At 55.9% G+C, this 56,842-nt stretch carries 54 protein-coding genes and 2 tRNA genes (2 of these 56 running past the window's edge); 25 read left to right on the forward strand and 31 right to left on the reverse strand.

Features of this window, described 5'->3' with window-relative positions; translation table 11 throughout:
• Positions 1–312 carry the beginning of a prephenate dehydratase gene (pheA, locus tag A7P99_RS00790; protein WP_067686466.1) on the reverse strand. Its footprint begins 768 nt before the window's first position, so only the first 312 of its 1,080 coding nucleotides appear in the window; the start codon lies at positions 310–312; its stop codon lies off the left edge, out of view.
• A 315-nt stretch (positions 313–627) separates the two neighbouring features.
• Between pheA and murA the strand changes: the two genes are divergently transcribed.
• Positions 628–1,881 carry a UDP-N-acetylglucosamine 1-carboxyvinyltransferase gene (murA, locus tag A7P99_RS00795; protein WP_067527579.1) on the forward strand — a complete coding sequence of 418 codons (1,254 nt, stop codon included), beginning with the start codon at positions 628–630 and terminating at the stop codon, positions 1,879–1,881.
• A gap of 120 nt (positions 1,882–2,001) precedes the next feature.
• Here the strand turns inward: murA and A7P99_RS00800 are convergent, their stop codons facing one another.
• Positions 2,002–2,286, reverse strand: coding sequence for a hypothetical protein (locus A7P99_RS00800; RefSeq protein ID WP_067439523.1), 285 nt, complete (start codon positions 2,284–2,286; stop codon positions 2,002–2,004).
• 266 nt (positions 2,287–2,552) lie between these two features.
• Here A7P99_RS00800 and A7P99_RS00805 point away from each other — a divergent pair, with 266 nt between their 5' ends.
• The 3 genes from A7P99_RS00805 (at position 2,553) to pyrH (ending at position 5,047) form a co-directional block, all read left to right on the forward strand.
• The gene (locus tag A7P99_RS00805; RefSeq protein ID WP_067446492.1) at positions 2,553–3,524 is read left to right on the forward strand and encodes a YheT family hydrolase; all 972 of its coding nucleotides are present in this window, start codon (positions 2,553–2,555) and stop codon (positions 3,522–3,524) included.
• Positions 3,525–3,676: 152 nt separating this feature from the next.
• A complete protein-coding gene (locus A7P99_RS00810; RefSeq protein ID WP_255361283.1) occupies positions 3,677–4,177 on the forward strand; it encodes an SMI1/KNR4 family protein in 501 nt (166 codons plus the stop codon).
• A gap of 156 nt (positions 4,178–4,333) precedes the next feature.
• Positions 4,334–5,047 (forward strand): UMP kinase, encoded by a 714-nt coding sequence (gene pyrH / locus A7P99_RS00815; RefSeq protein WP_067439517.1) that lies wholly within the window; start codon positions 4,334–4,336, stop codon positions 5,045–5,047.
• Positions 5,048–5,389: 342 nt separating this feature from the next.
• Here the strand turns inward: pyrH and A7P99_RS00820 are convergent, their stop codons facing one another.
• Both A7P99_RS00820 and A7P99_RS00825 read right to left on the reverse strand, forming a co-directional pair.
• Positions 5,390–5,860 (reverse strand): Dps family protein, encoded by a 471-nt coding sequence (locus tag A7P99_RS00820; protein WP_067439514.1) that lies wholly within the window; start codon positions 5,858–5,860, stop codon positions 5,390–5,392.
• A 316-nt stretch (positions 5,861–6,176) separates the two neighbouring features.
• Positions 6,177–6,659: a hypothetical protein gene (locus tag A7P99_RS00825; RefSeq protein WP_067527581.1), complete on the reverse strand. Its 483-nt coding sequence runs from the start codon at positions 6,657–6,659 to the stop codon at positions 6,177–6,179.
• 364 nt (positions 6,660–7,023) lie between these two features.
• Between A7P99_RS00825 and frr the strand changes: the two genes are divergently transcribed.
• From frr to A7P99_RS10185, 8 genes are all read left to right on the forward strand, one after another.
• Positions 7,024–7,581, forward strand: a complete 558-nt coding sequence (gene frr, locus A7P99_RS00830) for a ribosome recycling factor (protein ID WP_064083836.1) — start codon at positions 7,024–7,026, stop codon at positions 7,579–7,581.
• Between the two features lie 88 nt (positions 7,582–7,669).
• On the forward strand, positions 7,670–8,416 hold the full coding sequence (locus A7P99_RS00835; RefSeq protein ID WP_067446498.1) for an isoprenyl transferase: 747 nt from the start codon (positions 7,670–7,672) through the stop codon (positions 8,414–8,416).
• 84 nt (positions 8,417–8,500) lie between these two features.
• On the forward strand, positions 8,501–9,115 hold the full coding sequence (locus A7P99_RS00840) for a hypothetical protein (protein WP_197476505.1): 615 nt from the start codon (positions 8,501–8,503) through the stop codon (positions 9,113–9,115).
• A 2-nt stretch (positions 9,116–9,117) separates the two neighbouring features.
• Positions 9,118–9,678 carry an elongation factor P gene (efp, locus tag A7P99_RS00845; RefSeq protein WP_067439498.1) on the forward strand — a complete coding sequence of 187 codons (561 nt, stop codon included), beginning with the start codon at positions 9,118–9,120 and terminating at the stop codon, positions 9,676–9,678.
• 12 nt (positions 9,679–9,690) lie between these two features.
• Positions 9,691–9,766 (forward strand) — tRNA-Thr (locus A7P99_RS00850).
• A gap of 839 nt (positions 9,767–10,605) precedes the next feature.
• Positions 10,606–12,885: a formate C-acetyltransferase gene (gene pflB, locus A7P99_RS00855; protein ID WP_067439495.1), complete on the forward strand. Its 2,280-nt coding sequence runs from the start codon at positions 10,606–10,608 to the stop codon at positions 12,883–12,885.
• Between the two features lie 197 nt (positions 12,886–13,082).
• On the forward strand, positions 13,083–13,898 hold the full coding sequence (pflA, locus tag A7P99_RS00860) for a pyruvate formate-lyase-activating protein (protein WP_067446502.1): 816 nt from the start codon (positions 13,083–13,085) through the stop codon (positions 13,896–13,898).
• A gap of 804 nt (positions 13,899–14,702) precedes the next feature.
• Entirely contained in the window at positions 14,703–14,906 is a 204-nt protein-coding gene (locus A7P99_RS10185) for a DUF4261 domain-containing protein (RefSeq protein ID WP_067446505.1), read from the forward strand.
• 591 nt (positions 14,907–15,497) lie between these two features.
• Here A7P99_RS10185 and A7P99_RS00875 read toward each other — a convergent pair.
• Positions 15,498–16,328 (reverse strand): basic amino acid ABC transporter substrate-binding protein, encoded by an 831-nt coding sequence (locus A7P99_RS00875; protein ID WP_067686219.1) that lies wholly within the window; start codon positions 16,326–16,328, stop codon positions 15,498–15,500.
• Between the two features lie 386 nt (positions 16,329–16,714).
• On the opposite strand from A7P99_RS00875, the gene A7P99_RS00880 reads away from it, so the two are divergent.
• Positions 16,715–17,344 (forward strand): lytic transglycosylase domain-containing protein, encoded by a 630-nt coding sequence (locus A7P99_RS00880; protein WP_067446511.1) that lies wholly within the window; start codon positions 16,715–16,717, stop codon positions 17,342–17,344.
• 713 nt (positions 17,345–18,057) lie between these two features.
• Here the strand turns inward: A7P99_RS00880 and A7P99_RS10525 are convergent.
• Positions 18,058–18,186, reverse strand: coding sequence for a hypothetical protein (locus tag A7P99_RS10525; protein WP_255361279.1), 129 nt, complete (start codon positions 18,184–18,186; stop codon positions 18,058–18,060).
• A 15-nt stretch (positions 18,187–18,201) separates the two neighbouring features.
• On the opposite strand from A7P99_RS10525, the gene A7P99_RS00885 reads away from it, so the two are divergent.
• Complete coding sequence (locus A7P99_RS00885; RefSeq protein WP_153705463.1) at positions 18,202–18,411, forward strand: hypothetical protein; 210 nt, start codon at positions 18,202–18,204, stop codon at positions 18,409–18,411.
• On the forward strand, positions 18,398–18,913 hold the full coding sequence (locus A7P99_RS00890; protein ID WP_067446518.1) for a single-stranded DNA-binding protein: 516 nt from the start codon (positions 18,398–18,400) through the stop codon (positions 18,911–18,913). The genes A7P99_RS00885 and A7P99_RS00890 overlap by 14 nt, the downstream gene beginning before the upstream one ends.
• Positions 18,914–19,221: 308 nt before the next feature.
• Here the strand turns inward: A7P99_RS00890 and yfaE are convergent, their stop codons facing one another.
• From yfaE to tal, 9 genes are all read right to left on the reverse strand, one after another.
• Positions 19,222–19,527: a class I ribonucleotide reductase maintenance protein YfaE gene (gene yfaE / locus A7P99_RS00895; RefSeq protein WP_067446521.1), complete on the reverse strand. Its 306-nt coding sequence runs from the start codon at positions 19,525–19,527 to the stop codon at positions 19,222–19,224.
• A 117-nt stretch (positions 19,528–19,644) separates the two neighbouring features.
• Positions 19,645–20,127, reverse strand: coding sequence for a copper resistance protein NlpE (locus tag A7P99_RS00900; protein ID WP_067446524.1), 483 nt, complete (start codon positions 20,125–20,127; stop codon positions 19,645–19,647).
• A 37-nt stretch (positions 20,128–20,164) separates the two neighbouring features.
• A complete protein-coding gene (locus A7P99_RS00905) occupies positions 20,165–20,494 on the reverse strand; it encodes a hypothetical protein (protein ID WP_067446527.1) in 330 nt (109 codons plus the stop codon).
• 30 nt (positions 20,495–20,524) lie between these two features.
• Positions 20,525–21,664, reverse strand: a complete 1,140-nt coding sequence (gene obgE, locus A7P99_RS00910) for a GTPase ObgE (protein WP_067686222.1) — start codon at positions 21,662–21,664, stop codon at positions 20,525–20,527.
• Positions 21,665–21,868: 204 nt separating this feature from the next.
• Positions 21,869–23,320 (reverse strand): NAD-dependent succinate-semialdehyde dehydrogenase, encoded by a 1,452-nt coding sequence (locus A7P99_RS00915; protein ID WP_067686225.1) that lies wholly within the window; start codon positions 23,318–23,320, stop codon positions 21,869–21,871.
• A 163-nt stretch (positions 23,321–23,483) separates the two neighbouring features.
• Positions 23,484–25,346, reverse strand: a complete 1,863-nt coding sequence (locus A7P99_RS00920) for a hypothetical protein (protein WP_067686228.1) — start codon at positions 25,344–25,346, stop codon at positions 23,484–23,486.
• 121 nt (positions 25,347–25,467) lie between these two features.
• A complete protein-coding gene (locus tag A7P99_RS00925; protein WP_067527587.1) occupies positions 25,468–26,196 on the reverse strand; it encodes a YebC/PmpR family DNA-binding transcriptional regulator in 729 nt (242 codons plus the stop codon).
• 183 nt (positions 26,197–26,379) lie between these two features.
• On the reverse strand, positions 26,380–26,835 hold the full coding sequence (locus A7P99_RS00930; RefSeq protein WP_067527589.1) for a GNAT family N-acetyltransferase: 456 nt from the start codon (positions 26,833–26,835) through the stop codon (positions 26,380–26,382).
• A 108-nt stretch (positions 26,836–26,943) separates the two neighbouring features.
• Positions 26,944–27,969 (reverse strand): transaldolase, encoded by a 1,026-nt coding sequence (gene tal, locus A7P99_RS00935; protein ID WP_067686231.1) that lies wholly within the window; start codon positions 27,967–27,969, stop codon positions 26,944–26,946.
• Between the two features lie 82 nt (positions 27,970–28,051).
• Between tal and A7P99_RS00940 the strand changes: the two genes are divergently transcribed.
• The 5 genes from A7P99_RS00940 to A7P99_RS00955 all read left to right on the forward strand — a co-directional run bounded on the left by A7P99_RS00940 (position 28,052) and on the right by A7P99_RS00955 (position 33,817).
• Positions 28,052–29,026 (forward strand): SIS domain-containing protein, encoded by a 975-nt coding sequence (locus tag A7P99_RS00940; RefSeq protein WP_067446547.1) that lies wholly within the window; start codon positions 28,052–28,054, stop codon positions 29,024–29,026.
• A gap of 80 nt (positions 29,027–29,106) precedes the next feature.
• On the forward strand, positions 29,107–29,988 hold the full coding sequence (locus A7P99_RS00945) for a DMT family transporter (RefSeq protein ID WP_067446550.1): 882 nt from the start codon (positions 29,107–29,109) through the stop codon (positions 29,986–29,988).
• 305 nt (positions 29,989–30,293) lie between these two features.
• Positions 30,294–31,826, forward strand: a complete 1,533-nt coding sequence (locus A7P99_RS00950; protein ID WP_197481752.1) for a sodium-dependent transporter — start codon at positions 30,294–30,296, stop codon at positions 31,824–31,826.
• Positions 31,823–31,933 carry a methionine/alanine import family NSS transporter small subunit gene (locus A7P99_RS09500; RefSeq protein WP_035580098.1) on the forward strand — a complete coding sequence of 37 codons (111 nt, stop codon included), beginning with the start codon at positions 31,823–31,825 and terminating at the stop codon, positions 31,931–31,933. The genes A7P99_RS00950 and A7P99_RS09500 overlap by 4 nt, the downstream gene beginning before the upstream one ends.
• Positions 31,934–32,167: 234 nt before the next feature.
• On the forward strand, positions 32,168–33,817 hold the full coding sequence (locus tag A7P99_RS00955; RefSeq protein ID WP_067446556.1) for an electron transfer flavoprotein-ubiquinone oxidoreductase: 1,650 nt from the start codon (positions 32,168–32,170) through the stop codon (positions 33,815–33,817).
• 296 nt (positions 33,818–34,113) lie between these two features.
• Here the strand turns inward: A7P99_RS00955 and A7P99_RS00960 are convergent.
• Positions 34,114–34,207 (reverse strand) — tRNA-Ser (locus A7P99_RS00960).
• Positions 34,208–34,491: 284 nt separating this feature from the next.
• On the opposite strand from A7P99_RS00960, the gene A7P99_RS00965 reads away from it, so the two are divergent.
• A complete protein-coding gene (locus A7P99_RS00965; protein WP_067527593.1) occupies positions 34,492–35,895 on the forward strand; it encodes a chloride channel protein in 1,404 nt (467 codons plus the stop codon).
• A gap of 56 nt (positions 35,896–35,951) precedes the next feature.
• Here A7P99_RS00965 and A7P99_RS00970 read toward each other — a convergent pair whose 3' ends face one another.
• The 12 genes from A7P99_RS00970 to ppx form a co-directional block, all read right to left on the reverse strand.
• Entirely contained in the window at positions 35,952–36,584 is a 633-nt protein-coding gene (locus A7P99_RS00970) for a DUF4189 domain-containing protein (protein WP_067527595.1), read from the reverse strand.
• A gap of 416 nt (positions 36,585–37,000) precedes the next feature.
• The gene (locus A7P99_RS00975; protein ID WP_067686234.1) at positions 37,001–39,028 is read right to left on the reverse strand and encodes an OPT family oligopeptide transporter; all 2,028 of its coding nucleotides are present in this window, start codon (positions 39,026–39,028) and stop codon (positions 37,001–37,003) included.
• A 412-nt stretch (positions 39,029–39,440) separates the two neighbouring features.
• On the reverse strand, positions 39,441–41,423 hold the full coding sequence (gene tkt, locus A7P99_RS00980; protein ID WP_067686237.1) for a transketolase: 1,983 nt from the start codon (positions 41,421–41,423) through the stop codon (positions 39,441–39,443).
• Positions 41,424–41,532: 109 nt separating this feature from the next.
• On the reverse strand, positions 41,533–42,153 hold the full coding sequence (gene tmk, locus A7P99_RS00985; protein WP_067447337.1) for a dTMP kinase: 621 nt from the start codon (positions 42,151–42,153) through the stop codon (positions 41,533–41,535).
• 19 nt (positions 42,154–42,172) lie between these two features.
• Complete coding sequence (locus A7P99_RS00990) at positions 42,173–42,775, reverse strand: inner membrane-spanning protein YciB (RefSeq protein WP_067686240.1); 603 nt, start codon at positions 42,773–42,775, stop codon at positions 42,173–42,175.
• Between the two features lies 1 nt (position 42,776).
• Complete coding sequence (gene mltG, locus A7P99_RS00995) at positions 42,777–43,772, reverse strand: endolytic transglycosylase MltG (protein WP_064084722.1); 996 nt, start codon at positions 43,770–43,772, stop codon at positions 42,777–42,779.
• Positions 43,773–43,923: 151 nt separating this feature from the next.
• Complete coding sequence (locus A7P99_RS01000) at positions 43,924–45,234, reverse strand: MFS transporter (protein WP_067686243.1); 1,311 nt, start codon at positions 45,232–45,234, stop codon at positions 43,924–43,926.
• A complete protein-coding gene (gene ccoS / locus A7P99_RS01005; protein WP_003822854.1) occupies positions 45,231–45,410 on the reverse strand; it encodes a cbb3-type cytochrome oxidase assembly protein CcoS in 180 nt (59 codons plus the stop codon). Before ccoS ends, A7P99_RS01000 begins: the two co-directional genes overlap by 4 nt.
• Entirely contained in the window at positions 45,410–45,721 is a 312-nt protein-coding gene (locus A7P99_RS01010) for a hypothetical protein (RefSeq protein ID WP_067446576.1), read from the reverse strand. Before A7P99_RS01010 ends, ccoS begins: the two co-directional genes overlap by 1 nt.
• A gap of 42 nt (positions 45,722–45,763) precedes the next feature.
• Complete coding sequence (locus A7P99_RS01015; protein WP_067446579.1) at positions 45,764–46,300, reverse strand: NUDIX hydrolase; 537 nt, start codon at positions 46,298–46,300, stop codon at positions 45,764–45,766.
• A gap of 53 nt (positions 46,301–46,353) precedes the next feature.
• Positions 46,354–47,544, reverse strand: a complete 1,191-nt coding sequence (locus tag A7P99_RS01020) for a lysozyme inhibitor LprI family protein (protein ID WP_067446582.1) — start codon at positions 47,542–47,544, stop codon at positions 46,354–46,356.
• A 249-nt stretch (positions 47,545–47,793) separates the two neighbouring features.
• Complete coding sequence (gene ppx / locus A7P99_RS01025; protein WP_067446585.1) at positions 47,794–49,287, reverse strand: exopolyphosphatase; 1,494 nt, start codon at positions 49,285–49,287, stop codon at positions 47,794–47,796.
• 189 nt (positions 49,288–49,476) lie between these two features.
• Between ppx and A7P99_RS01030 the strand changes: the two genes are divergently transcribed.
• On the forward strand, positions 49,477–50,970 hold the full coding sequence (locus A7P99_RS01030) for a patatin-like phospholipase family protein (RefSeq protein ID WP_067527605.1): 1,494 nt from the start codon (positions 49,477–49,479) through the stop codon (positions 50,968–50,970).
• Between the two features lie 110 nt (positions 50,971–51,080).
• Here the strand turns inward: A7P99_RS01030 and rarD are convergent, their stop codons facing one another.
• The 3 genes from rarD to A7P99_RS01045 form a co-directional block, all read right to left on the reverse strand.
• Positions 51,081–52,037, reverse strand: coding sequence for an EamA family transporter RarD (rarD, locus tag A7P99_RS01035; RefSeq protein ID WP_231863692.1), 957 nt, complete (start codon positions 52,035–52,037; stop codon positions 51,081–51,083).
• Positions 52,038–52,249: 212 nt separating this feature from the next.
• Entirely contained in the window at positions 52,250–53,416 is a 1,167-nt protein-coding gene (locus A7P99_RS01040; protein ID WP_369799156.1) for a PilT/PilU family type 4a pilus ATPase, read from the reverse strand.
• A gap of 483 nt (positions 53,417–53,899) precedes the next feature.
• The gene (locus A7P99_RS01045) at positions 53,900–54,940 is read right to left on the reverse strand and encodes a type IV pilus twitching motility protein PilT (protein ID WP_067525785.1); all 1,041 of its coding nucleotides are present in this window, start codon (positions 54,938–54,940) and stop codon (positions 53,900–53,902) included.
• A 146-nt stretch (positions 54,941–55,086) separates the two neighbouring features.
• Between A7P99_RS01045 and A7P99_RS10530 the strand changes: the two genes are divergently transcribed.
• The 3 genes in view from A7P99_RS10530 to greB are tightly spaced (at most 39 nt apart) and all read left to right on the forward strand, a layout consistent with a single transcriptional unit that may run on beyond the window.
• Complete coding sequence (locus tag A7P99_RS10530; RefSeq protein ID WP_255361280.1) at positions 55,087–55,218, forward strand: hypothetical protein; 132 nt, start codon at positions 55,087–55,089, stop codon at positions 55,216–55,218.
• Positions 55,219–55,220: 2 nt separating this feature from the next.
• Positions 55,221–56,612, forward strand: a complete 1,392-nt coding sequence (locus tag A7P99_RS01050) for a DHA2 family efflux MFS transporter permease subunit (RefSeq protein WP_082881511.1) — start codon at positions 55,221–55,223, stop codon at positions 56,610–56,612.
• Between the two features lie 39 nt (positions 56,613–56,651).
• Positions 56,652–56,842, forward strand: partial view of a transcription elongation factor GreB gene (gene greB / locus A7P99_RS01055; RefSeq protein WP_067527942.1) — the 5' portion only. The gene runs 301 nt beyond the window's last position; the window shows 191 of its 492 coding nt (coding positions 1–191); it begins with the start codon at positions 56,652–56,654; the stop codon falls past the right edge of the window.

Raw genomic sequence — 56,842 nt, forward strand, 5'->3', positions numbered from 1 at the left:
TTGTTGGGTGAAGGTGGCTTCGGGACCGAGGTAGGCGATGGTGAGCGGGCGTTCTACGGCGAGGCATTCGCTCATGATTTCGCGGAACAGGCGGGCGACGGCTTCGTCGGGCAGGAGGCCGGCGGCGGTTTGGTTCAGGCTTCGAATGCGCTGCAACACTTGGGATTCACGCTCGGGGCGATAAACGATGCCGGTGCCTTTGAGCTCGCCGATGGCACGGGCGTGGGCGGCGCGCTGGTTAAGCAGAGTGAGGATTTCTGCGTCGATGGCATCGATGGCCTGGCGGTGGGGGGCGAGGGATTGGTCGGGCATGGCACGGCCTTTGTTCGGGATGGGGATGGGCTGATTGTATAGCAAATTGGCGTCCTTTTGATACAAGTTGAGTCAAGGCTGTAGCGGAAGTTAAATGAGCTTACTATAGCGTAGAAAAATGGGGCGTTGGTGTTGATTGAATGTTTTCAGGTAGCCTCGGGTGGGGCGGGAGGCTACCTGAAAAGCGTTGCGGGAAAAGTTGGGCAAAGGCTGCCTACGGCTAAGGCAAAACGTTTATAATCCTGCGTTTTCAGGTAGCCTTTGTTGCCAAGGGCTGCTGCTTCAACCTAAAGATTAAAGAAATTCAACTGAAACATGGACAAACTGAAAATTACCGGCAATGGCCCGTTGCACGGCGAAATCGTGATTTCTGGTGCGAAAAATGCTGCCCTGCCGCTGATGTGTGCTGGGCTTTTAACTGAAGATATTTTGCATTTGACCAACGTGCCGATGCTGGCCGACGTGAAAACCACGCACAAACTCTTGCAAGGCATGGGCGCAGAGGTGGAAAGCGACGGTGTGAGCGAATTCAAAATCGACGGCGGCACGGTAAACAACACTTGCGCGCCGTATGAGTTGGTGAAAACCATGCGCGCTTCCATTTTGGTGCTCGGCCCCACGCTGGCGCGTTTCGGCGCGGCGGAAGTGAGCCTGCCCGGCGGCTGCGCCATCGGCTCGCGGCCGGTGGACCAGCACTTGAAAGGGCTGGAAACCATGGGCGCGGAAATCGTGATCGAGCACGGTTATGTGAAGGCGCGCGGCAAGCTCAAAGGTGCGCGTGTGGTGATGGACATGGTGACCGTGGGCGGCACGGAAAACCTGCTGATGGCAGCCACGCTGGCCGAAGGCACCACCGTGCTAGAAAACTGCGCAGTGGAGCCGGAAGTGGTGGACTTGGCCGAATGCCTGGTGAAAATGGGTGCGAAAATCAGCGGTATCGGTACGCCTTCTATGACGATTGAAGGTGTGGAGAAGCTGCATGGCTGTACCCACAGCGTGGTGCCCGACCGCATCGAAGCCGGCACTTTCCTCTGCGCCGTGGCCATGACCGGCGGGCAGGTACGCCTGCAAAATGCCGCGCCCAAAACCATGGAAGCGGTGTTGGACAAGCTGGTGGAAGCCGGCGCGGAAATCCAAACCGGCGAAAATTGGATCGACATTAAAATGACGCAGCGTCCGAAAGCTGTAGACGTGCGCACCGTGCCGCATCCGGGTTTTCCCACCGATATGCAGGCGCAGTTTATGGCGATGAACGCGGTGGCTGAGGGCAGCAGCCGGATGGTGGAAACCATTTTTGAAAACCGCTTTATGCATGTGCCCGAGCTCAACCGTATGGGTGCGCATATCAGCGCCGAGGGCAACACCGCGCTGGTAAAAGGTGTGGAGCAACTTTCTGGTGCCACCGTGATGGCCACTGACTTGCGCGCTTCGGCCAGCCTGGTGATTGCCGGCCTGGTGGCCGATGGCGACACCATCGTGGAGCGCATCTATCACTTGGATCGCGGCTACGAGCATATTGAAGAGAAGCTGAGCAAAGTGGGCGCGAAAATCGAACGTTTGAAACAGTAGTCAATTCGACAGTAAAGGCTACCTGAAAAACCAACCGTAGGGGTTTTAGGTAGCCTCAAGTATCAGGAAGCAAAAACAGCCCGATATTCGGGCTGTTCTTTAAATATTTGCCGGTTTGGATTATCGGCAGGACAAGCCCAAGATGGTGGGCGGGTTGCCGTTGGACAGTTTGATGCGGCAAGTAGTGCCGGAAGTGCCGGATACCACGGCATAGCGTGCACCGCCTTCGTTGCGGGTGCTGATATTCATCGGCTCTTTCACGCCCATGGATTTGGATGTTTGCGCCAAGTTTTGCACCAATTCAGACGGCAGGCCGGAAGAGTCGTTGCCGATTTTTACACCGTCGGCCCATGCGGACGCAATCGGTAACAAGGCCAGCATCAGAATAGTTAATTTGCGTTGCATAGTTAGTTCTCCTGTGAAAAATGGCTACCGTTGCCGGTAGCTGTGGAAACACTCTACTATATCGGAGTAAGGGTTGACAATGATTATGCTGCTTTTTACCTACGGCAGTGTCGGTAAGTGTCGCATTTTGTGGGCAAGCAATCTAATGGCTTTAAATAAATTTCTTTATAAATTAGCCTATTAGTGGGCTAATTTGTTACCTGATGTGAAGCGGTCGATAGCCAAGCGCGTACTGCCGATTAAATATTTTCAATGGATTGCCACACATGAACCGAAACAATTCCCCCCTGCCTGCCTACCGGCCGCCGTTTTGGCTGCGCGGCGGGCATTTGCAGAGCATTTGGCCGAAACTGGTGCGCATTGGTAGCCCGGCCTATCGGCGTGAGCTTTTGCCCGACAGCCTGGGCGCTACCGAAGTGGCCTACGATTTTGTGGATGGCAAACGCCCCGATGCCCCGCTATTGATGCTGTTTCACGGGCTGGAAGGCAGCAGCGCCAGCCATTATGCCCGCGCCCTGATGTTTGCCGCGCAACGGCACGGCTGGCACGGTGTGGTGGCGCATTTCCGCAGCTGCGGCGAAGTGGAAAACCGCGCGTCTGTGTTTTATCACTCCGGCGACAGCGCCGAAGTCGCGCACATGTTGCAATTAATGCACTCGCGCTACCCGCGCATCTGCGCCGTCGGCATTTCCTTGGGCGGCAACGCATTGGCCAAATACTTGGCCGAACAGGGCAACCGTGCCATTCCGCAGGCTGCAGCCGTGGTGAGCGCGCCGTTAGATTTAACCGCCGCCTCGCATCGGCTGGAGCAGGGCTTGAGCAAAATGTTGTATGCACCTTATTTCCTGCGTTCGCTGTTGCCTAAAGCCGCTGCTTGCGCCGCCCGTTTTCCGCATATTGATGCCGCTGCCGTGCAAGCCGCCGCCAGCCTCACCGATTTCGACAACAGCTTCACCGCCCCCTTACACGGCTTTGCCGATGCCACCGACTACTACCGCCGATCCAGCGCCAAACCCCTGTTGCGCCAAATCGCCGTACCTACCCTGATTTTAAATGCGCTGAACGACCCCTTCATTCCCGCCGAATCACTGCCGCAGGCGGGCGATGTGTCGCCAGCCGTTACCCTGTTGCAGCCTGAATACGGCGGCCACGCCGGCTTTCCCGGCACGGCTGATTTAGATTGGCTGCCGGATACCGTGTTGCGTTATTTCGACGGCGTGGCAGTAAAGGCTACCTGAAAAGGTAGGAAGATTTTTCAGGTAGCCTCTAACCAGAGTTGAAAGGAAACATCATGACCATTACCCAAAACTATCTCGCCGGTTTGCAGCAAGCCTACGTTAAATGCGGCGATACAGACGAGTAGACACACTTTGTCGACATCAAGCACGGTATCGCCCCTGAAGATGTCCATGCTTTGCAAGCCACCTATCCGCAAACGCCTGCCTCCCTGCTTGAGCTGCTCTCTTTCGCCGACGGCACCTACTGGCGCGAATACCAAGGCGAAACAGTCAGCTTGTTCCTGCTCGGCTCTGATATTATGGAATATCCCTACTATCTGCTCTCCGCTCGGCAGATGCTGGAAAGCAAAAATCCACAATATTTGTCCGACTACATCAACCGAGTCTACCCTGCTGAAGACGTGGCCGTGGATGATCGTATCACCCGCGATGTAGCCAATGCCTGCTGGCTACACTTCTCCGACTGCATGAACAACGGTGGCACCTCGCAGCTGTTTATCGATCTCACCCCATCGGCATCCGGCAAGGCTGGGCAAATCGTCCGCTACCTGCACGATCCCGACGAGCTGGAAGTGATTGCCGACAGTTTCGATGAATATCTGCTTGCCTTAATTGAAGATAGATACGATTTTATTCATGAAGACGATTTTTAAGCAGAGTTAATAGATACCGTGGTAAAGAGGCTACCTGAAAACCGATATTCTCAGGTAGTCTTGATTTAATAAACTGCTACAATCAGCCAGCCGACGCAGTCGAAAGCGCGTATAATGCCTGCCGTTTGAATTTTCCAACCATGAAGAGAGGCTGCCATGACTATCCGCTACAAGCGTGTTTTATTGAAACTTTCCGGCGAGGCATTGATGGGTAACGATGCCTTTGGCATCAATCGTGCCACGATTATGGGCATTGTCGGGCAGATTGTGGAAATCGCCAAAATGGGCGTGGAAGTGGGTGTGGTGGTGGGCGGCGGCAACCTGTTTCGCGGTGTGGCCGCACAAGCCAGCGATATGGACCGTGCCACTGCCGATTACATGGGCATGCTTGCTACCGTGATGAACGCGTTGGCTTTGAAAGATGCGTTTGAAAGCCTTGGCCAGTCTGCGCGCGTACAATCGGCGCTTTCCATGCAGCAGATTGTCGAAACCTATGCCCGCCCCAAAGCCATCCAATATTTGGAAGAAGGTAAAGTGATGATTTTTGCCGCTGGCACGGGCAACCCCTTCTTCACCACCGACACCGCCGCCGCGCTGCGTGGTGCAGAAATGAACTGCGACATCATGCTCAAGGCCACCAATGTGGACGGCGTGTATACCGCCGACCCGAAAAAAGACGCTTCGGCCACGCGCTATCAAGACATCACGTTTGACGAAGCCATCGTGAAAAACCTGAAAGTGATGGATGCTACTGCCTTGGCGCTGTGCCGCGAGCGCAAACTGAATATCGTGGTGTTCGGCATCGCCAAAGAAGGCGCGCTCAAACGGGTGGTGCTGGGCGAAGACGAAGGCACTTTGGTGCATATTTGATTGAATTGGCAAGATTATAGGCCGCTTCCCATTAGGAGGCGGCCTGATGTTTTGGGTTTCAGGTAGCCTGCTATAGAGGTGAGGTTACCTGAAAAGCACTAATATATAGCAAGCCAAATTGACTTTCGATACAAGGCGGTGAGCCGTAAGCAGTACGGAAGTACGGCAAGGCAAACCAACGCTGTAGCGAAAGTCAATTTGGCTTGCTTAAAATCCGCCCAACCCAAATTTGGCCTCCACAGAAGCTCAGCTTCCTTTGGCAATCTTGTTTCGGCTAGTCTTTTGTGCCGCAGAAAAAATGCCCGTTGCAACAACGGGCGTTGGTGTGTTGGGCAAGCCTGCTTATTTTTGCAGCAACACGCGCAGCATCCAGGCGGTTTTTTCGTGGGTTTGCATGCGGGTGGTGAGCAGATCGGCAGTGGGCTCGTCGTTGGCTTGGTCCACAGCGGGAAACAGCTCGCGGCAGGTGCGGATCACGGTTTCCTGGCCTTCCACCAGTTCGCGGATCATGGCAGGGGCATCGTTACTGCTTTGGCCGTCTGGAATGGAAGTGAGTTTGGCAAATTCGCTGTAGGAACCTGGCGCCTTGAAGCCCAGTGCGCGGATGCGTTCGGCAATTTCGTCCACGGCCAGCGCCAGCTCGTTGTATTGCTCTTCAAACATGGTGTGCAGGCTGTGGAACATCGGGCCTTCCACGTTCCAGTGGTAGTTGTGGGTTTTCAGATAGAGAGTATAGGTGTCGGCCAGCACCTTAGACAGGCCTTGGGCGATGGTTTGGCGTTGGGTTTCGTTGATACCGATGTTGATGCTCATGATGGCTCCTTATTAAACAGAGTTGGGGAAAAGAATTACTGTTTGATTGGCAGCCATTGTAGTGCTGTATATTTTATTTTTCCAATTAAAAATTACTCTTTGATTAATTTTTTATTTCAATACTAGAAAGAAGGCTATCTGAAAGGGTTCAGGTAGCCTTCGCTAAGTTTTGATACATTTGAAAGATTGGTTTGCTAAAGAATGGCAGGCAGGAAGGGGGGAATTTCAGGTAGCCTATTGGCGGGGGAAGAAATGGTTATCTGAAAAATGAATGATCCTGCACTATTAAAGATGAGTGCGGGCATCCGCTGCTGCTTTAGCGCAGCACTTCCTGTTCGGGCGAGTCGTTGCGGGGTTGCAGGCGTACGCCGTGTTGGCCGACGCTCCAGCATTGGGCATTGGCGCTGCGGCTGCACAGGCGCTTGCCATCGCTATACCATTCTTGATTGCGGTTGCCGGTGCAGGATTCGAGGGTGATGTTGCTGCCGGTTTGGGTGAGGCATTGGCCGTTTTGGCGGATGGTGCCGTTGCGGATGATGCGTTCGAAATATTGATTGGGCATGTTGCGGCAGGGGCGAAGGGTGAGGGTTTGGTTGTGGACGGTGATGCATTCGCTACCGATGCGCATGGTGTCGCCATCGGGGAGCTTGGGTTCGGATTGTTTTTCGCGGGCAAAAGCAGTGCTGCTCGGGGCTTTGGTGTGGAGTTTGGGGGTGTTGGGCGGGATGGGGCGCACGGGGCAATAGGGCAGAGGGCAGGCGGTGAGGAGGAGGGCGGAGAGCAAGATGAGGCGGCGCATGGGGGTTATTCTCGTGGGTTCAGGTAGCCTTTTATATAGCGAGGCTGGGAATATGGCATAATTTGCTGCTGTGGAATTTAGCAAATGCTGGCTTGATAGGAAAGCGGTTTGTGCAGTTTTGTATAGCGGTTTGGTGGTGTTGTGGGCGGGATTTGTCCGTTTGTGCGGCGAGGCGTTAAGCCGGATACAGATGCAGTATTATCAGGCCGGAGAGCTGGCGGGTGTGCGGTTTATGGTGGCGGCGCGCCCGGCAGCCGGAAAACCTTGCCGCAGCGGGCAAAGCAAGGTAGTATCCCGCCCGTTATGCACTATATGCCGTGGCAGCCGGAAGGCTACCTGAAAACATCTCAATTAAGGAAACCCTATGATCAAAGAAATCCAAACCTCAGCCGAAACCAAGATGCAGCGTTCGGTGGAAGTGCTGCGCGAAAATCTAGCCAAAGTGCGCACCGGCCGCGCCCACACCGGCTTGCTCGACCAGGTGGAAGTGGAATACTACGGCAGCATGGTGCCGGTGAGCCAGGTGGCCAACGTAACCCTGCTTGACGCGCGCACCATCAGCGTGAAGCCCTATGAGAGCAATATGGCCGCCGCCGTGGAAAAAGCTATCCGCGATTCCAACCTCGGCCTGAATCCTGCTTCTATGGGCGACCTCATCCGCGTGCCGATGCCGATGCTCACCGAAGAGCGCCGCAAAGACCTGATTAAAGTAGTGCGCGGCGAAGCTGAAGACGGTCGCGTGTCTATCCGCAATGTGCGCCGCGATGCCAACGACCACATCAAAAAACTGCTGAAAGACAAAGAAGTGTCGGAAGACGATGCCCGCCGCGGCGAAGAGCAGATCCAGAAGCTCACCGATAAATACATCGCCGAAGTAGATAAACTGCTGGAGCATAAAGAAGAAGATTTGATGGTGGTGTAAACCATCCGAGCGATACGGCGGCACGGGCTGATATATTTGCCCGTGCCGCCTCAGGCTACCTGAAACCTGCCCAGCCCGAGGAAAGCATATGAGCAGCAGCACCCAAAGCATCCCCGAACGCACCAATATCCCGCGCCATGTTTGCGTGATTATGGACGGCAACGGCCGCTGGGCGAAAAAACGCCTGCTGCCGCGTGTGATGGGGCACAAACGCGGCCTCACCGCCCTGGAAAACCTAGCCGCCCGTTGTGCTGAGCTCGGCGTGGAATACCTCACCGTATTCGCCTTTTCCACTGAAAACTGGCGTCGGCCCGAAGATGAAGTTTCCTTTTTGATGAAACTGTTTTTGCAGGCACTGGATGGGAAGGTGGATAAAATGCACCAAAACAACCTGCGGCTCAAAGTGATCGGCAATCGCAGCCGCTTTCCTGCCGCCATTGTGGCCGGCATCGAAGCTGCCGAACGGCTCACTGCCGGCAACACCGGCCTCACGCTCACCGTGGCTGCTGACTACGGCGGCCGCTGGGATATCCTGCAAGCTGCCAACCGGCTGATTGCCGAAGGCAAAAGCGAAATCACCGAAGACGACCTCTCTCAGCGCCTTTCCTTGGCCGAAGCCCCCGAGCCTGACCTGTTTATCCGCACCGGCGGCGAAACCCGCATCAGCAACTTCATGCTCTGGCAAATGGCCTATGCCGAATTTTATTTTACCGACGCGCTGTGGCCGGATTTCGATGCTGCCGAGTTCGATCGTGCCATTTCTTCCTTCCGCGTGCGCGAACGCCGTTTCGGCCGCACCAGCGAACAGCTGCCGCCGGAACAACAGCGCGGTTGAGTTGTTGGTTTTCAATCGGGCAGGGCGGCGATGGGCGGATGCCTGTTGCCGCTTTGTTTTAGCGCTACAACCCATGCCCATTCTATGAACCACAGCGAATTTTCTATTCAGATCGAAAACCTCCGCCAATCATTCGCCAACCGTAATCTCGAAGACTATCTCCTGGCGCTTCATGGCCTGTTGCAAAGTCAACAGGATGCCGTTTGCACACCCACCCTCTGCCTCAGCCTACTGCAAGAAGCCTTTACTGCTTCGCCTGCGCCGTTTAACGAACAATGGCTGCTCATCCGTCAGATGCCCGATGAGCAGCTGAAAACAAGCGATCCGTGGCAATACTCCTGCGCCGTGATTATTTTTCAGGTAGCCGAGTTGCACCGCATGCGTGGCCAAGAGTTGCAAAACGAATTGCGCCACTACGGTATCACCTCCGAAACCGGCTATAGCCGGTACAACTCCGACCCGCTCACCCTTTTGGAATGCGGCGCGCAGGGGCTGGAAGACAGTTTGAGGGAGGAAGACAGCGGTGGCAGAGGATTGGTCGCTGTTGGGCGATTTGTTGGACTTGGGGCGTTATTACGAATAAGTAGCGCGAAAGGCTACCTGAAAATTTCAGGTAGCCTTTACTTTGGACAGGCAAAACTGTTTGCGCTAAAATGCCGTGTTTTCCGTTTTTCCCTGATTCGACTGAAAGAGATATAATTATGAAAACCGCACAAGAATTGCGCGCCGGCAACGTATTCATGGTGGGCAGCGAGCCGATGGTGGTACAGAAAACCGAATACATCAAAGGCGGCCGCTCCTCTGCCAAAGTGAGCATGAAGCTAAAAAACCTGCTCACCGGCGCAAACAGCGAAACCATCGTGAAAGCCGATGACAAGTTCGACGTTATCCAGCTCGACCGTAAACAATGCACTTACAGCTATTTCGCCGACCCGATGTATGTATTCATGGACGAAGAGTTCAACCAATACGAAATCGAAGGTGAAAACATCGGTGACAACATGAAATTCATCGTAGACGGCATGGAAGACGTGTGTGAAGTAACCTTCTACGAAGGCAACCCGATTTCCGTGGAGCTGCCCACCATCATCGTGCGCGAAGTGGAATACACCGAGCCCGCCGTTAAAGGCGACACTTCCGGCAAAGTGATGAAACCCGCACGCCTCGTGGGTGGTACCGAGATCCAAGTGATGGCCTATATTGAAAACGGTGATAAAGTGGAAATCGATTCCCGTACCGGTGAGTTCCGCAAACGCGCCTAATTGCCGAACTTGGCCGGTATAGCTCAGTTGGTAGAGCAGCGCATTCGTAATGCGAAGGTCGGGGGTTCGACTCCCTTTACCGGCACCAATCCCGGCCCCGCTTTTGCGGGGCTTTTGCCAGGTAGATTTCAGGTAGCCTATGTGCTTTATTTCTTCAAGCGCAACTATGTCGCGCAGTGCGCCGTCGTGCAGCCAAATCATGGCGCATAGGGCATACAGGCAGGCAGATGCGGGGGCATTGCCGCTGCGCATCATTTCGAGTGCTACCGGATCGTGCCACGACCAATACAGCCAGTAGATGCCATCGACGGAAAACCACATGCCAAACAATGCTAGCGGCAGGTATTTCCACTGCCGGCGTGCCAGTGTGCGTGAGTTGGTGGGGGCGGAAAAAGTAGGTGCTAAGGCCATCGGGAAACTGATGGGAGTGTCCCAGTAGGGCGCGGGCAGGAGGTAGGAGCTGGCAATAAAGATGGCGATGCCGCAGGCACGAAAAAACAGCTTTCAGGGGCGGAGGTAGTCGTGAAAGGATTTATGAAGGGTATGTTCAGGTAGCTTGGGGGTGTTATATTTACTGGAAAATTGGTTTAAGTAGGATTAATAGCTGTTCCAATCGAACATGAAACAAGGCGGGCCCCTATTTGGAGACGGTTGTTTGTTTGCTTGAGGATGAGACTGAATAGGTGGATAATTTAACCACATCGGAAGCAAAGGTAGCCCCTGGCTGGGAAATGAGATTACCTGAAAAATTTCTTGATTTTAGTGTATTGATAAGTAATAATAAAAGATATCAAGTTTGATTTAGGTTAAGAGAAGCACTATTGGTTAGAGTTTTCTGCCCAAAACGGCATGAAGAATGCCATTCTTTAATGGTGAATTCTAATTTGTAACGTTGTTTTATTTATTTATATTAAACAGGAGGTTATTATGGCTTCAGCAATAGAGCGTCCGGCTGCTTGGACAGGCTTTGTTAGCGGTGATTGGGAAAATAGCATTGATGTACGCGATTTCATCCAAAAAAACTACACGCCTTATGAAGGCGATGGTAGCTTTTTAGCGCCGGCCACCAATGCCACTACCAAGCTGTGGGCAGAAGTGATGGAAGGCATCAAGGTGGAAAATAAAACCCACGCTCCGTATAAAATTGACGCGCAAGTTGTTTCCGGCATCACCAGCCACGCGCCCGGCTATATCGACAAAGACTTGGAAACCATTGTCGGCCTGCAAACCGATGAGCCGCTGAAACGCTCCATCATGCCTTTCGGCGGTCTGAAGATGGTGAAAGATTCCTGTAAGATTTACGGCGTGGAGCTAAATCCCGAAGTGGAAGAAATCTTCACTAAATATCGTAAAACCCACAACCAAGGCGTGTTTGATGTGTACACGCCCGACATCCGCCGCTGTCGGAAATCAGGCGTTTTAACTGGTTTGCCCGATGCCTACGGCCGTGGCCGCATTATCGGCGACTACCGCCGTGTGGCCCTTTACGGTATCGACCGCCTGATGCAAGACAAAACCGAGCAGTATCATTCTTTACAAGCCGATTTGGAATCTGGCAAAAACTTGGAAAGCGTTATTCGCCTGCGCGAAGAAATCAACGAGCAGCATATTGCACTGAAGCAGATGAAAGAAATGGCTGCCTCTTACGGTTTCGATATTTCCGGCCCAGCCAAAAACGCGCAAGAAGCCATCCAATGGACTTACTTCGCCTACCTCGCCGCCGTGAAGTCGCAAAACGGCGCAGCCATGTCGTTTGGTCGTGTGTCTTCCTTCTTGGATATTTATATCGAGCGCGACCTGAAAAACGGCATTATCACCGAAAGCCAAGCACAAGAATTCATCGACCATTTGGTGATGAAACTGCGTATGGTTCGTTTCCTGCGCACGCCCGAATACGACCAGCTCTTTTCCGGCGACCCGATTTGGGCCACCGAATCCATCGGTGGTATGGGCTTGGATGGCCGCACATTGGTAACCCGCACCAACTTCCGCGTGCTGCACACTCTGTACAACATGGGCCCATCTCCCGAGCCGAACATCACCGTATTGTGGTCTGAAAAACTGCCGCAAGGTTTCAAAGAGTTCTGTGCCAAAGTGTCTATCGATACTTCGTCTATCCAATACGAAAACGACGACCTGATGCGCCCCGACTTCAACAGTGACGATTACGCCATTGCTTGCTGCGTGAGCCCTATGGTGGTCGGTAAGCATATGCAGTTCTTCGGTGCGCGAGCCAACTTGGCCAAAACCCTGCTGTATGCAATCAATGGCGGCGTGGACGAAAAATCTAAAGACCAAGTCGGTCCGAAAACCGAGCCGATTAAAGACGCAGTGCTCGACTACGACACTGTGTTCGATCGCATGGATAAATTCATGGACTGGTTGGCCACTCAATATGTTACCGCTCTGAATTGCATCCACTACATGCACGACAAATACAGCTACGAAGCCGCCTTGATGGCTTTGCACGACCGCGACGTGCGCCGCACCATGGCTTGCGGTATTGCCGGCCTGTCTGTGGCTGCCGACTCTTTGTCTGCCATCAAATACGCTAAAGTGAAACCGATCCGCGACGAAAACGGCATTGCCGTGGACTTCGAAATCGAAGGAGAATACCCGCAGTTCGGTAATAACGACGACCGTGTGGACAGCATCGCCTGCGACCTGGTAGAGCGTTTCATGAAGAAAGTGGCTACTCATCCGACCTACCGCAACGCTATCCCAACCCAGTCTGTGCTGACCATCACATCTAACGTGGTATATGGCAAAAAAACTGGTAATACTCCGGATGGTCGCCGCGCAGGTGCTCCGTTCGGCCCGGGTGCCAACCCCATGCACGGCCGTGATGTAAGCGGTGCCGTGGCTTCGCTGACTTCCGTGGCCAAACTGCCGTTTGAGTTTGCCAAAGACGGTATTTCCTACACTTTCTCCATCATCCCCGGTGCGTTGGGCAAAGACGAAAGCTCCCGCGAACGCAACCTGGCCGGTATGATGGACGGCTACTTCCACCACGAAGCTGGTGTGGAAGGCGGCCAGCATCTCAACGTGAACGTGCTCAACCGCGAAATGTTGGTGGATGCGATGGAACACCCGGAAAAATATCCGCAGCTCACTATCCGCGTGTCCGGCTATGCCGTGCGTTTCAACTCGCTCACCAAAGAGCAGCAGCAAGACGTGATCACCCGCACCTTCACCAGCCGGATGTAATCATGCCCAGCTAGCAGGAATCAGTGCCGGAACTCATTCCGGCACTTTTGTTTCCTCCCGTTTTCAGGTAGCCTGATTCCTGTTGTAAAGGCTACCTGAGAATCTATAGCCCAAGTATAGTCCAAGTAGGGTAGGGTGGGCTTTCAAAACACCACAAGCCATAAAGGCTACCTGAAACTCAACGCACACCAACCACCATGCCAGAATCCATCCCCATCAGTCCCGGTGCCCCACCGAAAAAACAGCCCGACACTCGCAGCCGCTCCTACAAAGGTATCGGCTACATCCACTCTATAGAAACCGGTGGTGCCGTAGACGGCCCCGGCCTGCGCTTCGTCCTCTTCATGCAGGGCTGCCTTATGCGCTGTCTCTACTGTCACAACCGCGACACTTGGGACAGGCACAGTGAAAAAGAGCTGCACTTCACTGTGCCCCAGCTCATGCAGCAAGTGCTCTCCTACAAACACTACTTTCGCGCCACCGGTGGCGGCGTAACTGCCACCGGTGGCGAACCCCTGCTGCAATACCAATTCATCCGCGACTGGTTTGTAGCCTGCCGCGAGCACGACATCCACACCTGCCTCGACACCAATGGCTACGCCCTGCACTACGACAGTGCCCTGGAAGAGCTGTTGGACAATACCAACCTCGTCATGCTAGATTTAAAGCAAATCGATCCCGAAATCCACAAAGTGTTGGTTGGCATCCCCAACACCAAAGTTTTGCGGTTTGCCCGCCATCTTGCCAAACGAAATCAGCCCACCCGCATCCGCTACGTCGTCGTACCCGGCTACACCGACGACGACCGTTCCGCCCACTTGCTCGGCGAATTTATTGCCGATATGCCCAACGCCGACACCGTGGAAATCCTTCCCTACCACGAACTAGGCGCCCACAAATGGGAGCTGTGCGGCGACGAATACAAGCTCAAAGGCGTGCATCCCCCGCCCAAAGAAACCGTCCTGCGGATAAAGGAAATCATCGAAAGCTATGGTAAACAAACCATCATATAAGCCCGCCCGAATAGGCTGCCTGAAAAGAGGCTAACATATTTCAGGTAGCTTTCTACCATATGGCAGAAAGCTAGGGCAGAGTTGCCATGCCTACTATATAGGCTGGAGGCGGTGAGCATTCGTGAAAAGGCTACCTGAAAAGCTGTTTTCGATTTTTCCGGCAGCCTGCCGCAAGCATCAGCTTCCAATAATTCAAGAATTTCAGGTAGCCCCACCGACACATCCCTTATACTGTTCATTTCACCCCCCCCTTTTTTTTACTCCAGAAAGGCTCACCATGAGCCACGCTCAAGGCTTCGTCCTCCTAAAAGAAAAACGCTTCGACTCTGCCTGCCTCCTGCACACCCTGTAACACGAATGGGGCATCAGCCTAGACGAAGGCGAAGACATCACCAACGAAGACGGTAACCTCACTTCAATATAAACAGCCTCCTCTGCGCCCTCTTACTCATGCCCGTCTTGCTGGCCGATGGTGAAGCCGAGCAAAACGCCGTCTTCAACTACTACTGGCCAGAAGCCGTGGAAGAAGACGCACATCCTGCTTGTCGTGATGCCCATTAGCGACGCCGCCCCAATTGACGTGATGAGCCTCTATAGCAAACTTGCCAGTGTTGCCCTTGCCGACGAAAACAGCATCGGCATCTATACCTCAGGCACCGCCGTCTTCGCCCCGATTTCTACCGTGACGTATGCAGCATTCTGCACGAAGGCGGACTGCCCATTCTCGCCTGGATATTTATCGGCCTCTCTGGCAGCGAAGAAGGCAGCAATGCCTACATCATCGGTCTGGAGCAATTCAATAAAATGGGGCTCGAAATTCTCAACAACACGCACGAGCCCACTGACCTACATACCTTTCTGTGCAATATAAGCGACTACCTCATCTCGCAAAACATCACCCTGCAAGACGGCGAAACCATCGGCTTCAGTGCCGAAGAAAAACTCGCCATCACCCGCTCCCCAGCCGTAGCCGGCGTGGCTGAAGAAACCCTGAAAATCGACTACTAAACAGTGTTGTTTCAGACGATCTTAACGGCGTAATTGTGGAAGAACGGCTGTAATAACAACTTTTTGATAAGGAGGAAAATAATGAAGTATGATAATTTTTTCCTGTAAGTGATCTTGCTACGAGCTGCCGCTTTTACCAAGATGTGTTGGATTTGCCCGTTAAATTCGATTTTTTCTAAAAACAGCATGGTTGCTTTTCGGGTAGGCGATGAAGAAGCTGCCATTATTCTCAAAGAACGGAAAAAGTTTCCCGGTATGACTCCTACTGTGTGGATTGAAGTGGAAGATGTGCAGGCAAGATATGCCGCATTATAGGGTAGAAATATCCGTTTCCTAAGCGAGCCATTCCGCATCCGTACCAGATGGATGGTGAAAATTGTCGATCTGTCGGGCAATCGGTTAGGATTTATTGATTATCAGGAATAAACGCAGATTAAAGTGCTCATGTAATAAAAAGAAATATGGGCATCTAGCGATATAGATAAAGGCTATCTGAAAGTGCCGGAAAGCATTTTCAGGTAGCCTTTCCTCCTATAAAAAACTGCCTGCAAACAATTGCAGGCAGTTTTGGTGCAAGATTGGCAGAACCGGCTATTTGGCAGCGGCGGTACCGAAGTATTGCTGGTGGATGCGGTCGTATTCACCGCTGGCTTTGATGGCGGCCAGGGCTTTATTGAGGGTGTCTCGCAGCTCGGTGTCGTCTTGGCGCAGGGCGATACCGTAGTGTTCGGCTTCGAAATCGGGCACTTTAATCATGGTGAAGCCTTTGTCGCCGTTGTGTTTGATGAATTCCATCACCACGGAGCTGTCGCTCACGGCTGCGTCCACGCCGCCGTTTTGCAATTCTTTCAGCAAGAGTGGCAGGCTTTCGAAGCGGGTTACTTTGGGATTGGTGGCACCCAAGAGTTTGGAGGCAGCCAAATCTCCGGTGTTGCCTGTTACCACGCCCACGCGGTTGAGGTTTTTCAAATCTTCTACGGAGGCTACCTGTTTGCCTTCGGGCGCGGCCACTACTTGGGTGATTTCAAAGTAGGGATTGGTGAAGAGCATGCTCTGTTGGCGTTCGGGGGTGATGGTTACGGCAGCCACTACTACGTCGGCATCACCGTTGCGCAGGCTGTTGAAGAGGCTGTCCCAAGATTGGTCTTTAAATTCCACGCGGTAGCCGGCTTCTTTGGCTAAGGCGTTGATGAGGTCGATATCGAAACCGCTGAGGCTGCCGTCAGGGTTTTTAGATTCGAAGGGGGCGAATTCGGCATTGGTGGCCACGCGCAATACTTTTTCGCTGCCGGGAGCGGAAGCGCCGGAGGCATTGGCATCGACAGGTTGCGAGGCTTGCTGGGTGCCGCCGGAATTGCCGCAGCCGCTGAGGGCGATGGCGGAGCAGGCCAGGGCGGTGGCCAGCCATTTTTTCATGTTCATTGTCGGTTCTCCTGGATTGGTTTGGATGTTAATTAATGATTGCGCCCCGTGCGCATCATTCGGGAAACACATCATACAACCATATGCGGAAATTCTAAAGGTTTATTGCAGAATATAGCCAAAGCACGTCATTTCTTCTGAGCGCATGGGCGTGCTGTGCCGACTTATTCATGCTGTCTACGTACCGCATTGGGGAAGAAGTAATAACTTCAGCTATATTGGGTAAGGCTACTTGAAAGCGTCAGCTTCTGCGAAGCTGAAATGTAGTTTCGTTTTTCGAACTGTAGATAGCCTGCTTTGGCACCCCAGGCAGGCTCAATCTGCGCCGTGTGGTGAAACTCCACTATAATAGGGGCCATTATCATCTTAATTGGTGCACTTTAGTCATGCCGTATCCGTTTGCCCCCGAACAGCCCGAGCGCCGCCGCCTGCTCGCTTCGCTGGCTGCCGTTTCTACCGTTGCCTGCCTGCCTCAAGCCGCCCGTGCCGGGGCGCAGCGCGAGGAGACGCTGTCGGACGATGTTACTTCGGTGATGCGCCATTCGGTGAATAATGTGAATCCGCCGCGCCTGGTGTTTGAAAACCCGTATAACGCGCCGCGCTGGCTCAATGATATGTCGCTGCGGCTGGCGCGTTTTGTGCCCGACCCGCTGGAACGCCGCCGCCTGCTCATCAACATCCAATACGAAACCACCCGTGCCGGGCTGGATACGCAGTTGATTCTGGGACTGATTACGGTGGAAAGCGCGTTTCGGCAGTATGCCATCAGCAGCGTGGGCGCACGCGGGCTGATGCAGGTGATGCCGTTTTGGCAGCGCTACATCGGCAAGCCGGAACACAACTTATTCGATATCCGCACCAACCTGCGCTACGGCTGCACCATCCTGCGCCACTACAGCAATCTAGAAAACGGCAATATGGAGCGGGCATTGGCGCGCTACAACGGCAGCCTAGGTAGCCGGCGTTATCCCGACGCAGTGATCGGCGCGTGGCAGAACCGCTGGCAATGGTCTTAGTGGAACAGGCTACCTGAAAGTCTAATCAAACATCTACCCTTGCCGAAAAGCTCCCGATGGCGCAAGGCTTCGGGTATAATTACTAGAATTTTTCCCTAACTACTTCCATTTGAACACCATGCCCTGAATCTCCTGCACCACCTTATTGTCCAAAGAATGGGGTGCGCCAGCACATAGCTTTCTGGCGTATATGTGCTGCGTATGCTGAGTATGTTTTTGGTGTTGCCTGCCAAGGAGCTGCCTAGTAGTACGCCTGCGTACAGCGTTTAGTGATTGTGGCGGTTGCCGGGCTTTTGGCGGATTTAACGTGCGAAGAAGTGCGTACCCGTGCCATGGCTCCAATGGGGTTCATTTATCGATTTCACTTTTGCTGCTAGCATAATGGTTTTGCCGTTGTTTACCCGCTACGTCAACATTTTCGGCTTGTTTGCATTCACCGGTGCATTGTGTGTGTTGGCTGTAGTGTGGTGTGTGGATTATGTCCAATCTGTAGCAGGGTCGTTTTCATGAAGATATGGGAATGAAGACTTCCGCATCAGCGAGGTGTTACGCAACAAACGTCTGATGCAGCTCAATTTCGGTATTTTCGTTCTGCAGGCGGTGATAATGGAAATTTTTGCCAATCTGTCGATTGTGGTGGGCGAAACGTGCAACAGGCTCAAGCAGGTGTTTGTAGCCAGTATCATGCTGATTGCAGCGGTTTTGTGCGGAATTTATGCCGACCAGGCTTTGCTCTTGGCCATTGGCGTATCGCTGGTGGTGTATTTTGTCGGCTTCAATATTTTGGAAGTCAGCCTGCTGTCTATCGTATCAAGAGTGGCGCCGATGGATTTGAGAGACATAGCCACATGTACAACATGGCGCAATCCATCGGCGTGCGCAATCTGGCGCCCCGGGTATGGCAGGGTTGCGAAGAGCGGCTCTTGGCTGTGTTGCAGCAGTTTGAAGGAGTGGAGGCGGCCAGCCTCAGCGCCGACCGTTCAACCGTTTACATCAAGGCGCGGCAGCAGGGTTTTGATGAAGCCGCCGCCAAACAGATTATTTTAGGAGGAAATCATGTTGAATAAAGTGATACTTATCGGCAACTTGGGGCGCGATCCCGAAGTGCGCTACCTGCCCAGCGGCGATGCCGTGGCCAATTTTTCTATCGCTACCAGCGAAAACTGGAAAGACCGCAACGGTCAACGCCAGGAGCGCACCGAATGGCACAATATCAGTATGTTTGGCCGCTTGGCAGAAATTGCCGGCCAATATCTGAAAAAAGGCAGCAAAGTGTATATCGAAGGCCGTATCCAAAGCCGCAAATACACCGGTAAAGACGGTATCGAGCGCACCGCCTACGACATTGTGGCCAACGAAATGAAAATGCTCGACGGCCGCAACAGCGGCAGCAGCCCCTACGAAGGCGGCGACCAATACGCAGCCGCCCCCGGCAGCCCGCGCCAGCAACCCGCCCAAAGCTATAATGAACCGGCCTACGCTGCCGAGCCGCCTGCTCCGCCCCGCCGCCAAGCCGCAGCACCTGCTCCGGCACCGATTGACGATATCGATGACGATATTCCATTTTAAACGGCAAGCTCGATACCACAACCCGCGCCGCCTGTTTCCGAGTGGACAGGCGGCGGGTTTGGTTTGGGTTTTTCAGGTAGCCTATGGTTAGGGCTGTGCGAAGTGATTGGGCTGCATTGCAGATCAACTTAACTTTCGCTGCAATGTTGGCCTGCTACCGTACTTCACTGCGGCTTGCCGCCTTGTATTGCAAGCCAATTTGGCTTGCTATCGTTGAACATTTGCGCCTCAAGTATTTCTGTGTTTATTTGCAGCAAAAGGCTACCTGAAAAACTTTCAGGTAGCCTTTGCCGTAGAGGAATTGCCGGTTAGTTGCTGTTTTCGGCAAACAGATCGCGGTCGAATAAATCCGGTTCGCTTTGCTGTTGTCGGCAGTCGATGCGGATGTCTTCTTTCACCGTGCAGCAGCAGGTGAGAATTTCGTTGGGCAGAAGCATGGCCAGCGGGCTTTCTTGGTATTCGACACTGCCAGATAGGAGTTTGACGCGGCAGGAGCCGCAATAGCCGCTGCGGCATTGGTATTCGATTTCGTGTCCGGTGCGCTCCAAGGCTTCGAGTAGGGTTTCGCCTTCCTGCAGGGTGAAGCGGGTGCTATGGGTGGTGATTTGGGGCATGGCGTGTGGTGTTTGGTTTGGTGTAGTGAAAATTTCAGGTAGCCTTTATTATGCGCGGGCAGGCATAAAGGCTACCTGAAATTGTTTGGCCTGGCCAAGGCCGGGTTTCTTTTCGGGTTAAGGCTGACTTGCGGTCTGCTTCAGGATGTAGAGGTTGGCCAGTTCGCCTTCCACTTGTTTGCCGTCTGCATCCAGCGCCCAAATCTGGCCGTGGCCGATTTGGTAGAGCCGCTCGCCGCCGGCTTTGTCGAGTTGGAGTACTTCTTGCGGCTTGCGCCAAGTGAAGCGGCCGGCAGTTTCTTCGGTAAACGGCTGGCGCTGCTTATAGGTTTCGGTGAGTTGGTAGCTGCCGTCTTCTTTTAATACCAAGGTGGTTTCGATACCTTCGCAAGAGGCACATGGCAGTACGCCGTAGTAGCGGCCACTCCATTGGGCGGCGGGTCGTGCGGAGGTGGAAGCTGCTGATGCGGCAGGCGCGGCAGGAGGCTGGGAGGCAGCAGTTGAGGAAGCAGCAGCCGGGACAGAGGCCGGCGCGGTATTGTCTTGCGGGGTACAGGCAGCCAGCAGGAGGATAAGGGGGAGGGCGGATCTTGTTTGCATCTTAAATCCTTTCTCGATGGTTTGGCATTGTGACGAACTAACGGGTAAGCTGCCAACGACCGTCGCGTTTGGTAATGAGAATGTTGTAACTGTTTTTGGCGTCTTCGTAGGAAGAGAGGCCGGTGAATACTTTGATTTCACATGTATAAATTCCACGTTTAACTTTACCGCCACCGGTACGGATGCAGGATTTGCCCGTGGCTAAATGGCTGCCTTTAGGCAGGTTGCGGTTGGCCTCATTAGCCAGTTTTAGGACAGTTTGCTGCGGTGGGGGCGTGATAGTTATATCGCCGGTGCTTAGGTAATTGTAGCCGCCGTAGGCGATAGCCCCGACGATGAGCCAGCTAACGAGTTTTCCAATGTCCATAGAAATATCTCCTTAAATGAGTTGATTTTATTAACTTAATTCTGCTTTAAAAATCGACATATCAGTAGTAATAGGTGTTTCCAGAGGAGTATCAGTTTCAGCCTCTGCTGCGGCCAGTTGTTTCTTCTCGGCCAAATACTGCCCGATTTGCCGAACCAATTCCTGCGTGCCCTGATGGGCGAGTGCGCTGATTTCAAACAGGCGCGGGGTTTGCCAATTGAAGCCAGGCTCGTCGGGGGCAGGATAGTCCCAGCCGACGGCTTCGAGGAATTCGGCTTTGCGTTCGGCAGCCTCTTCCGGCGTGAGCATGTCCAGTTTGTTCAGTACTAACCAGCGAGGTTTGTCGAACAGTTCGTCATCGTATTTTTTCAGCTCGTTGATGATGGCCAGCGCTTCGGCGGCGGGGCTGACGGCTTCGTCGAACGGGGCTAAGTCTACCACGTGCAGAAGGAGGCCGGTACGCGAAAGGTGTTTCAAAAAGCGGTGTCCCAGCCCGGCGCCTTCGGCTGCACCTTCAATCAGGCCGGGGATGTCGGCCATCACAAAGCTTTGGCCTTCGTCCACGCGCACCACGCCCAGGTTGGGGTGCAGCGTGGTGAAGGGGTAGTCGGCCACTTTGGGGCGGGCGGCAGACACGGCGCGGATAAGGGTGGATTTGCCGGCATTGGGTATACCTAACAGGCCGACGTCGGCCAATACTTTCAATTCCAACAGCAGGCGGCGCGCTTCGCCGGGTTCGCCGGGCGTGGCCTGTTTGGGCGCACGGTTTACCGAAGATTTGAAATGGATATTACCCAAGCCACCTTTGCCGCCACGCGCCAAGCAAACGCGCTGGCCGTGCCGCGTGAGGTCGGCCACGATTTCGCCGGTGTCGGCATCTCGGATGAGCGTGCCTACCGGCATTTGCAGCTCGATATCGTCGGCGCCGGCACCGTAGCGGTCGGAGCCGTGGCCTTTTTCGCCGTTTTGCGCTTGATAGCGTTTCACAAAACGGTATTCCACCAAGGTATTTACGTTTTCGCTGGCCAGGGCAAACACGCTGCCGCCGCGCCCGCCGTCGCCGCCGTCTGGGCCGCCGCGCGGAACGTATTTTTCGCGGCGGAAGCTGACAGCGCCGTTGCCGCCGCGCCCGGCAGCAACTTCGATTTTGGCTTCGTCGATAAATTTCATTTATGTGCTTTCCGTTTTCAGGTAGCCTCTTTGGGGCTACCTGAAAATCTTAATTCGTTATCGGGATGCTGCTTGCGGCAGGGGGTTGGTGTGGCTGTACGCCGAATTTTAGTTTAACCCGCCGAGCAAATGCGAACATTATAAAGGACTGGCGCAAAGGCTACCTGAAAATTTGTAAGCTGCTTTCAGGTAACCTTGCCTGTCTTACACGGCCAGCATCACATATTTGGTTGCCAAATATTCTTCCAGCCCGTATTTGCCGCCTTCGCGACCGATGCCCGACTGCTTTACGCCGCCGAATGGGGCGGCTTCGTTGGAAATCATGCCGGTGTTGATGCCGACCATGCCGTATTCCAAGCCTTCCATCATGCGCGTGGCCGTGCCGAGGCTGCGGGTGTAGCAATAGGCGGCTAAGCCGTATTCGGTGGCGTTGGCCTGTTGCAACACGTCTGCTTCGCTCTCGAAACGGAACACGGGGGCGAGCGGGCCGAAGGTTTCTTCGCGTGCCACTTTCATGCCGGCATGGGCGTGGCGGATGACGGTGGGCTGGAAGAAGAGTCTGCCTGCCGGGTGGCGCGCACCGCCGGTAACTACTTCGCCGCCGTGAGCGAGCGCGTCGGCCAGGTGTTCTTCCACTTTGGCCAGTGCGGCCTCATCAATCAGCGGGCCGCATTCCGTGCCGCTTTCTAAGCCGTTGCCCACTTTCAGGTAGCCTGCCGCTTGGGCAAATTTGCGCACAAACTCATCATACACGCCGCTTTGCACATAGATACGGTTGGCGCACACGCAGGTTTGGCCGGCGTTGCGGAATTTGCAGGCAATCGCGCCGGAGACGGCAGCATCGATGTCGGCATCGTCGAACACGATAAACGGCGCGTTGCCGCCCAGCTCCATCGAGGTTTTTTTGATGGTGGAGGCGCATTGCGCCTGCAGCTGGCGGCCGACGGCGGTGGAGCCGGTGAAGCTGAATTTTTTCACCATATCGCTTTCGGTGAACACGCGGCCGATTTCGCGCGACGAGCCGGTAATCACATTGAACACGCCCGCCGGGATGCCGGCGCGTTCAGCCAAAGCGGCAATGGCCAGCGCGGAAAACGGCGTTTGCGAGGCAGGACGGATGACGAAGGTGCAGCCGGCAGCCAGCGCGGGCGCGGCTTTGCGCGTAATCATGGCGTTGGGGAAGTTCCACGGCGTAATCGCGGCGCACACGCCGACGGGCTGCTTGAGCACCAAAATACGCTTGTCGGGCGCGGGGCCGGGGATGGTGTCGCCATACACGCGTTTGGCCTCTTCGGCATACCATTCGATGTAGGACGCGCCGTAGGCAATTTCGCCGCGCGCCTCGGCCAGCGGCTTGCCTTGCTCCAGCGTGAGCAGGGTGGCGAGTTCTTCTTGCGCTTCCATCATCAGCTCAAACCAGCGGCGCAGGATTTGGCTGCGCTGTTTGGCCGTGAGCGCACGCCAGGCGGGCAGGGCGGCCTGGGCAGCGGCCACCGCGCGTTCGGCTTCCGCCGCGCCCATATCCGGCACGCTGCCGACGATTTCGCCGGTGGCGGGGTTGGAGACGGCGATGGTGCGGCCGCTGTCGGCATCGAGCCATTGGCCGTTGACGTAGCATTGGGTGCGCAGGAGGGTGGGGAGATTGGGCTGGGTCATGGGAGGCTACCTGAAAAAGATTGGAAGTAATAGGAAAGTTACCCTGAAAAATGGTTTGATGCAGCATCCGGCAAGCTGGGAGCTGACCTGGCTGAGTAGGCCGGATCGGATAGCATTAGCTTGGTAAATCGAGTCGTCAACGGAAACGTGTCTTTGGAAAAATTTACTGTTTCTCAGGGAATACCGCTCGATAATATTCAGCTACAGGTGCATTCTCATCAATATTGATGCCTAATTCTTTCAGATATTGCTGCGCTGCGTGGCGGCTTTTTCTACCAAATTTGCTATCTGCCTTTATTGCATAACCATGTGTGGCAAGGAACTGCTGGATTTGCCGTGCCTGTTCGGCTTCCGATAAGGCGGTGTCTGCCTCGGTCGGTACGGGCTGTCGACAGAAGGGAGCATACGTTTGTGCGGTTTCGCTTTGGCATATCTGTTCTACCGCACTACCAAAAGAGATGTTGATTTTCGGCACATAATCTGCTGACGCGGCCCAGCCGTAGGCGCAGGCTGCCAGCCACAGGCCACCTGCCCAACGGGACATCAGCCTGAAGGCTTCGCGATTGCGTATCTGCTGATGGTAGGCAGCGGGAACTTTACGCCGCTGCCACCACACTGCCAACCTGCTGGGTAAGCTAATTAGTATGCCTGCAACGGCAGTATATATGGCAACGTTCAACGCGCTGAAAATTATTGTGCCTATTGGGTGCTGAGCCATGTTATCTTGCATATAAGCAATCATGGACAGTGTTTGCAGTGTCAGGAAGGGTACCCCAAAGAGCAGCCAAACACCTGCCGAATAAGCGGGCGAGACTTTGTCCATAATGCGGTTGAGCGCGACAGCCAGTGCATCCGACATTTCGCGGCTGATAAAGAATTGGCAGGCTTCCTGTACCATACGTCCGGTGTTTTGTACGGTGTCGGTACGATGGGCAGCAATGCGGCGCATGGCTTCGTCCAGCACGGGCTGCCCGGCATAGCGGTTGAAAAACAAAATGGCGCGTCTTTTATTCAAAAGGCCTTTTGTAGGGATTTTTTGGTTTAAGTATGCCAGCTCGTCTGCGAATAAATCATCAAAAATATGCGGCCGTAAGTAGGGATAGGGCGGGTTGGAAAAGGCATAGCAGGCGTATTGCCGCTGGTGTAGGGAGAAATCCAAACAGATAGCGGGGCTTTCACCGCGATAGGCTACCTGAAAGGCATTGGCACCTGTTTCGGCAGCAGATATGGTTTCAAAGGGGATTTTGGCGGTCAGAAATTTGGCGGTGGAGTGGCTCAAAAGGTCAGACAACACATTATAGGCAGGAATGGAGTCTGCATTTTCAAATTTGAACGTCAGTTTGGCGGCTGCTTCAGCATAAGTGTGGCGAATGCGGGTGAAAAAACCGTGTCCGTTGCATTCGCGGCAGCGCACCTTGCCGCGGCCCGAGCAGGTGCTGCAGGTGGTATGCCCGCTGCCGTGGCAGCCATAGCAGCTTTTGTACACTGTTTTGTTGCCGCGATAATTGCCTTTGTAGTCATATTCCGGCACCTGTTCGCTGCGTCGGCCCGACCCTCCGCACGAAGAACAGCTGTTATGCCCTCTGCCGCCGCACGATTTGCAGCGTACTTTGCCGCTGCCGCGGCAGGTGGTGCAGTATTCGCGCACGGAATAGCTTGGAAAACGGTGAAAAGAGTGTTTGTTGTCTGTCCAAGCCAGACCCTGCCCGTTTGCTTTGTGCAATTTGTTGGTAAAGCCAGCACGCAAATTGCGGTTGTTTGCCACTTCGTGCGCCAGCTGTGTGGTGTGGGCTTCGAAGGCAGCGGTATCCGAACCAAAATGTATTTCTGCTGCAGCATTACCCGCCGATTTTTGATCGTCTGAGTCGGCATAAAACCGCCAATCGGCCAGGGCATGGATAATAAAATCCGTGCCGCTATGATTTTGCGGTACAACGTCTTCGGCGGTTGCCTGGTTTCCGTTTACCAGACTGCGGATTTGCAAAAGCAGGTTGCCGGCCAAATCCTGATAACGTTCTTGGGCCATGGCAAAATTTTCCAAATAATTCGGTTATGTGGATTTCTGCACGATAGAGTAGGGTAGGCCTAGTTGTTTTAAAGGCTACCAGAAAGCAATGATTGTCAGCTTTCAGGTAGCCTTTGCCTATTTACTCCAGCTCCAGCACGGCGGAGGTGTACACGTCTTGTACGTCGTCCAGTGCTTCCAGGGCGTCGATCAGGCGCTGCATTTTGGTGGCATCTTCGCCGGTGAGCACGGTTTCGTTTTGGGCGCGCATGGTTACGTCGCCGTCTTCGGCTTTGAAGCCGGCGGTTTCGAGCGCGGCTTTGATGCCGGCCCAGTCGTTGGGGGCGGTGATCACTTCAAACGAGCCGTCGTCGTGGGCAACGACGTCTTCGGCACCGGCTTCGAGGGCGGCTTCCATCAGGGCGTCTTCTTCGGTGTCGGGGCCGAACAGGAGGTAGCCTTGGTGTTTGAAGTTGAAGGCGACGCAGCCGTCGGTGCCGAGGTTACCTCCGTGTTTGCTGAAGGCGTGGCGCACGTCGGCCACGGTGCGGGTTTTGTTGTCGGTGAGGCAGTCCACCATCAGGGCGGCGCCGCCGATGCCGTAGCCTTCGTAGCGCAGTTCGATGTATTCCACGCCTTCGAGGTTGCCGGTGCCTTTGTCGATGGCGCGTTGGACGTTGTCTTTGGACATGTTGGCGTCCCAGGCTTTGTCCATGGCCAGGCGCAGGCGGGGGTTGGAGGCGGGGTCGCCGCCGCCGAGGCGGGCGGCTACGGTGATTTCTTTGATCAGTTTGGTGAAGATTTTGCCGCGTTGGGCATCAACGCGGGCTTTTTTGTGTTGGATATTCGCCCATTTGCTATGGCCGGCCATATTGCTTTCCTTGTTTATCTGGTGGGATGACAAAGCGTGATTTTAGCATTTTCAGGTAGCGTGTTGAACAGCGGGGCGCGGGAGGAGGGGGCGGATGATTTTCAGGTAGCTTTTGTTGGGAATGGAGGCTACCTGAAAAACCAAACCGGCCATATAGACCGGTTTTGTATGATGGAAGCGGTATCACAGGCTCCACACATAATTGAGCCATTCGTTATCTTGCTTGGCGCCAAGGCGGGCATAGAAGCGCAGGCCGCCTTCGTTCCACGGGGCAACCGTCCATTTGATTTGCACGCAGTTGTGCTTTTGGGCTTCCTCTTTTAGCACAAGCATCAATTTTTCACCGATGTTCTGCCCGCGATAGGCTTCGTCTACATACAGTTCTTTGATATATACAGCAGGGCGGTTATGCAGGGTGTAGGGTAGGAAGTAGTACACAATCATGCCGACCAGCTTGTCGCCGTCGGTGGCCACAAAGCTGTAGAAATCGGGCGGATTTTTGCGGAAGCCGCTGTTCACCACCACTTCCGGGGTAATAGCGAAGTCGTTGATATATTTTTCGAATACGGCCAAGCCTTTCATCAGCTCCCACAGCTGCGGGGCATCGCTTTCTACGGCTTTACGGATGACGATACTCATGTTTTGCTCCTAGTTACAGTTAAAGGAAATCTCGTGTGTGAATATACGCCTATACAGAGGTAGGAGGCTACCTGAAAAATGGCATAGCGGTTTCAGGTAGTCTTTCGCCTAATCGGCCAGCTGGGCGAGCATTTGGGAAAAGGCCTGCTCAAACTGGGCTAGGCCGTCTTGCTGGAGCTTGGCGGCCAAGGCTTCGAGGTCAATGCCGAGGGCGGCGATTTCGTCCAGAATCGGCTGCGCGGGCGCAGCGGGGCGGGAAAGGGCATCGGCAGCGCGGCCGTGGTCGGTAAAGGCGTGCAGCACGGCATCGGGCAGGGTGTTGACGGTGTGCGGGGCAATCAGGTTGTCCACATACAGGGTGTCGGAGTAGGCGGGGTTTTTCACGCCGGTGCTGGCCCAGAGCAGGCGGGCGGTGGGTACGGTGCTGCTTGGTTGGCCGAAGAATTGCTGCCAGTCCCGATAGGCGGCCTGCGCCAGAGCCAGCGCGGTTTTGCCTTGCAGGTGCGGCGGCAGCTGCGGGTCGAGCGCGGTATCGATGCGGGAGATGAAAAAGCTGGCCACCAGTTGCGGCGCGGCCTGGCCTGTGCGTTGCGCCAAGCCTTGCTGATAGGCTTGGTAGGCGCGTACGGTTTGGGCGCGGGAGAACAGCAGGGTGAGGTTGATGTTGATGCCGTCGGCTACTAAGTCGGGCAGGGCGGCGAGGCCGGCATCGGTGGCGGGGATTTTAATCATGGCATTGGGGCGGCCGATCAGATTCCACAGGCGGCGCGCTTCGGCAATGGTGCCTTCGGTGTCGTGCGAGAGCGCTGGATCGCATTCGATGCTCACTAGCCCGCTGTTGCCTTCGGCGGCAAACTGTGCGGCAAACACATCGCAGGCGGCCTGTACGTCGGCCACAGCCAGGGTTTCGTAGCGCGCCTTGGCAGAAAGCGGCTGCTGCTTTAATTGAGCGATTTCGGCTGTGTATAATGCATCGCCGGCCAGCGCTTGGCGGAAGATGGCCGGATTGGAGGTAACCCCGCTCACGCCGCTTTGCTGCAACTTAGCCAGCGTGCCGGAGTGCACGAGCGAACGGGAAAGGTTGTCGAGCCAAATTTGCTGGCCGAGCTGTTTGACTTCCTGCAAAATAGCCATATTTTGAGCCTCTGCTGAATGTGTAAATTTTGGAAACTACCTGATTCCGGCGGCCGCCGCAAGCCGGAATGAAGAAAGAAGAATGATGAGTGAACAACAATATCTCGCCCACGCCAGCGAAGTGCTGGCGATAGAAGCCGATGCGCTGCGCGCCCTGTCCGACTCGTTGGACGGCAGTTTTTCCCGCGCCTGCGAAGCCGTGCTGGCCTGCGAAGGCCGTGTGGTGGTGAGCGGCATCGGCAAGAGCGGACATATCGGGCGCAAAATCGCCGCCACACTGGCCTCTACCGGTACGCCTGCCTTTTTTGTGCATCCGGCCGAAGCCGCGCACGGTGATTTGGGCATGATTGTGGACGGCGACGTGGTGCTGGCCATTTCCAACTCTGGTGAGAGCGACGAAATCGCCGTGATCCTGCCCGCGCTCAAGCGTAAAAACATCACGCTGATCGGTATGACTGGTCGCCCCGAATCCACGTTGGCGCGGCATGCCGACATCCACCTCCCCGTGGCCGTGCCGCAGGAAGCCTGCCCGCTCGGCCTCGCGCCCACTAGCAGCACCACCGCTGCATTGGCTTTGGGCGACGCATTGGCCGTGGCGCTGTTGCGTGCCCGCTCTTTCACGCCCGATGATTTCGCCCTCAGCCATCCTGCTGGCAGCCTGGGCAAACGCCTGCTGCTGCAAGTGGCCGACGTGATGCACACGGGCGACGAACTGCCTGTGGTGCGCCCGGATACGCCTTTTGCCGACCTGATTGTGTGCATGAGTGAAAAAGGCTTGGGCATGGTGGCCGTGGCCGACGAGGCAGGCTACCTGAAAGGCATTTTTACCGACGGCGATTTGCGCCGCCTGTTCCAGCAGCAGCGCGACCTCTCCGGCCTCACCGCCCAAGCTGTGATGGGTGAGCATCCGAAAACCATCACGCCGAATCGGCTGGCCACCGAGGCGCTGAAAACCATGCAGCAAAACCGCGTGAACGGCTTGCCGGTATGCGATGAGGCGGGCAGGCTGTTGGGCGCGCTGAATATGCACGATTTGCTCAAAGCGCGGATTGTGTAGGCGCGCCGGGTGGTTGCCATAAAGGCTACCTGAAAACCGAAGCTAAGTTTTCAGGTAGCCTTTATCTTTGGAAAAATTCGATGAAACAACAAACTATTTCTTATGCCGCGCCGCTGTTGGTGTTGGGCTGCGTGGTGTTCGGGCTGGGCAGCCTGATTGTGAAATTTGTGCAGGTGGGCTCGTATGCGGTGGCATTTTGGCGGCTAGCAGTGGCGGCAGTGGTGTTTTGGCTGCTGATGCGCCATTTCGGGCAGAAGCCGCCGCAGAGCCGTCGGGCGTTGCGCTTTGCTGCATTGGCGGGGGTGTTTCTGGCTATCGATTTGGCGTTGTGGCACGAGAGCATCCATGCGGTGGGGCCGGGCATTTCTACGCTGCTCAACAGTTTGCAGATTTTTTTCTTGTCGGCCATCGGCGTGATTTTTTACGGCGAACGCTTGGGCAAGTTGCAGCTGGCGAGCCTGCTGTTGGCGGTGGCCGGGGTGGCGCTTATCGGCAGCCCGGAGTTCGGGCACAACGGCAAGGCAGTGTGGGGGTTTGTGAGCGGTACGGCTTCGGGGGCGATGCTGGCGCTGTCGATGGTGTTTGTGCGCAAAACGCATGAGGCGGAGCGGGTGGCGCTGTTTCCGATGATGATGGTGCTCAGCGCGGGCGGGGCGTTGGCATTGGTGGTGCCGGTGCTATTGCTCGACAGCGGGGCGCTGTATCCGGCCGGCTGGCGCGATGTGGGGCTGGTGCTGGTGTATGGCGTGGTGATGCAGTGTTTTGCTTGGGGTTTGATTGCTTATGCGATTCCGCTGCTGTCGCTCTCGCTTACCGGGCTGCTGTTGCTTTCCGAGCCGGTGGCGGCGCTGCTGATTGATTATTTTCTGCTGAGCAAGCCGATTAACGGCTGGCAGTGGGTTGGCGCGGCACTGACTTTGGCGGCGATTTATTTGGGTTCGCTGAAGAAAAACACGGCTTGAGGCTACCTGAAAATGAATGTGGCGTGTTTCTGCGAAGTAAAACCCGCTTGACCAATTAAAGCTATATTCCTGCCGATGCGTGGCATTTGGTTTTCAGATAGCCTTGTTTTATAGCGTATGTGTAGTGTTTTATTGCTTTAAATTTTGGTTTGAATAAATAAAATTGCCAATATTTGGCGATGCGGTGCTTGACCGAACGGAGGCGATTCTTTACGATTGCTTGCAAAATCGTTGTTGATGTAAGTTGCGGCGGCCGCTGAGCTTTGGCAAATGGCCGCCATTCACATTTTAAGAGGTATTCAAACGTGTCTAATCCGCAAAATCCCAAGCGCGAAACCTTCTCCAGCCGGCGGGCGTTTATGTTTGCCGCCATCGGCTCGGCGGTGGGTTTGGGCAATATCTGGCGCTTTCCCTATGTGGCGTATAAAAACGGCGGCGGGGCATTTATCCTGCCGTATTTGGTGGCGCTGCTCACGGCGGGCATCCCGCTTTTGTTTCTCGATTATGCGGTCGGCCACCGCTATCGCGGCTCGCCGCCTTTGGCTTTCCGCCGCCTCGACCGCCGGTTTGAAACCATCGGCTGGTGGAATGTGTTGGTAAACGTGCTCATCGGGCTTTACTACGCGGTAATTTTGGGTTGGGCGGCCAGCTATACCTATTATTCGCTCAATGCGGCCTGGTGCGCGAATCTTGCCGATTTCTTCTTCAAAGACTATTTGCAGATGGCTTCGGATGTGTCGGCGCAGATGCAGTTTGTGGCGCAGGTAACCGTGCCGCTGGTGTTGGTGTGGCTGGCTACGCTGCTGATTTTGGCCTTCGGCGTGCAAAAAGGCGTGGCGCGCGCGTCCACTTTCTTTATGCCGCTGTTGGTGGTGATGTTTGTGCTCTTGGTGGGGATTGCGCTGTTTTTGCCGGGCGCGGCCAAGGGTTTGGACGTGTTGTTTACCCCGGATTGGAGCAAGCTGGCCAGCTCGGAAGTATGGGTGGCGGCTTATGGGCAGATTTTCTTCTCGCTCTCGGTGTGCTTCGGCATCATGATTACTTATTCTTCCTACATGAAGCGTGATTCAGACTTAACCGGCACCGGCATGGTGGTGGCGTTTGCCAACAGCAGCTTCGAGCTTTTGGCCGGCATCGGCGTGTTTGCCGCGCTGGGCTTTATTGCCACGGCCAGCGGGCAGCAGGTGGGCGATGTGGCCGCCGGCGGCATCGGACTGGCCTTTATCGCGTTTCCCACCATCATCAACCAGGCGCCGGCCGGCGCGCTGATCGGCCTGCTGTTTTTCGGCTCGCTGGTGTTTGCCGGACTCACTTCGCTGATTTCCGTGCTGGAAGTGGTGATTGCGGCAGTGCAGGACAAACTGAAAACAGGCCGCGTGGCCGCTACCTTGGTGGTGGGCGTGCCGATGATGACGGCTTCCGTGTTGCTGTTCGGCACCACTACTGGCCTGCCGGTGCTGGATGTGCTGGATAAATTTGTGAACACCTACGGCATCGTAGCCGCCGGCTTCCTGTATGTGTTGTGCGTGGTGCTGAGCCGTCATCTGGGCGTGCTCTCCCGCCACATCAACAAAACCTCTTCTCTGAAAGTGGGCAAAACCTGGTTGCTGTTTGTGGGCTTCATCACCCCGCTGGTGCTGGGCACCATGCTCTTCACCGATACGCGCTCGCTGCTCACCGAAGGCTATGGCGGCTACCCGGCTTGGTTTGTGAATATCTACGGCTGGGGCACGGCCATCGGGGTGGTGGTGTTTGCCTTCCTGCTTTCCCGCCTGCCGTGGAAACACGAAGACAAGCTGCAAGAAACCCCTGTTGAAACCGAAGGAGACGAACAATGAGCACGATTGCGATTGTGATGATGGTGGTGGCGCTGGTGGTGATCTGGGGTGGCTTGATTGTGTCGATCATGCGGCTGCCGGAAGACCACGGCAGCGGGCAGGAGTAAGCAGCCGATTGTGAACAAAGGCTACCTGAAAGGTTCAGGTAGCCTTTTTTAGTTTTCAGGTAGCCTCACTGCAAGTAGACATTAAGTTCGGCCAATCTGCATCAAGGCTACCTGAAACCTTTCAGGTAGCCTGATAAGCAGGGCGGGAACAGCACCGAAGTGGTAAAATCCAGCCTTCGGTTTTTAGTATGGAAACGGGCAAAAACGGCCCGCAATCAGGAAAGTTTGACAGATATGACAGAACAAATAACGCGCGAGAATATGCAATATGACGTGGTGATCGTGGGCGCGGGCGTGGCCGGGCTGTCGGCGGCGATACGGCTCAAGCAGCTCTCGGCCGAGGCAGGCAGCGACATCAGCGTGTGCGTGGTGGAAAAAGGCTCAGAAGTGGGCGCGCATATTTTGTCTGGCGCGGTGTTCACTCCCAAGGTGCTGAACGAGTTGCTGCCCGATTGGCGCGAGCGCGGTGCGCCGCTCAAGCAGCCGGTAAAAGGCGAGCGGCTGCTTTTCCTCACGCGCCAATCCGCGCTGCGGCTGCCCCTGCCGCCCAGTTTCCACAATCAGGGCAACTACATCATCAGCTTGGGCGTGTTGTGCCGCTGGTTGGCGGAGCAGGCTGAAGGTTTGGGTGTGGAGATTTACCCCGGCTTTGCTGCTGCCGAAGTGCTGTACCGGGCAAACGGCAGCGTGAAAGGCATTGCCACCGGCGATATGGGCATTGGCAAAGACGGCCAGCCCACCGATGCCTACCAGCCCGGCATGGAGCTGTGGGGGCGGCAGACGGTGTTTGCCGAAGGCTGCCGCGGTTCGCTGTCCGAACAGCTGATTGCCAAGTTCCAATTAGACCGCCACAGCCAGCCACAAACCTACGGCCTGGGCGTGAAGGAAATTTGGGAAGTGCGGCCCGAACAGTCGCAGCCCGGCAACGTGATGCACACCGTGGGTTGGCCGCTGGATGCCCGCACCTATGGCGGCTCCTTCCTCTACCACTTGGCCGATAATAAAGTGGCCGTCGGCTTCGTGGTGGGGCTGGACTATCAAAACCCCTACCTCTCGCCGTTTGAAGAGTTTCAACGGTTTAAAACCCACCCCGCTATCCGTCCCGTGTTTGAAGGCGGGCGGCGTATTGCCTATGGCGCGCGCGCTCTCACCGAGGGCGGTTTGCAGAGCCTGCCCAAGCTCACTTTCCCCGGCGGCGTGCTGGTGGGCGATGCGGCGGGTTTCCTCAATGTGCCCAGCATCAAGGGCGCGCATACCGCCATGAAATCGGCCATGCTGGCCGCCGAAGCCGTGTTTGGCGTACTGCAAAACAATGCGGCGGAAGAGGGCGCCGAAGCTGCGGCCTATGCTGAAGCCTTCCGCCAATCCTGGCTGTACGACGAGCTCTACCGCGCCCGTAATATCCGCCCCGCCTTTAAATGGGGCTTCTGGCCGGCCATGGGGCTCAATGCGCTGGATGTGTATCTGTTCCGCGGCCGCGCTCCGTGGACCATCGGCCATCACGGCAGCGACCGTGCCAGCCTGAAGCCTGCCGATGCGTGCCGCCCCATTGAATATCCCAAACCGGACGGTCAAGTGTCGTTCGACCGCGCCAGCAGCGTGTATCTGGCCAACACCCATCACGAAGAAAACCAGCCGCCGCACCTGAAGCTCGCCAGCGAACAGACTGCTATCGAGGTGGGTTACCGCCGCTTCGCTGCTACCGAAACGCGCTACTGCCCCGCCGGCGTGTATGAAATTGTGCAGGAAAACGGTGAACCGCGCCTGCAAATCCATGCTGCCGACTGTATCCACTGCAAAACTTGCGACATCAAAGATCCCGCCGCCAACATCACTTGGAGCTGCCCTGAAGGCGGCGGAGGACCGAATTACGGCGAGATGTAGCGGCCGGTAAGTTTCAGGTAGCCTTTTTTTGATGAGTTTGGCAGGAAGCAGCGGATTGGGCGATTTGATTTTCAAGTAGCCTTCATGGCGCCGCTCGGCAGAACTATGCCGATATTCCTTATACACAGAGTAGATAGCTATTCGCTGATATCGGCACCATACCCACTAAGTGTTCGACGTTCTGTTCAATAGGTTTCAAAACCCAATTAGGTTGAACAAACAGGCTACCTGAAGCTTCACACACCAAGCAGGCAAAAGCAAACTCCCCAACCTTGCCGGTTGGGGAGTTTTAATACTGGCGGAGTAGGAGGGATTCGAACCCTCGATACAGGTTTTAGCCCATATGCACCCTTAGCAGGGGTGTGCCTTCAGCCTCTCAGCCACTACTCCGTGTTCGGAACGGCGGATAATATAGGAAGCGTACCTAAAAGGCAAGATATTTTGTGCCCAGGGCGGGTGCTTGGGTTTGATAGACTTGAAGTGTAAAGATTTTTAGCTGACAGAATAGCAGGCAGTTTGCAACGGATAAGCAGCATAAATGTACCAATGGCTTACCGCTTCATCGCTGTTTGCTATAATGTGCAAAGAAATGTTTTGTTCATTTAACGTACTACTGCGTTTGGGAATGGCTTGTGCCGACAAGCAAATTTTTCAGCCGCAACGGATAAATCAATATGAAACGATTGGGTTTTAAGCTGAGCAGCGGTATCGGCAGGGCGCTGTCGCACAAAATCAAACAAACGCAGCGCCTGTCGCGCAAAACGGCGGCGGTGATTTTGCTGTTGATGGGGGCAGCCTTGGTGTCGCTGGTGTCGCTGGGTTTTGCCAAATTGGCGGATTATGCGCTGCATCTGAACGCCAAATGGTCTCAGCAGTATCCGATGGCAGCGTTTGCAGTGTTGCCGGCAGCGATGATGCTGATTGTGTGGTTCACGCGCCGTTATGCGCCTTATACGGCGGGCAGCGGGATTCCGCAGGTGTTGGCCACGCTTTCGATGCCGAAAGTGAAAGGAAGCAACCGCTTGGTGGCTTTGGGGCGCACGGCTTTGAAAATCCCGCTTACGTTTTTGGGCATGTTGGCCGGGGCTTCCATTGGGCGCGAGGGGCCTTCGGTGCAGGTGGGGGCGGCGGTAATGCTGGCATGGGGCTCTTGGTGCAAACGCTACAATTTGGCATTCAAACGCTTGCAGGACAAGGAATTGCTGGCGGCAGGCGCGGCTGGCGGTTTGGCGGCGGCATTCAATGCGCCGCTGGCCGGGGTGATTTTTGCGATTGAAGAGCTGGGGCGTTCGGTGTCGCTGCATTGGGAGCGGCAGATTTTTATCGGCGTGCTGGCTTCGGGCTTTTTTTTGGTGGCGATTGAGGGCAACAGCACCTATTTTCAAGGCTTTAACGCCGGGCAAACGGCAGAGCATATGTTGCGCTGGGCCTTGCTTTGTGCTGCGGTGTGCGGCGTGGCAGGCGGGCTGTTTGCGCGTTTTTTAAGCAAGGGTGCAACCTGGCTGGCGCTGCCGAAATGGCGCAACTGGATGCGCCGGCACCCGATTTGGCTGGCGGGCGTGTTCGGCTTGATGCTGGCCGCCTTGGGCGTGCTGTTTAACGGGAAAACCTACGGCACGGGCTATGATGTGGCGGCAGCCGCGCTGCACGGGCAGACGGATTTGGCCTACGGCCTGGCCGGAGCGAAGTGGGCAGCCACGGTGTTTTCCTATTGGGCGGGCATTCCGGGCGGGATTTTCACGCCTTCGCTGGCCATCGGTGCGCTCTTGGGCGTGCACATTGCCCAAGTTGCCGGCACGGAAGCACCGGTGGCGATTTTGGCCTTGCTGTGCATGGCTGCGTTTTTAGCAGCGGCCACGCAAGCACCGCTTACGGCCAGCGTGGTGGTGATGGAAATGACGGGCAGCCAGTCGCTGCTGTTTTGGATGTTGGTGTCGTCGATTGCGGCTTCGGTGATTGCCCGCCAGTTTTGCCCGCAGCCGTTTTATCATTTCGCGGCAGGTCGTTTCCGCCAGCGCGTGCGCGAGGAGTTGCAGCGGGAAGAGGAAGCGCGGTTGGCGGAAGGAGCGACAAAGTAATGGAAAAGGCTACCTGAAAATATTTCAGGTAGCCTTTTCAGCCTCAAGCAGCTGTTTTAGCGCTGATTGTAGCTACTGTAATCATAGCCCGTGCAAAATGCCGTGCCATGTCGGGTTTCCACTGCAGAGAAGCGACAGTTCCCTGCTCCTTCTCTCGACTCACAAGCCTGCCTTGCCTTAGCTGCCGCCTGACGGTCATTTTTATCTATCCCGACAAACACATCAGATTCGGATCTGGCTCCCCTTGCCGGAAGAACCAACACACCGCAGGTATTGCTAAACACCCTTACAACTTTACAGTTGGACGACAAGCAGTTTTTAAGCGCTTCCTCCCTTGCTCGTTGTTCGGAATAATATCCGCCACTCCAGCCCAAACTGTTGGAAGATAAATCAAGGGCCAGCGCTCCATAAAACGGCGTGCGGCGCAGTTCCGCGATTTCTGCTTGCACCTTTGCCTCGCGCTGCTCCCAGGCGCGTATTTCGGCGGCGGTGGGGCCGCGGTTGATCGGCTGTTGCCGTACGGCATTGCGCTCGCGTTGTATCCGATCTGCTTCTGACTGCATGATGCCATTAAAGTTGTGCCATTGCTGCGAGCCAACCGGATAGGGGTTGGCATATGCCAAGCCCGCGCCGCCCAATAGCACTGCCGCCAACGCGCCCGCTGCCGTGTTCATCATGGTTTGCTTCATCTTGCCGCTCCTGTTTGGAAAGGGGAAAAAGGGTATTGCCGATAATTGGATTGTAACAAAAAACAAGATATTGTAAACATCTATCCCGCTGCTTGAAGGCTACCTGAAAAGTGGGGCATGTCGGGCATTGATGCCGGATTATGTGTTTGTATCTGTAAAGTGTCGGGCATCAATGCCCGATCTGCGGGCTGCCATTTTCTGCAGGGTGGCTAAAGCCCACCCTGCACATGTATCGATTTTTCTGTGTGTTGGCTATTGCCTTTAGTTGGCAAAGGGCTACCTGAAAATGGGAAGATATATTTTTCAGGTAGCCTCTGTTTGTGTTGGAAGAGGCTACCTGAAAAATGCTGCGGCAAAAAAAAAGCCGCCCGATTGAATGTGTCGGGCGGCTGCTTCTCTAGCTGTTTTGTTGTGGCTTATTTGCTGACTTTCAAAATGCGGCGGATGAAAATAAGCATACCGCCAATGAAGAAGGCCAAGCCGAGGAATTCGCCTGTGGTGTCCCAGTTTTCGAGGTTCAGCGCCAGTGGGGAGTCTGAGCCGCCGCTGGTAACAGACAGGGCAATAATCAGAGCCATAATCACGCCGATCAAGCTCTCGCCCACAATCAGGCCGGCGGCAAACAGGGTGCCTACGCGTTCGGCATCTTTCTGTTTGGCCTCATCTTTGCCGATATGGCGTTTCAGGAAGGCAGCCATGATGGCACCGATGGCAATCGGCATATTGATGGCCGGCGGCAGGTAGATGCCCATGCCCACGGCCAGGGTGGGCAGCATCAGTTTGGAGCCGCTGCGTTTGAATATTTCGTTGATGATGATGAGTACTACACCAATACCGATACCGGTGAGGATGTAGTTCCATTGCAGCGAGTGCGAGAAGATGGCTTTGGCGATGGTGGTCATCAGCGTGGCCTGCGGGGCAGCCAGAGCTTGGCTCGGATCCATATCCGGGCGCGGCATGGCGCCGGTGAAACCGTAGGCAGCGTAAAGCAGCTCAAGCACAGAAGATACCACAAATGCACCCACCACACAGCCGATAATCAGCGCCACTTCCTGCCGCCACGGGGTGGCTTTAATCAGGTAGCCGGTTTTCAGGTCTTGCAGGTTATCGTTGGAGATGGAGGCCACGGCTACTACGGCGGAGCCGCAGAATAGGGTGAGCGCCACCAGGAAATTGCGTGTACCTTCATCGGCAAACAGGTTGTTGGCACTACCGACACCCAGCAACACCAGTGAAATGGCCACCACGGAGATGATGCCGATGCCGGAAATCGGGCTGGAAGAAGAGCCTACCAAGCCGGCCATATAGCCGCAGGCGGCTGCCACCAGGAAACCGATAACGAAGGCCAGCAGGGTGCAGACCACTACCAGCAGCCAAGCCGTGCCGGTGGGCAGGTTGGCATCAGCCACGAAGTGGTAGAAGGAAAAGCCCAATAGCAGCATCATACCCAGTGCGTAGGCAATCATGGCTTTGGGCGACAAGTCTTGCTCAACGCGTTCCAGTGCAGCGCCCTCGCCGCCTCTGATGGCACGGAATGACATTTTCATGCCTTCGAGGGTGGGTTTGAGCAGGGTAATCAGTGTCCAGATGGCAGCAATACCGATGGTGCCCGCGCCGATAAAGCGCACTTTTTCTTTCCACAGCTGCATGGCGAAAGCGACCATTTCCATATCGGCTGGCTGCGGATTGGTAGCAGAGAAATAGGGGATGGCGATGCCCCAGGCAATCGCAATGCCCACCAGCATGGCAATACCGCTGGCCAAACCAACCAAATAGCCAGCACCGAGCAGCGCCAAGGAGAAGCCCATCGGGATTTGGAAAATAGATGCACCGGCTTTGAACCACAGGCTGGCGCTGTCGGCCACTACGCGCAGGCCGTTGCTGGCGAAACTGAAAATGCCGGAAATCACGCCACCGGTAACGATTTCGCCGATACCACTGTCAGCCTTTTGCGCGGTGTCGGCATTTTCTTCGCCCACCACGCCGTCGCCGCTGCCGACTTTCAAAATCTCAGCCGCAGCCACGCCTTCGGGATAGGGCAAATCGCTTTTCACCACCATGGCATAGCGCAGCGGGATGGTGAAAATTACCCCCAAAATACCGCCGGCCATACACAGCAGAGTGGTTTGCCAAAACGGGAAACCTGTCCAATAGCCGCTCATCAAGAGGCCGGGCAGGATGAAGATCACGGAAGAGAGCGTACCCGCGGCAGAAGCCTGGGTTTGCACCATGTTGTTTTCAAGGATATTGCTGCCTTTGGCGAACTTCAAAATTGCCATAGAAATCACAGCAGCTGGAATAGAAGAGGCGAAAGTGAGACCAACTTTCAGCCCCAAATAAATATTGGAAGCGGTGAACACAACTGTGATCAATGCACCCAATATCATGCCGCGCAGGGTAAGCTCCCTGTAGTTGGCATAAGGGTCGTGAGTTGAGATAGACATAATCTTTACCTTCGGTTGGAATGAGGTTGCATTTTTTTTCGATATTCCGATTATGTCAATAGGAAATTAGCAAATGTAAATAATTATTTACAATTTACTAAAAAATAACAGAAAAGAAGTTATACATGATTATTTGAAATATTTTGATAATAGATTGAATTAATTATATATAATAAAATAATATCATGGTATGAAAAATCATTAATCAGGAAATGCTTGTTGTGCGTTAATTTATATTTAACGTAAACTTACATATGGATATAGGGATATATGGTAGAGATGGGGAAAGTAGAAGAGATATTTTGAGCAGAAAGAGCAGCAGATGCCGGCTAATTGTTTGATAGGGTTATATGCGGACAAGAGAGAGAAAGGCTACCTGAAAATTTCAGGTAGCCTGATTAATAGCGGGCGTTTACAGCACCGATTTCACGGCATTGACAACATTTTCCACGGTAAAGCCGAATTCTTTAAATAGCACATTGGCAGGAGCGGATTCGCCGAAGCGGTTGATGCCGACCACTGCGCCGTTCAGGCCGACGTATTTGTACCAGCCGTCGGCGTGTCCGGCTTCTACGGCAATGCGCGGTAGGTCTTCGGGCAGGACGGCGGCTTTATAGGCGGCATCTTGGCGGTCGAACACGTTGGTGGACGGCATGGAGACGACACGCACAGCGATGTTTTGCGCGGCGAGGGCTTTTTGCGCTTCCAGAGCCAGCCCGACTTCGGAACCTGTGGCAATGATGACGGCTTGGGCGTTACCTTGGGCTTCGCTGATGACGTAGCCGCCGCGTTTGATGTCGTTCAGTTGTTGTTCGTTGCGCGCTTGGAATTTCAGGTTTTGACGGCTGAAAATCAGGCTGGACGGGTGGTCTTCGGCTTTTACCGCTTCCGCCCATGCGACCAAGGATTCGGCGGTGTCGCACGGGCGCCATACGTCTATATTCGGAATCAGGCGCAGGGTGGCGGTTTGCTCAATGGGTTGGTGGGTCGGGCCGTCTTCGCCGAGACCGATGGAATCGTGGGTGAAGACGAAGACAGGGTTGATTTTCATCAGCGCCGCCATACGCAAGGCATTGCGCTCGTATTCGCTGAACATCAGGAAAGTCGCGCCAAACGGTTTAATGCCGCCGTGCAGGGCAAGGCCGTTCATGATTGCGCCCATGCCGAACTCGCGCACGCCGTAGTGGATGTAGTTGCCGCCTTTGTCGCGGGTAACGGAGACGCTGTTAGACCAGTCGGTCAGGTTGGACGGGGTCAGGTCGGCAGAACCGCCTACCAGTTCGGGCAACTCTTTAGCCAAAATTTCAATGCTGTTTTGGCTGGCTTTACGGGTGGCGATGGTTTCGGCTTTGGCGCACACGTCTTGCAAGGCCGTCTGAATATAGGCATCGAAGTTTTCAGGTAGCCTGTGTTCCATGCGGCGCACGAATTCTGCGGCTTCGGCGGGATATTGGGCTTGGTATTGCGCGAACAGTTCGTTCCATTCGGCTTCCAGTTTCGCACCTTGCTCTTTCGCGCTCCATGCGGCGTAGATTTCTTGCGGGATTTCAAAGGCGGGATAAGTCCAGCCCAGATGTTTGCGCGTGGCTTCGATTTCGTCCGCGCCCAAAGGTGCGCCGTGGGTTTTGTGGCTGCCTTCTTTGTTGGCGCTGCCTTTGCCGATTAAGGTTTTGCAGCAGATGAGGGACGGTTTGCCGGTTTCGGCGCGGGCGGCTTCGATGGCGGCTTGAATGGCGGCGGTGTCGTGGCCGTTTACGTTGGGAACGACGTGCCAGCCGTAGCTTTCAAAGCGTTGCGGGATGTTTTCGGTAAACCAGCCGTCCACTTTGCCGTCGATGGAAATATTGTTGTCATCATATAAAACAATCAGTTTGCCCAAGCCCAGGGTGCCGGCGAGCGAACAGGCTTCGTGCGATACGCCTTCCATCAGGCAGCCGTCGCCCATGAAGACGTAGGTGTAGTGATCGACGATGTTCAAACCGTCTTTATTAAACTCAGCGGCAAGGATTTTTTCGGCCAATGCCATGCCCACTGCGTTGGCAATGCCTTGTCCCAGCGGGCCGGTGGTGGTTTCCACGCCGTCGGTGTAGCCGTATTCGGGGTGGCCTGGGGTTTTGCTGTGCAGTTGGCGGAAGTTTTTTAGGTCTTCGATGCTCAGGTTGTAGCCGGTCAGGTGCAGCAGGCTGTACAACAGCATGGACGCGTGGCCGTTGGAGAGGATGAAGCGGTCGCGGTTGTAGAATTTGGGGTTGGCAGGGTTGTGGTGCAGGAATTTTGTCCACAATACTTCAGCCATTTCCGCCATACCCATAGGCGCGCCGGGGTGGCCGGAGTTGGCTTTCTGGATGGCATCGGCGGAGAGGAAGCGGATGGCGTTGGCAAGTTGGGAGGGCATAGTGTTTCCTAAATGATTGGTTTAGATAGAGTAATGAGGCTACCTGAAAATTACCCGGCAAGCGAAAACGGCGCAAATTATCGCACTTTTACGCAGTGCGTTCAAAACATCAGGCGAACAGCTTTTCCAGTGCGGCCTCAATATCGCGGCGCACCACGGCTTTGCTGCAGTTGCTGTTGATAACCGCATAGCGCTCGGGTGCGGCGGCGGCGCGCTCTAGGTAGCTTTGTCGCACACGGGTGAAGAAATCGGATTTTTCCTGCTCGAAGCGGTCTTTGTGGCGGCTGCGTTCGATGCGTGCCAAGGAAATTTCCAACGGCACGTCGAGCAGGATGGTGAGGCTGGGGCGCAGGCTGCCCTGCACCCATTGTTCGAGCTGGGCAATATCGGCTTCTGGCAGGCCGCGGCCGCCGCCTTGGTAGGCGAAGGTGGCATCGGTGAAGCGGTCGGACACCACGGAGACGCCGCGCTCCAGAGCGGGCAGGATAACACTTTCGATATGCTGGGCGCGGGCGGCAAACATGAGCAGGGTTTCGGCACGCAGGCAGGCCTGGGTTTGCGGGCTGAGCAGCAGGCGGCGCAAGGCTTCGCCCAAGGGTGTGCCGCCGGGCTCGCGGGTGAACAAGACGGGGCGCCCTTGTGCGGCAAACCATTCGCGGATTACGGCCAGTTGGGTGGTTTTGCCGGCGCCATCGATGCCGTCGAGGGTGATGAAATGGGCGGAGGTCATTTTCAGGTAGCCTTTTGCTTTAGTGTTGCTGTTGGTTTGGCTGATCGGGCGTTTCACTTTCAGGCGCTGCCTCGCTTTCGATATTGAGGTGTTTGCGCAATACGAAGGCTTGGGCGGCGAGGAAGATACCCATCAGGATGAGCTGGCCGTAGCTTTTGAAGTGGATAAACAGGTTTTTGGCCTGCTCGGAGGCGTCGTAGTGGTAGAGGCCGAACCAGTAGTGCAGAGCGGCGAGCAGGAGGAAGAAGGCGGCCCAGGCGTAGGTGAGGCGTTGCCAGCCTTGCGGGCTGAAGCGGAATACGTCTTTGGCCACGGGCTGCATCAGGGGTTTGCCGATAAGGGCGCTTACGGCCAGGGCGAGGACGAAGCTGAGGTTGATGATGGGGGTTTTCCAGCGCAGATAGAGGTCGTCGCGCAGGAGGATGGTGGCGCCGCAGAAGAGGATGGTGAGCACGAGCACCACCCATTGCTGTTTGGTGAGCCGCCATTTTTGCCGCACGAGGTGGATGCCGTACACAATCAGGGTGGCGGCCAATACGGCGGCAGCGCCGGCCAAGAGGCCGAATTTCTTGGAGGCGATGAAAAAGGCGAGGAGGGGGAGGAGGTCGAGCAGGGCGGTCATGTTACGGTCTTTTCAAAATATAGCGGCGGACGTTGGCGTTGTGTTCGTCTAATGTGCGGCTGAATTCGCTTTTGCCGGTATTGTCCATGCGGGAGACGAAGTAGAGGTAGTCGGCGCCGCTGGGGTGGGCGGCGGCTTGGAGGGCGGCTTCGCCGGGCAGGGCGATGGGGGTGGGGGGCAGGCCGTCGCGGGTGTAGGTGTTGTAGGGGGTGTCGCGCTGGAGGTCGGCGCGGCGGATGCGGCCGTTATAGGCGCTGCCCATGCCGTAAATCACGGTGGGGTCGGTTTGCAGGCGCATGCCTTGGTTGAGGCGGTTGACGAATACGGCGGCCACGTTGGCGCGGTCTTCTTCGTGGGCGGTTTCTTTTTCGATGATGCTGGCCATGGTGAGCAGCTCGTAGGGGTTTTTATACGGCAAATTGCCGGCACGGTCGCTCCAAGCGGATTGCAGCTGGCTTTGCATACGGCGGTAGGCAAGGCGGTAGATTTGCAAATCGCTGCTGTCGTAGTCGATTTCGTAGCTGTCGGGGAAGAAGCGGCCTTCGGGATGTTGCACGTCGGCATCGGAGGCGATGGCGGCGAGGAGTTGGCGGTCGCTCCAGCCGGCGGTGTCGTGGCGGATGTCGGCGGTTTGGTTGATGAGACGGCGCATTTGGGCAAAACGCATGCCTTCGATAATGCGTACGGTGATGGTGTCGGGGCGGCCGTTTTTCAGGTGGCGCAGGATTTGCCAGGAGGAGGCGCGGGGCTGGAGGCGGTAGTTGCCGGGCAGGAGCTGTTTGTGGGTGCCGGTGAGGTAGGCGGCGGCTACGAACACCCAGCGGCTGTAGATGGCATCGTTGGCGGCCAGCGTGCGGCTCACGCTGCCGATGCCGCTGCCACGCTCCACGCGCAGGCGTTGGCTGTGGGTGTCTTTGGGGGCGAAGAGCAGGCCGGCAAATAGGGCGGCGGCCAGCAGGATAAGGGCAAGCAGGGAATAGAGGATTTTTTTCAGCATGGGTTTCGGTGTGGCCGATTAAAGGGCGGCAGTATAGCCCAGGGCGGGGCGGATGCGAAGCGGCGCGGTTGATTTGGAGGGCGGGCAAAGGCTACCTGAAACTGCTTTGTTTGTTTTTCAGGTAGCCTTGTTGCGGTTTGCAGGCCGAACTTTACTCTTCTTCTTTACCAAACCAGCGTTGCCAGCCTTCGCGGATTGGTGGGGCGATTTTCAGCAGATACACCAACACCACAATATTGCCTGCCGCCACGATGAGGTAAAGCAGGTTGATGCTGTCGAACAGCCATAGAAGGATGGCGGAGAGCAGGGCGGCGGCCACCATGAAGAGGCCGTTGATGATGTTGTTGGCGGCGATGGCGTGAGCACGGAATTCTTCGCTGCTGGCGGTTTGCAACCAGGTGTAGAGCGGCACGGAGAAAAAGCCGCCGCAGAAGCCGAGCAACACGATGCAGAGCATCACGGCATAGGCATCGCCGCGCAACAGGAAGCTGCCGATGCCGCTGTATTCGTGATAGTGCGTGCCATGCACGAGGGAAACGAGCAGCAGGCCGAATATGGCCATGCCCACCGTACCCACGGCCACCCAGCCGAGATTGAGCCGGCGGTGACTGAGTTTGGCGCACAGCACGGAGCCGCTGCCGATGCCGATGGAAAACAGGGTGAGCATCAGGTTGAACACATTGTCGTTGCCGCCCAGGTGCAGCTTGGTGAAGGTGGGCAGCTGGGTGGTGTACACCGCGCCGATAAACCAAAACCAGGAAATGCCGATGATGGCGGCGTAGATTTCGCGGTTGGCAAAGGCTTGTTTCAGAATGGCTTTGGAGTTGTGCACAATGTGCCAGTCGATTTTTGCTTCCGGGGTTTTCGGCGTCACGCGCGGCATAAACAGGCTGGAGGCGAGACCGCCGGCAGCAATGATGAGCAGGAAAACGGATACCGTGGTGCCGCCGATACCGGCCAGAATAGTGCCCAAAATCTGGCCGAACAGGATGGCGAGAAACGTGCCGCCTTCCACCAGGCTGTTGCCCACAATCAGCTCGTGTTCGTCCAAATAATCGGGCAATACGGCGTATTTGAGCGGGCCGAACAGCGTGGAATGCAGGCCCATCAGGAAAATGCAGAGCAGCAAAAGCAGCAGCGACTGGCTGAGGAAGCCCACCGTGGCCAGCAGCATAATCAGCACTTCGGCCACCTTCACCGCCACCGCCATGCGGCTGCGGTCGAACTTGTTGCACAGCTGGCCGGAGAGGGCGGAAAACAGGAAGAAGGGCAACACAAACAGAAGCGCACTCACGTTAATCATTTGTGCCGGCTCGATGAAGCCGTTTTTGCCCAAACCATAAAAGCTGATCATGGTGGCCAGCGCGATTTTGAACAGGTTGTCGTTGAGTGCGCCGAGGAATTGGGTGCCGAACAGCGGGGCAAAGCGGCGCGATACGGCAAATTTGAAGCCTGGATTCATGGTTTGTCCTGCGGGGGTGGGGAGTCGGGATGGACGGAATCGTCGTCCATCAGAATGCGGTGGGCGGGGCCTTCCAAATCGTCAAACTGGCCGTTGTGGCCGGACCACCAAAAGAAATAGCCGATTACGAAGGCTAGCACGATGCTGATGGGAATCAAGATAAACACGCTGTCCATCAAAGGTTTCCTTCCAAATCGGTGAGCAGCAGGGTGTGGCCGCCGAGGCGCAGGTATTGCTGGCGGATATCGGCTGCCAGGCCGCCTTCGGCATCATACAGGGCAATGCCCTCGCCATGCGGCTGCCAAACCAGCAGCTGGCCGGCCAGGGCTTCCAATGCACGGGCAGGCGCGGCATCTTCCGGCGGCAACGCGGCTGCGTGCGCTTGAATCATGGCGCTGCCGGAGATGGGCTCATCGTCGTTGTCGGCAATGAGCACGAGGAAACCGAGCAGGGTGCCGTTGGGAGTGCTGAGGGTGAATTGGCGCATTTTCAGGTAGCCTTTTATTTCAGGTAGCCTTAGTTGAGTGTGTTATTTGCTGTTGAGCAGCCAATATTGCAGGCCGACCAAGGTTTTGCCGTCTTGAATCTGGTTGTTGGCAATGGCTTCCCGCACGGCTTGGCGCGAGAGCAATACGGTTTCGACAAATTCGTCTTGGTCGGGCTTGCGGGTGCTGGTGGGCGTGATGCCTTCGGCGAGGTAGAGATACATTTTCTCGTCGCAGAAGCCTGGGGCGGTGTAGAAGGTATGCAGTAGGCGTACGGATTGGGCGCGGTAGGGGGTTTCTTCTTCCAGTTCGCGCGCGGCGCATACGGCCGGATCCTCGCCGGCATCGAGCTTGCCGGCGGGCAGCTCGAGCAGGGCTTGGCCGGTAGCATATCGCCATTGGCGCACCAGCACCACTTCGTCTGCTTCGGTAACGGCCAGCACACAGGCGGCGCCGGGGTGGCGGATAACAATGCGGTAGTTTTGGTTGCCGTTGGGCAGGCGCACAGTATCGCGGGCAATGGTAACGAATTTGCCGTCGAAAATCGGTTCGGAAGAGAGTTGGGTTTCGGTGAGGTTCATTGCAGTGGGGTGAGGCTACCTGAAATTTTCAGGTAGCCTTTTCTAGAAACAGATTATTGGGAAACGTAGCCGCGCAGTTCTTTGGCCTTGTTGCGGGCCTCGGTGGCGGTGCATTCGAGGCGGGCGAGCTGGCCGTTGTTGCCGCCGCCGGCCTGTTGGGCGGCTTGGGCACATTTGGCTGCGCTGCTGGCGGCCCAGGATTGGTAGTCTTGACCGATGATGTCTTTCACATCGGCAGGCACGCTCTGCCACACATTGCGCAATTCCTGCTGGGCGGCTTGGGCACGCTGGGTGGCTTCAGTGAGCTGGTTGCCGGTGAAAGTTTCGGCTTCCTGCTTGAGGGTGGGGATGCGCTGCTGCAGCTCGCGGGTGTCGCATTCGATACGCAGTGCTTCTTGCTCTAGCGGATCGGTGGAATCGGCCTTGCTTTGGTAGGTACATTGGCTCACCCGCAGACGTGCCCATTGGCTTTGCGCGTCTTTGAGCGCGGTTTGGACGGCGTCGGGCAGTGCTTGCCAAGTCTTATTCAGGTTTTCTTGCGCCTGTTTGTTTTCGGTGCGCAAAAGTTCGATACGGGCTTGCAGACGGTTTTGGTCGAGCGTGTTTAGCTCTTGCTGGCGGGTTTCCTCGGCTGCGGATTTCTGGCGGATTTCGGCTACTTGTTTGGCCAAATCGGGGGCGGTGAGGTAGAAGGACAGGGGCGGCTGCAGGCCGGAGGAGGCGGTTTTGCTGTCTACGTTGATAACGAGTTTGTCGCCGCTGTCGGTTTGGCTGACGGTGTAGTTGAGCGGGCGAATGTAGCCGCCTTGGCCGTCGGGTTTGAGGGTGGGGTCGCCGGCGGTCATCATTTCGTTGTATTCGATGCCGTCGCTTTCATTGATCTCCATGTAGTCGGAAATGCTTTGTTTCAGGCGGGCTTGGGCTTCCGGTTTGGGGGCAAAGCGCAGGGTGGCTTCGCAGGCAAGTTGTTTGTTGTCTTCGGAAGCGGCTTGGGTGGTGCGGATGTCGGTGATTTCGAAGCCGAGCTGGTCGAGTGCGGCCTGGATTTCGGCGGCACCAACCTGTGGGGCGGGCAGTTCGCTGTCGCTAGGCGGGAAGGCAGTAGCCTGAATTTGGGCTTTGAGCTGTTCGAGCGCTTCGGGTGCTTGGCAGCTGAGGGCGGCCGGTTTGGCTTCTTCTTTGCCGCAGGCAGCCAGCGAGGCAGCGATCAGGAGGGCGAGGACGGGTTTAATCAGGGGGTTCATGTTTGGATTCCTTGATTAGGAGATGGATAACAGTATTCTAACCCGCCATGGTGAGCGATGGCGGGAAATTTTGGTTTTGCAGCGAAAGCACTTTACTTCCTGCTGCTGCGGCTTGCCACTTATACTGTTGGCAGCTTGCTGCTTGGTAGAGAGAAGCATTACTTGGCTATAACTGAAGCTGTAGTTTTTCAGGTAGCCTGTGTTTGGTTTGGCGGTAAATGCTACCTGAGAGTTTGCGGCATGCTGGTGCTATTGCAGCAGCAACCTGAAGCGGATGCCGATTTTGCGCCATTGGGCGGCATCATCGGCCAGTGCGCCGGCGGTGAGGAGGTTGTCTTCCGGCCATTGACGGCTAATGGCGAGGGTGTAGTTTTTGTTTTCGTAGCTCAGTCGGGTGCCTGCGGGCAGGGTGTGTGGCAGGCGGGCGCGGCAGAACAGTACGGCCAGGCGCAGGGCGGCCACGGCAAGCCACATGGTGGGGCTGATAGGCAGCTCGGCCATTTTTTTTAAATCGCCGCGCTGGCCGAGCACCAGGGTGGCGAGGATTTGCTGCTCTTGGCGGGAAAATCCGGGCATGTCGGCTTGCTCGAGGATGTAGGCGGAGTGCTTATGATAGGCAGTGTAGGCAATGTCGGTGCCGATTTCGTGCACGAGGGCGGCCCAGCGCAGGTATTGTTGCCAATAGTGGCGCTCTTTTTCGGATTCGCGTTCGGCGAGCATGTTGAAGAACTGGGCGGCGAGGGTGGCCACGCGTTGGGCTTGGTTTTGGCTGACGTGGTAGCGCTGTTGGAAATGGGCGATGGTTTGCTCACGCATGTCTTCGTTGAGCTGGCGGCCGATGAGGTCGTAGAATACGCCGTCGCGTAGGGCGGCGTCGGTTACGGTCATGCTGTCGATATCGAGCTCGGCAAATACGGCGTTCATCATGGCCAGCCCACCAGCGAATACTTCGATGCGGTCGGCTTTCATGCCTTCGAATTTGGCTTTTTTGGTGCTGCCGGCTTCAATCAGACGGGTGGCAATTTTTTGTAGGGCGGCGGGAGTGATGCGGTTGTCTTCGGGATTGGCGGCGGCAATGAGGTCGCGCAGGGTGCGGGCGGTGCCGGAAGTGCCCACGGCCAGCTGCCAGCCGGTGCTTTTCAACAGCTTGGCAATGCGTTGGATTTCGCTGCGGGCGGTGTTGACGGCTAGCTTGAAGGATTCGGCGGATACTTTGCCTTTGGGGAAGAAACGCAGGCTGTAGCTTACGCAGCCGAGATTGAGGCTTTCGGTGATGTCGGGCTGCAGGCGGCTGCCGATTACGAATTCGGTGGAGCCGCCGCCAATATCAACCACCAGCATCTGCCCGCTGCCGGGTGGCAGGGTGTGGATGACGCCGGTGTAGATAAGGCGGGCTTCTTCGCGCCCGGCGATGATTTCGATGGGAAAGCCCAAGGCGGCTTCGGCGCGGGGCATGAAGGGAGCGATATTTTTGGCCACGCGGAAGGTGTTGGTGGCCACGGCGCGCACCTGCTCGGGCGGAAAGCCGCGTAGGCGCTCGTGGAATTTGGCCAGACAGGCTAGTGCCCGCTCTTGGGCGGCTTGGTCGAGTTGTTTGTGTTCGTCCAGCCCGGCGGCAAAGCGCACCATATCTTTGATGGAATCAACGATTTGCAGCTGCCCGTTGTGGTTGGTGCAGATTTGCAGGCGGAAACTGTTGGAGCCGAGGTCTACCGCGGCCAGCATATTGGCGGGAATGGTCATATTGCTTGTGTTGGATAGAAAGCGTGTATCTTACCTTGCGGCGCCTAGTGTGTCATTATGCTGCGGAATTTCAGCTCGCCTCTAGGGGAAGCGGCTTTGTTATAATGCGCTTGAGGCTACCTGAAAATTGGTTTTCTATTTTTCAGGTAGCCTGCGTTATGGTTTAGATTGAGTGTGAAAGGTTGGTTTATGCGGATTCGTGCGTGCAATGCTGTGCTGAAACGCGGTGTGGCGGCGGGGTTGTTGGCGCTGCTTGGAGCCTGCTCGCTGGTGAACTATCGGCCGGTGGCTACTATTTCGAAAGTAGATACCACGCAGGGCTACCGGCTGGAGCAGAGCATTGCGCAGCAAAACGACGATGTATTCGTGGTGCTGCTGTTTTCCGGCGGCGGCACGCGCGCGGCGGCTTTGGGCTACGGCGTGCTCGAAGAGCTGGCCAAGCAGCCGGTGTACATCGAAGGGCGGGAAAAACCGCTGCTCGATAGCGTGGACTTGGTGTACGGCGTGTCCGGCGGCTCGGTGCTGGCTACTTATTATTCGCTCCATGGGCGCGATACCATCCCTGCATTTGAACAGCAATTCTTGAAGCAGAATTTCCAAAAACTGGTAAGCCGGCAAGTGTTCTCGCTGGCCAACCTGCCGCGCCTGACCTCGCCTGAATTCGGGCGCGGCGATTTGCTGCAGGAGCAGTTTGAAGCCAGCCTGTTTGGCCACGCCACCTTCGGTGATTTGGCCAGTCGGCGCAAAGGCCCGTTTGCCGTGGTGTCGGCCACCGATATGTCGATAGGGCGGCGCTTTGATTTCACGCAAGAATTTTTCGACATGATGTGCCTCAACCTTTCCGATTTGCGCCTGGCGCGCGCTGTGGCCGCCTCCAGCGCCGTACCCGTGGTGTTCAGCCCGATTACGATTAACAACAACGGCGGCAACTGCGGCTACACCCTGCCGCCGCGCCTGCAAAACGCGCTGGAACACGGTAGCGACGAGCAGCAGCAAGCCCGAACCCGCCGCGAGTTTGGCCAAGAGTTGGCGCTATATCAAGACAGCAAAAACCGTCCTTATGTCCATTTGCTCGACGGCGGTCTCACCGACAACCTCGGTTTGCGCGGCCTACTGGAAGCCACTGAAATCTATCCCAGCCAAATTCTGCACCGCCAGCTGGCCAACCAAAACGTGCGCAAAATCATCGTGATCAGCGTAAACGCGCAAAACCAGCTCGACAGTACCATCGACCAAAGTGCCAAAGTGCCCGGCCTCTACGATGTGTTGGGCGCCATCATCAACGTGCCCATCGACCAAAATTCGCAAGAGTCGCTACGCCGCATCCGTGCTGTGGCCGACCAATGGAACAGCCAGGCCGGTAGCCGCCGAGGCCAGCCGATCAGCCTGCATTTCGTGAGCCTAAGCTTGCGAGATTTGCCCGACTCCACCCTGCGCAAAAACGTGCTCAATATTTCCACCAGCTTTTACCTGCCGCGTGAGGACATCAACAACCTGAAAGAAGCCGCCCGCGTGCTGATGCGCCAATCGCCCGAATACGCCCGGGTGCTGGCTGCCTTATCGAAAGAAGCGGGGTCAGAATCAGGGGCACAAGAAGGCTCGACTGCGCCGGCTCAAGATGCCTGCAAAAACGGCACAGCGGCAACCAGGGCAGATTGTTTGGAGGAAGGTGAGGCAGAGTGAGGATAGTTGGTTAAGCTGGAAGGCTACCTGAAAGATTTCAGGTAGCCTTTTATAGTGGGTGGATATCAAACTAAGCTAGTGTTAGCTTGCTTTATCGTATTGATCAGCTTTCAGGGAGCCTGCTTTTTACGTGCGCCCCACACGAACAGCGCCACACCCGCCCATACCCACAGATAACCGGTAAACTGCATACGGCTGAACGGCTCGTGGAAGGCGGTGAGGCCGAGTAGGAATTGCAGGCTGGGCGAGAGGTATTGCAGTATGCCGATGGTGGTGAGGCGGATGCGTTGCGCGGCGGCGGCAAACAGCAGCAGCGGAATCATGGTGGCGGCACCGCTGCCGATTACAATGGCCAAGGGCAGGGGCGGCAATTGGGTGAAGACCAGGCTGCCGTGCCAATAATGCCAGCCAAGATACAGGAGGGCAAAGGGCAGCAACATCAGTGTTTCCAGCGTGAAGCCGGGCAGGGCTGGCAGCGGGGCAAGTTTACGCAACAGGCCGTATATGCTCCAGCTCACACCGATGCCCAGTGCAATCCAAGGCATCTGCCCGCCCCATGCGGAAAGCCACACCACGCCCACGATGGCTAAAAGAATCGCGCCGATTTGCAGCGGGCGCAGGGCTTCGCGCAGAAACAGTCGGCCGCAGAAGATGCTGGCGAGGGGTGCGATGAAGTAGCCCAGGCTGGCTTGCAATACCTGCCGTTGGGTGATGGCAGCCAAATAGAGCAGCCAGTTTGCCGCCAATAGGGTGGAACAGATGGCGAAGGCGGTGAGGGTTTGGCGGCTTTTGACGGCTTGTACGAGTTGGGTGCGGGCAGAAGGTGAGCAGGCTACCGCGCCGATGGCGAGCAGCGATGCCCATACGATACGGTGTGCCATCAGTTGCCCGGCGCCGATGGGCTGGCCGACTAGGGGCAGCCAGTAGAGCGGGAAAAAGCCCCAAATCAGGTAGCAGCCGATGACGCAGTAGAGGCCGCGGCGGTATTCGGTGGAGTGGGTGGTATTCATGATGTGTTGGCGGATGGTGTAGAGACTACCTGGAAGTGTTGGCTTCAGCGTGGCCATAGCTTAAGTGTTTATATTTTCATGCGGTGTGGATGCACCTTGCTGTATTACTTGTACTCTGCCGCTTGCTACCTTACATGAAAAAATAAGTGTTTAGCTATCGAATCAAACGAAACCTATAAGCCAGTTTGTTTGGGTTACACGAGAACGGTAGAGGCTACCTGAAAATCCGTCGGGCGGTTTCAGATAGCCTCTATACAGCCGTTTGGCCGTTACATCAGGTTCAAATCACTTACACGCTCGAAGATGTGCGTACTTTCGCGGCCTTCTTCGTAGAGCTTGATGCGCAGGCGCAAGTCGTTGGCGGATTCGGCCTGGCGCAGGGCTTCGTCGTAGTCGATTTCGCCGTTGATGTAGAGGCGGAACAAGTCTTGGTCGAAGGTTTGCATGCCGTCGTCCTCAGCGCGTTCCATCAGCTCGCGAGCCTCAAGCAACTGGTTTTTGAATACGTGATCCTGCATAGCGGGGGTGTTGATAAGCAGGTCGATGATGGCATTTCGGCCTTTGCCGCCTTTTTTCAGCACCAAACGCTGGCCGATAATGGCCACTAGGTTCAACGCCAAGTCCATCAGAATTTGCGGATGCCGTTCTTCGGGGTACAAGTTCATAATACGCTCAACGGTTTGGCTGGCGTTGGTGGCGTGGATGGTGAAGAAGCACAAGTGGCCGGTTTGCGCCAGTTGTAGGGCGTACTCCATGGAGTGTTCGTTACGTACCTCACCCACGCAGACTACATCGGGCGCCTGACGCATGGCGCTTTGCACGGCTGCACCCCAGCTGTGGGTATCAAGGCCGACTTCGCGTTGGGTGATGATGCTCTTGATCGGGCTGTGAATATACTCGATCGGGTCTTCGATGGTTACGATGTGGCCGGCGGAGTGTTTGTTACGCCAGTCGAGCATCGCGGCCTGCGAAGTGGATTTACCGGAACCGGTGGGGCCGGCCAGAATAATCAGGCCGCGCTTGCGCATGGAGAGCTCTTTGAGCACTTGCGGCAGGCGCAGGTCGTCTATGGTGAGAATGTTGGTGGTGATGCGGCGCATTACCAAGCCGATGCGGCCTTGTTCATGGTAGGCGTTCACACGGAAACGGATACCGTTTTGTGATTGCAGGGAGTAGTTCAGCTCCCATTCCACCGGGAATTTGGCTTTCTGCTCGTCGTTGAAGGTGGAGTAAACGATTTGTGCGGCTTCTTCTTCGGCGAGCGGTTTTACCGGAATCGGCACCAGCGTACCGTCGATTTTGAACGAAGGCGGGAAGTTGCTGCTGATGAAGATATCGGAAGCGTTGCGTTTGAGCGATTCATCGGCCATTTTTTCCAGTAGCGGGTGCAGTTTGGCGCGCTCGCGGGTTAAGTGCTGGTTCGGGCCGTGGCCAATAGGCTGTGCCGGCGCGGCATGCAGCGGCGGATGGCTAGACACGGCTGGTGCGGGACGGGCGGTAGGCTGCTGCGGGGCAGTCTGAGCCAGAGTCGGTTTGGCTGGGGTCTGCATTGGTTGGGCGGCATGGGGTGCAAGGGCTGCTGCGTATTTAGATTTAAGTTGCGGCTGCGGTTGTGCTGCTTGCGGCTGCACTGGTTGGGCAGGCGGCGTAATGGGCTGTGCCACGAAACCTGGTTCAATCAATTCCGGTTTGCCGAATGTGCTTTCGGGCAAATCGGGCAGCGGCGGAATATCGAGTGTACCAGTGGCCAGCTGGCTTTCCATGGAAGCCAAATTGCCATTCGGCATCATGGCGGCAGTAACGGGAGTGGGTTCGGGCGGTAGGTCGTCGCGTTGGTTGGCCATTTCGGAGAGCAGCTCGGCCAAGTTTTGTTTGTGCTGATCGTTTGACATGATGTTTTCCCTTGTACGATTGTCGGTTTAGACGAGTTGGTCGGGGTTCTGCGCTTTGGCGCGGGCGGCATCGATGCTGATAATGCCGCGTTTGAGCAGGGCCTGCAGGGATTGGTCGAGCGTCTGCATACCGTGTGCTTGGCCGGTTTGCAGGGCAGAACCGATTTGGGCGATTTTGTTTTCGCGGATCAGGTTGCGCACGGCGGCGGTGGAAATCAGGATTTCGTGCGCGGCCACGCGGCCTTTGCCGTCTTTGGTTTTGAGCAGGGTTTGCGAAATCACGGCGCGCAGTGATTCGGAAAGCATGGAACGCACCATCTCTTTTTCGCCGGCGGGGAACACGTCGATAATACGGTCCACGGTTTTGGCTGCACCGGTGGTATGCAGGGTGGCGAATACTAGGTGGCCGGTTTCGGCGGCGGTGAGCGCCAAACCGATGGTTTCCGGGTCGCGCATCTCACCCACCAGGATGATATCCGGGTCTTCACGCAGTGCGGAGCGCAGAGCGTTGGCGAAGCTGTGGGTGTGTTGGTGTAGTTCGCGTTGGTTCACCAAGCATTGTTTACTCTGGTGCACAAACTCGATCGGGTCTTCGATAGTGAGGATGTGGTGGTGATGGTTTTCGTTGATGTAGTTGATCATCGCTGCCAGGGTGGTGGATTTACCGGAACCGGTGGGGCCGGTTACCAGCACCAGGCCGCGCGGCTGGTCGGAAATTTTTTGGAATACTTTGGGCGCGTTCAATTCTTCCAGTGTGAGTACTTTGCTGGGAATAGTACGGAATACGGCAGCCGGACCGCGTTCGGTGTTGAATGCGTTCACACGGAAACGGGCGATGTTGGGCAGTTCGAAGGAAAAGTCGGTTTCCAGCCGTTGTTGGTAGTCTTTGCGCTGGTGGTCGTTCATGATGGAAGAGATCATGTTGCCCACTTCTTCGGCGCTCATTTCCGGCAGGTTGATGCGGCGCACGTCGCCGTGCACGCGGATCATAGGTGGTAGGCCAGCGGAGAGGTGCAAGTCGGATGCTTTGTTTTTCACGCTGAACGCGAGTAGGTCGGTAATCTGCATGGCGTTTGAAACTCCCTTTTCAGTAATTTTTTTGCAGTTTTGCTAAAAACAGTTCATTGTAAATACAGATGGCAGGATAAATAAAGGAAAACTTGTATTTTCATGTAAAATTGGCGGTTATCTGAAACAGGATACAGGGTTTTGGCATGTTTCTGGCTATTGGCCGGGATGATGCCCAGTCAGACAGAGGCTACCTGAAAATCCATTCTGTTTATTTTTCAGGTAGCCTCCTGCAATCTACCGGCCAATCAAACGCCATTCCAAACACCCTTTCTTAATCATGATGACCTCGCAACAAAAAGGCCTAGCCTGGACGGCGGCGATGGCGCTGTTTATGCAGTTGCTGGACGCCACTATTTTGAATACTGCGCTGCCGGTGATGTCGGCAAGCCTGCACGAATCGCCGCTGCAAATGGAGCTGGCCATCATCAGCTATGCGCTTACTGTGGCCGCGCTGATTCCACTATCGGGCTGGCTGGCCGACCGGCTGGGTACGCTCAACGTGTTCCGGCTGGCGGTGGCGGTGTTCGTGCTCGGTTCGGTGGCCTGCGCCGCCTCGCCCACTTTAAACTGGCTGGTGCTGGCACGGATTTTGCAGGGCGTGGGTGGCGCGCTGATGATGCCGGTGGCGCGGCTGGCGATTATCCGCACCGTGCCCAAATCGGAATTGGTGGCGGCGTGGAATTTAATGTCGATGACCGGCCTCATCGGCCCCATCGTCGGGCCGATTTTGGGCGGTTGTATGGCGGTAAACCTTTCTTGGCACTGGATTTTCTTCATCAATATTCCCATCGGCCTGTTCGGCATCGCCATTGCCGGACGCTATATGCCCAATGTGCGGGCCGCCGTGCAGCCCTTGGATTGGCTGGGCTTTTTGCTGTTTGCCGGTGGCCTGGTGGGGATTACCTACGGGCTGGAGCTGGCGGCGGAAAACCTGCACAACGGCCGCCGCGCCCTAGTAGTTATCGGGCTGGGTGCGGCGGCCATGTGGCTGTATGCCGCGTATGCGCGGCGTGCTAAAAATCCGCTGCTGCCGCTTTCGCTGTTCCGGGTGCATACTTTCAGTATCGGGCTGGCAGCGAACCTGATGTTCCGCGTGCTCTCTTCCGGCATCCCCTTCCTGGTGCCGCTGATGCTTCAGGTAGCCTTCGGCTACAATGCCGAAATGGCGGGCTGGATGCTCGCGCCGGTGGCGTTGAGCTCGATTTTGATGAAACCGTTTACTGCGCCGATTCTGGTGCGCTTCGGCTATAAAGGTACGCTCTTGGGTGTGGCCGTGGCTATGTCGGCCGTGGTGGCTGCGCTGTCGCTGCTCGATTCGCACAGCTCGATAACGTTTTACATGCTGCTGGCCACCTGCTTCGGCCTGTGCCAATCCCTGATGTTCACCGCCATCAACACTCTTACCATCGGCGATTTGTCGAACGAAGAAGCCAGCGCGGGCTCGACCATGCTCAGCGTGGTGCAGCAGGTGGGCATCGGCATCGGCATTGCCGTGGCCGCCGTGATTTTGGGCGCATACCGTGCCGCCGTGGGCGAAACCGGCGCGCTGCTGGAACAGGCCTTCAGTTACACCTACCTGTCGCTGGCTACCTTCGGCCTGGTGCTACTGTGGCTGTTGGCCAAACTGCATTCCGGCGACGGCGGGCATTTAAACCGTAAGGCTACCTGAAACCTTCATCCGCACATTTGAATAGATTTGAAAGCCATCATGAGCAATACCACCCCCAACTACCTTACCCCAGTCGGCTGGCAGGCATTGAAAGACAAGCTCTATCAGCTGGTGAACAAAGAGCGCCCCGAAATCGTGCAAATCGTCAACTGGGCCGCCTCCAACGGCGACCGCAGCGAAAACGGCGACTATCTCTACGGCAAACGCCGCATGCGCGAAATCGACCGCCG

Origin of the sequence: Eikenella sp. NML120348, from assembly GCF_001648435.1 — a bacterium.
Classification (GTDB): domain Bacteria; phylum Pseudomonadota; class Gammaproteobacteria; order Burkholderiales; family Neisseriaceae; genus Eikenella; species Eikenella exigua.

Bases quoted from the DNA above. Each gene is read 5' to 3' on its own strand.
- A7P99_RS00880 (WP_067446511.1), top strand. From the start codon at position 16,715: ATGCCGTATCCGTTTGCCCCCGAACAGCCCGAGCGCCGCCGCCTGCTC.
- obgE (WP_067686222.1), bottom strand. From the start codon at position 21,664: ATGAAATTTATCGACGAAGCCAAAATCGAAGTTGCTGCCGGGCGCGGC.
- tkt (WP_067686237.1), bottom strand. From the start codon at position 41,423: ATGCCCTCCCAACTTGCCAACGCCATCCGCTTCCTCTCCGCCGATGCC.
- A7P99_RS00905 (WP_067446527.1), bottom strand. From the start codon at position 20,494: ATGGACATTGGAAAACTCGTTAGCTGGCTCATCGTCGGGGCTATCGCC.
- A7P99_RS10525 (WP_255361279.1), bottom strand. From the start codon at position 18,186: ATGTCTCTCAAATCCATCGGCGCCACTCTTGATACGATAGACAGCAGG.
- tal (WP_067686231.1), bottom strand. From the start codon at position 27,969: ATGGCTATTTTGCAGGAAGTCAAACAGCTCGGCCAGCAAATTTGGCTC.
- A7P99_RS01020 (WP_067446582.1), bottom strand. From the start codon at position 47,544: ATGAACCCCCTGATTAAACCCGTCCTCGCCCTCCTGATCGCTGCCTCG.
- murA (WP_067527579.1), top strand. From the start codon at position 628: ATGGACAAACTGAAAATTACCGGCAATGGCCCGTTGCACGGCGAAATC.
- A7P99_RS00970 (WP_067527595.1), bottom strand. From the start codon at position 36,584: ATGAAGCAAACCATGATGAACACGGCAGCGGGCGCGTTGGCGGCAGTG.
- yfaE (WP_067446521.1), bottom strand. From the start codon at position 19,527: ATGCCCCAAATCACCACCCATAGCACCCGCTTCACCCTGCAGGAAGGC.
- A7P99_RS10185 (WP_067446505.1), top strand. From the start codon at position 14,703: ATGGGGCTCGAAATTCTCAACAACACGCACGAGCCCACTGACCTACAT.
- efp (WP_067439498.1), top strand. From the start codon at position 9,118: ATGAAAACCGCACAAGAATTGCGCGCCGGCAACGTATTCATGGTGGGC.
- A7P99_RS00915 (WP_067686225.1), bottom strand. From the start codon at position 23,320: ATGACCCAGCCCAATCTCCCCACCCTCCTGCGCACCCAATGCTACGTC.
- A7P99_RS00925 (WP_067527587.1), bottom strand. From the start codon at position 26,196: ATGGCCGGCCATAGCAAATGGGCGAATATCCAACACAAAAAAGCCCGC.
- A7P99_RS01030 (WP_067527605.1), top strand. From the start codon at position 49,477: ATGCGGATTCGTGCGTGCAATGCTGTGCTGAAACGCGGTGTGGCGGCG.
- A7P99_RS00955 (WP_067446556.1), top strand. From the start codon at position 32,168: ATGACAGAACAAATAACGCGCGAGAATATGCAATATGACGTGGTGATC.
- A7P99_RS09500 (WP_035580098.1), top strand. From the start codon at position 31,823: ATGAGCACGATTGCGATTGTGATGATGGTGGTGGCGCTGGTGGTGATC.
- A7P99_RS01010 (WP_067446576.1), bottom strand. From the start codon at position 45,721: ATGCGCCAATTCACCCTCAGCACTCCCAACGGCACCCTGCTCGGTTTC.
- A7P99_RS00930 (WP_067527589.1), bottom strand. From the start codon at position 26,835: ATGAGTATCGTCATCCGTAAAGCCGTAGAAAGCGATGCCCCGCAGCTG.
- pflA (WP_067446502.1), top strand. From the start codon at position 13,083: ATGCCAGAATCCATCCCCATCAGTCCCGGTGCCCCACCGAAAAAACAG.
- A7P99_RS00840 (WP_197476505.1), top strand. From the start codon at position 8,501: ATGAACCACAGCGAATTTTCTATTCAGATCGAAAACCTCCGCCAATCA.
- A7P99_RS00820 (WP_067439514.1), bottom strand. From the start codon at position 5,860: ATGAGCATCAACATCGGTATCAACGAAACCCAACGCCAAACCATCGCC.
- A7P99_RS00835 (WP_067446498.1), top strand. From the start codon at position 7,670: ATGAGCAGCAGCACCCAAAGCATCCCCGAACGCACCAATATCCCGCGC.
- A7P99_RS00965 (WP_067527593.1), top strand. From the start codon at position 34,492: ATGAAACGATTGGGTTTTAAGCTGAGCAGCGGTATCGGCAGGGCGCTG.
- A7P99_RS00940 (WP_067446547.1), top strand. From the start codon at position 28,052: ATGATGAGTGAACAACAATATCTCGCCCACGCCAGCGAAGTGCTGGCG.
- A7P99_RS10530 (WP_255361280.1), top strand. From the start codon at position 55,087: ATGTTTCTGGCTATTGGCCGGGATGATGCCCAGTCAGACAGAGGCTAC.
- pflB (WP_067439495.1), top strand. From the start codon at position 10,606: ATGGCTTCAGCAATAGAGCGTCCGGCTGCTTGGACAGGCTTTGTTAGC.
- A7P99_RS00990 (WP_067686240.1), bottom strand. From the start codon at position 42,775: ATGACCGCCCTGCTCGACCTCCTCCCCCTCCTCGCCTTTTTCATCGCC.
- A7P99_RS00825 (WP_067527581.1), bottom strand. From the start codon at position 6,659: ATGCGCCGCCTCATCTTGCTCTCCGCCCTCCTCCTCACCGCCTGCCCT.
- A7P99_RS00945 (WP_067446550.1), top strand. From the start codon at position 29,107: ATGAAACAACAAACTATTTCTTATGCCGCGCCGCTGTTGGTGTTGGGC.
- A7P99_RS01045 (WP_067525785.1), bottom strand. From the start codon at position 54,940: ATGCAGATTACCGACCTACTCGCGTTCAGCGTGAAAAACAAAGCATCC.
- frr (WP_064083836.1), top strand. From the start codon at position 7,024: ATGATCAAAGAAATCCAAACCTCAGCCGAAACCAAGATGCAGCGTTCG.
- A7P99_RS00805 (WP_067446492.1), top strand. From the start codon at position 2,553: ATGAACCGAAACAATTCCCCCCTGCCTGCCTACCGGCCGCCGTTTTGG.
- pyrH (WP_067439517.1), top strand. From the start codon at position 4,334: ATGACTATCCGCTACAAGCGTGTTTTATTGAAACTTTCCGGCGAGGCA.
- A7P99_RS01015 (WP_067446579.1), bottom strand. From the start codon at position 46,300: ATGAACCTCACCGAAACCCAACTCTCTTCCGAACCGATTTTCGACGGC.
- rarD (WP_231863692.1), bottom strand. From the start codon at position 52,037: ATGGCCACGCTGAAGCCAACACTTCCAGGTAGTCTCTACACCATCCGC.
- A7P99_RS00885 (WP_153705463.1), top strand. From the start codon at position 18,202: ATGGCGCAATCCATCGGCGTGCGCAATCTGGCGCCCCGGGTATGGCAG.
- mltG (WP_064084722.1), bottom strand. From the start codon at position 43,772: ATGCTGAAAAAAATCCTCTATTCCCTGCTTGCCCTTATCCTGCTGGCC.
- A7P99_RS00920 (WP_067686228.1), bottom strand. From the start codon at position 25,346: ATGGCCCAAGAACGTTATCAGGATTTGGCCGGCAACCTGCTTTTGCAA.
- A7P99_RS01000 (WP_067686243.1), bottom strand. From the start codon at position 45,234: ATGAATCCAGGCTTCAAATTTGCCGTATCGCGCCGCTTTGCCCCGCTG.
- A7P99_RS00800 (WP_067439523.1), bottom strand. From the start codon at position 2,286: ATGCAACGCAAATTAACTATTCTGATGCTGGCCTTGTTACCGATTGCG.
- tmk (WP_067447337.1), bottom strand. From the start codon at position 42,153: ATGACCTCCGCCCATTTCATCACCCTCGACGGCATCGATGGCGCCGGC.
- A7P99_RS00900 (WP_067446524.1), bottom strand. From the start codon at position 20,127: ATGCAAACAAGATCCGCCCTCCCCCTTATCCTCCTGCTGGCTGCCTGT.
- ccoS (WP_003822854.1), bottom strand. From the start codon at position 45,410: ATGGACAGCGTGTTTATCTTGATTCCCATCAGCATCGTGCTAGCCTTC.
- A7P99_RS01050 (WP_082881511.1), top strand. From the start codon at position 55,221: ATGATGACCTCGCAACAAAAAGGCCTAGCCTGGACGGCGGCGATGGCG.
- A7P99_RS00975 (WP_067686234.1), bottom strand. From the start codon at position 39,028: ATGTCTATCTCAACTCACGACCCTTATGCCAACTACAGGGAGCTTACC.
- ppx (WP_067446585.1), bottom strand. From the start codon at position 49,287: ATGACCATTCCCGCCAATATGCTGGCCGCGGTAGACCTCGGCTCCAAC.
- A7P99_RS00875 (WP_067686219.1), bottom strand. From the start codon at position 16,328: ATGAACATGAAAAAATGGCTGGCCACCGCCCTGGCCTGCTCCGCCATC.